Origin of the sequence: Pedococcus cremeus, from assembly GCF_900111375.1 — a bacterium.
In the GTDB taxonomy this organism is placed as follows: domain Bacteria; phylum Actinomycetota; class Actinomycetes; order Actinomycetales; family Dermatophilaceae; genus Pedococcus_A; species Pedococcus_A cremeus.
In genome coordinates this window covers 1-56,451 of record NZ_FOHB01000014.1, presented here as the reverse complement: position 1 = coordinate 56,451, position 56,451 = coordinate 1, and the positions used below count along the sequence as shown (strand labels likewise).

Annotated in this window: 51 protein-coding genes and 3 tRNA genes (1 of these 54 only partly in view); 14 read left to right on the top strand and 40 right to left on the bottom strand. The window is 73.0% G+C overall.

The window, feature by feature from the left end:
• The 3 genes from BMW78_RS19805 to BMW78_RS19795 all read left to right on the top strand — a co-directional run.
• On the top strand, positions 1-969 hold the 3' portion of the coding sequence (locus BMW78_RS19805) for a TolB family protein (RefSeq protein WP_143056356.1). The gene continues 45 nt to the left of window position 1, outside the view; only the last 969 of its 1,014 coding nucleotides appear in the window; its start codon lies beyond the left edge, outside the window; its stop codon occupies positions 967-969.
• Between the two features lie 31 nt (positions 970-1,000).
• Complete coding sequence (locus BMW78_RS19800; RefSeq protein ID WP_091763222.1) at positions 1,001-2,032, top strand: adenosine deaminase; 1,032 nt, start codon at positions 1,001-1,003, stop codon at positions 2,030-2,032.
• A 364-nt stretch (positions 2,033-2,396) separates the two neighbouring features.
• Positions 2,397-2,744, top strand: coding sequence for a dihydrofolate reductase family protein (locus BMW78_RS19795; protein ID WP_245736034.1), 348 nt, complete (start codon positions 2,397-2,399; stop codon positions 2,742-2,744).
• A gap of 98 nt (positions 2,745-2,842) precedes the next feature.
• On the opposite strand, the gene BMW78_RS19790 is transcribed toward BMW78_RS19795, so the two are convergent.
• The 12 genes from BMW78_RS19790 to BMW78_RS19735 form a co-directional block, all read right to left on the bottom strand.
• Positions 2,843-3,916 carry a UDP-N-acetylmuramate dehydrogenase gene (locus BMW78_RS19790; RefSeq protein WP_091763220.1) on the bottom strand — a complete coding sequence of 358 codons (1,074 nt, stop codon included), beginning with the start codon at positions 3,914-3,916 and terminating at the stop codon, positions 2,843-2,845.
• A complete protein-coding gene (locus BMW78_RS19785) occupies positions 3,916-4,338 on the bottom strand; it encodes a MaoC family dehydratase (protein ID WP_091763218.1) in 423 nt (140 codons plus the stop codon). The genes BMW78_RS19790 and BMW78_RS19785 overlap by 1 nt, the downstream gene beginning before the upstream one ends.
• 2 nt (positions 4,339-4,340) lie before the next feature.
• On the bottom strand, positions 4,341-4,787 hold the full coding sequence (locus BMW78_RS19780; protein WP_091763213.1) for an FAS1-like dehydratase domain-containing protein: 447 nt from the start codon (positions 4,785-4,787) through the stop codon (positions 4,341-4,343).
• Between the two features lie 111 nt (positions 4,788-4,898).
• Positions 4,899-5,069, bottom strand: coding sequence for a 50S ribosomal protein L33 (gene rpmG, locus BMW78_RS19775; protein ID WP_091763211.1), 171 nt, complete (start codon positions 5,067-5,069; stop codon positions 4,899-4,901).
• Positions 5,070-5,196: 127 nt separating this feature from the next.
• A tRNA-Met gene (locus BMW78_RS19770) sits at positions 5,197-5,270 on the bottom strand.
• A gap of 32 nt (positions 5,271-5,302) precedes the next feature.
• A tRNA-Thr gene (locus BMW78_RS19765) sits at positions 5,303-5,375 on the bottom strand.
• Positions 5,376-5,488: 113 nt separating this feature from the next.
• Complete coding sequence (locus BMW78_RS19760; RefSeq protein ID WP_091763259.1) at positions 5,489-6,652, bottom strand: acyl-CoA dehydrogenase family protein; 1,164 nt, start codon at positions 6,650-6,652, stop codon at positions 5,489-5,491.
• A gap of 35 nt (positions 6,653-6,687) precedes the next feature.
• Positions 6,688-7,905, bottom strand: coding sequence for a CaiB/BaiF CoA transferase family protein (locus BMW78_RS19755; protein WP_091763209.1), 1,218 nt, complete (start codon positions 7,903-7,905; stop codon positions 6,688-6,690).
• A complete protein-coding gene (locus tag BMW78_RS19750; RefSeq protein ID WP_091763207.1) occupies positions 7,902-9,488 on the bottom strand; it encodes an aldehyde dehydrogenase family protein in 1,587 nt (528 codons plus the stop codon). Before BMW78_RS19750 ends, BMW78_RS19755 begins: the two co-directional genes overlap by 4 nt.
• Positions 9,473-10,849, bottom strand: coding sequence for a 4-aminobutyrate--2-oxoglutarate transaminase (gene gabT, locus BMW78_RS19745; RefSeq protein WP_091763205.1), 1,377 nt, complete (start codon positions 10,847-10,849; stop codon positions 9,473-9,475). Before gabT ends, BMW78_RS19750 begins: the two co-directional genes overlap by 16 nt.
• Positions 10,850-10,852: 3 nt before the next feature.
• The gene (locus BMW78_RS19740; RefSeq protein ID WP_425439071.1) at positions 10,853-12,322 is read right to left on the bottom strand and encodes a gamma-aminobutyraldehyde dehydrogenase; all 1,470 of its coding nucleotides are present in this window, start codon (positions 12,320-12,322) and stop codon (positions 10,853-10,855) included.
• A gap of 11 nt (positions 12,323-12,333) precedes the next feature.
• Positions 12,334-13,818 carry an APC family permease gene (locus BMW78_RS19735; protein WP_091763203.1) on the bottom strand — a complete coding sequence of 495 codons (1,485 nt, stop codon included), beginning with the start codon at positions 13,816-13,818 and terminating at the stop codon, positions 12,334-12,336.
• Positions 13,819-14,022: 204 nt separating this feature from the next.
• On the opposite strand from BMW78_RS19735, the gene BMW78_RS19730 reads away from it, so the two are divergent.
• A complete protein-coding gene (locus BMW78_RS19730; RefSeq protein WP_091763201.1) occupies positions 14,023-15,558 on the top strand; it encodes a PucR family transcriptional regulator in 1,536 nt (511 codons plus the stop codon).
• A 21-nt stretch (positions 15,559-15,579) separates the two neighbouring features.
• Here the strand turns inward: BMW78_RS19730 and aroQ are convergent, their stop codons facing one another.
• The 8 genes from aroQ to BMW78_RS19690 form a co-directional block, all read right to left on the bottom strand.
• The gene (gene aroQ, locus BMW78_RS19725) at positions 15,580-16,029 is read right to left on the bottom strand and encodes a type II 3-dehydroquinate dehydratase (RefSeq protein ID WP_091763200.1); all 450 of its coding nucleotides are present in this window, start codon (positions 16,027-16,029) and stop codon (positions 15,580-15,582) included.
• 188 nt (positions 16,030-16,217) lie between these two features.
• Complete coding sequence (locus tag BMW78_RS19720) at positions 16,218-16,937, bottom strand: SRPBCC family protein (RefSeq protein ID WP_091763198.1); 720 nt, start codon at positions 16,935-16,937, stop codon at positions 16,218-16,220.
• A gap of 4 nt (positions 16,938-16,941) precedes the next feature.
• Complete coding sequence (locus BMW78_RS19715) at positions 16,942-17,796, bottom strand: FAD binding domain-containing protein (protein ID WP_091763196.1); 855 nt, start codon at positions 17,794-17,796, stop codon at positions 16,942-16,944.
• Positions 17,793-20,297, bottom strand: a complete 2,505-nt coding sequence (locus tag BMW78_RS19710; protein WP_091763194.1) for a xanthine dehydrogenase family protein molybdopterin-binding subunit — start codon at positions 20,295-20,297, stop codon at positions 17,793-17,795. Before BMW78_RS19710 ends, BMW78_RS19715 begins: the two co-directional genes overlap by 4 nt.
• A complete protein-coding gene (locus BMW78_RS19705; RefSeq protein ID WP_091763257.1) occupies positions 20,294-20,770 on the bottom strand; it encodes a (2Fe-2S)-binding protein in 477 nt (158 codons plus the stop codon). Before BMW78_RS19705 ends, BMW78_RS19710 begins: the two co-directional genes overlap by 4 nt.
• Before the next feature lie 49 nt (positions 20,771-20,819).
• Positions 20,820-22,004, bottom strand: coding sequence for an XdhC family protein (locus tag BMW78_RS19700; RefSeq protein ID WP_091763192.1), 1,185 nt, complete (start codon positions 22,002-22,004; stop codon positions 20,820-20,822).
• Complete coding sequence (locus tag BMW78_RS19695; RefSeq protein ID WP_091763190.1) at positions 21,997-23,106, bottom strand: vWA domain-containing protein; 1,110 nt, start codon at positions 23,104-23,106, stop codon at positions 21,997-21,999. Before BMW78_RS19695 ends, BMW78_RS19700 begins: the two co-directional genes overlap by 8 nt.
• A 3-nt stretch (positions 23,107-23,109) precedes the next feature.
• Positions 23,110-24,003 carry an AAA family ATPase gene (locus BMW78_RS19690; protein WP_091763256.1) on the bottom strand — a complete coding sequence of 298 codons (894 nt, stop codon included), beginning with the start codon at positions 24,001-24,003 and terminating at the stop codon, positions 23,110-23,112.
• Positions 24,004-24,231: 228 nt separating this feature from the next.
• Here BMW78_RS19690 and BMW78_RS19685 point away from each other — a divergent pair, with 228 nt between their 5' ends.
• Entirely contained in the window at positions 24,232-25,455 is a 1,224-nt protein-coding gene (locus BMW78_RS19685) for an acetyl-CoA C-acetyltransferase (RefSeq protein ID WP_091763188.1), read from the top strand.
• The gene (pcaD, locus tag BMW78_RS19680; protein ID WP_091763186.1) at positions 25,452-26,231 is read left to right on the top strand and encodes a 3-oxoadipate enol-lactonase; all 780 of its coding nucleotides are present in this window, start codon (positions 25,452-25,454) and stop codon (positions 26,229-26,231) included. The genes BMW78_RS19685 and pcaD overlap by 4 nt, the downstream gene beginning before the upstream one ends.
• On the opposite strand, the gene BMW78_RS19675 is transcribed toward pcaD, so the two are convergent.
• The 3 genes from BMW78_RS19675 to BMW78_RS19665 are packed head-to-tail and all read right to left on the bottom strand — an operon-like array spanning position 26,194 to position 33,036.
• Positions 26,194-27,132, bottom strand: a complete 939-nt coding sequence (locus tag BMW78_RS19675; protein WP_091763184.1) for a LysR family transcriptional regulator — start codon at positions 27,130-27,132, stop codon at positions 26,194-26,196. The genes pcaD and BMW78_RS19675 overlap by 38 nt on opposite strands.
• A 9-nt stretch (positions 27,133-27,141) precedes the next feature.
• On the bottom strand, positions 27,142-27,510 hold the full coding sequence (locus tag BMW78_RS19670; protein WP_143056355.1) for a DUF1631 domain-containing protein: 369 nt from the start codon (positions 27,508-27,510) through the stop codon (positions 27,142-27,144).
• Positions 27,511-27,513: 3 nt separating this feature from the next.
• Positions 27,514-33,036, bottom strand: a complete 5,523-nt coding sequence (locus tag BMW78_RS19665; protein WP_091763180.1) for an ATP-binding protein — start codon at positions 33,034-33,036, stop codon at positions 27,514-27,516.
• 268 nt (positions 33,037-33,304) lie between these two features.
• On the opposite strand from BMW78_RS19665, the gene BMW78_RS19660 reads away from it, so the two are divergent.
• Together BMW78_RS19660 and BMW78_RS19655 are read left to right on the top strand one after the other, a co-directional pair.
• On the top strand, positions 33,305-34,129 hold the full coding sequence (locus tag BMW78_RS19660) for a glycosyltransferase family 2 protein (RefSeq protein ID WP_091763178.1): 825 nt from the start codon (positions 33,305-33,307) through the stop codon (positions 34,127-34,129).
• Positions 34,130-34,136: 7 nt separating this feature from the next.
• Positions 34,137-34,508 (top strand): hypothetical protein, encoded by a 372-nt coding sequence (locus BMW78_RS19655; protein ID WP_143056354.1) that lies wholly within the window; start codon positions 34,137-34,139, stop codon positions 34,506-34,508.
• A 91-nt stretch (positions 34,509-34,599) separates the two neighbouring features.
• On the opposite strand, the gene BMW78_RS19650 is transcribed toward BMW78_RS19655, so the two are convergent.
• Positions 34,600-34,680, bottom strand: a tRNA-Tyr gene (locus BMW78_RS19650).
• Between the two features lie 80 nt (positions 34,681-34,760).
• Between BMW78_RS19650 and BMW78_RS19645 the strand changes: the two genes are divergently transcribed.
• From BMW78_RS19645 to BMW78_RS19640, 3 genes are all read left to right on the top strand, one after another.
• Complete coding sequence (locus BMW78_RS19645; RefSeq protein WP_091763174.1) at positions 34,761-35,255, top strand: YajQ family cyclic di-GMP-binding protein; 495 nt, start codon at positions 34,761-34,763, stop codon at positions 35,253-35,255.
• Positions 35,256-35,351: 96 nt separating this feature from the next.
• Positions 35,352-35,525: a hypothetical protein gene (locus BMW78_RS20955; RefSeq protein ID WP_177180484.1), complete on the top strand. Its 174-nt coding sequence runs from the start codon at positions 35,352-35,354 to the stop codon at positions 35,523-35,525.
• 129 nt (positions 35,526-35,654) lie between these two features.
• Positions 35,655-35,909: a hypothetical protein gene (locus BMW78_RS19640; protein WP_091763172.1), complete on the top strand. Its 255-nt coding sequence runs from the start codon at positions 35,655-35,657 to the stop codon at positions 35,907-35,909.
• Here the strand turns inward: BMW78_RS19640 and pepN are convergent.
• The 13 genes from pepN to BMW78_RS19575 all read right to left on the bottom strand — a co-directional run bounded on the left by pepN (position 35,889) and on the right by BMW78_RS19575 (position 48,741).
• Positions 35,889-38,369, bottom strand: coding sequence for an aminopeptidase N (pepN, locus tag BMW78_RS19635; protein ID WP_091763254.1), 2,481 nt, complete (start codon positions 38,367-38,369; stop codon positions 35,889-35,891). The two genes, BMW78_RS19640 and pepN, sit on opposite strands and share 21 nt — an antisense overlap.
• 108 nt (positions 38,370-38,477) lie before the next feature.
• Positions 38,478-38,681: a cold-shock protein gene (locus BMW78_RS19630; RefSeq protein ID WP_091763170.1), complete on the bottom strand. Its 204-nt coding sequence runs from the start codon at positions 38,679-38,681 to the stop codon at positions 38,478-38,480.
• Positions 38,682-38,906: 225 nt separating this feature from the next.
• Complete coding sequence (gene htpX / locus BMW78_RS19625; RefSeq protein WP_091763168.1) at positions 38,907-39,782, bottom strand: zinc metalloprotease HtpX; 876 nt, start codon at positions 39,780-39,782, stop codon at positions 38,907-38,909.
• 38 nt (positions 39,783-39,820) lie between these two features.
• Positions 39,821-41,350 carry a proton-conducting transporter transmembrane domain-containing protein gene (locus BMW78_RS19620; protein WP_245736026.1) on the bottom strand — a complete coding sequence of 510 codons (1,530 nt, stop codon included), beginning with the start codon at positions 41,348-41,350 and terminating at the stop codon, positions 39,821-39,823.
• Entirely contained in the window at positions 41,347-42,822 is a 1,476-nt protein-coding gene (locus tag BMW78_RS19615) for a complex I subunit 4 family protein (RefSeq protein ID WP_091763166.1), read from the bottom strand. Before BMW78_RS19615 ends, BMW78_RS19620 begins: the two co-directional genes overlap by 4 nt.
• Positions 42,816-44,693: an NADH-quinone oxidoreductase subunit 5 family protein gene (locus tag BMW78_RS19610; protein ID WP_245736024.1), complete on the bottom strand. Its 1,878-nt coding sequence runs from the start codon at positions 44,691-44,693 to the stop codon at positions 42,816-42,818. Before BMW78_RS19610 ends, BMW78_RS19615 begins: the two co-directional genes overlap by 7 nt.
• Positions 44,690-44,989, bottom strand: a complete 300-nt coding sequence (gene nuoK, locus BMW78_RS19605; protein ID WP_091763164.1) for an NADH-quinone oxidoreductase subunit NuoK — start codon at positions 44,987-44,989, stop codon at positions 44,690-44,692. Before nuoK ends, BMW78_RS19610 begins: the two co-directional genes overlap by 4 nt.
• Entirely contained in the window at positions 44,986-45,540 is a 555-nt protein-coding gene (locus tag BMW78_RS19600) for an NADH-quinone oxidoreductase subunit J family protein (protein ID WP_091763161.1), read from the bottom strand. The genes nuoK and BMW78_RS19600 overlap by 4 nt, the downstream gene beginning before the upstream one ends.
• Positions 45,537-46,307 (bottom strand): NuoI/complex I 23 kDa subunit family protein, encoded by a 771-nt coding sequence (locus BMW78_RS19595; protein WP_091763250.1) that lies wholly within the window; start codon positions 46,305-46,307, stop codon positions 45,537-45,539. Before BMW78_RS19595 ends, BMW78_RS19600 begins: the two co-directional genes overlap by 4 nt.
• The gene (gene nuoH / locus BMW78_RS19590; protein ID WP_091763159.1) at positions 46,304-47,263 is read right to left on the bottom strand and encodes an NADH-quinone oxidoreductase subunit NuoH; all 960 of its coding nucleotides are present in this window, start codon (positions 47,261-47,263) and stop codon (positions 46,304-46,306) included. The genes BMW78_RS19595 and nuoH overlap by 4 nt, the downstream gene beginning before the upstream one ends.
• On the bottom strand, positions 47,260-47,790 hold the full coding sequence (locus tag BMW78_RS19585) for an NADH-quinone oxidoreductase subunit C (protein ID WP_091763157.1): 531 nt from the start codon (positions 47,788-47,790) through the stop codon (positions 47,260-47,262). Before BMW78_RS19585 ends, nuoH begins: the two co-directional genes overlap by 4 nt.
• Complete coding sequence (locus BMW78_RS19580; protein WP_091763155.1) at positions 47,783-48,382, bottom strand: NADH-quinone oxidoreductase subunit B; 600 nt, start codon at positions 48,380-48,382, stop codon at positions 47,783-47,785. Before BMW78_RS19580 ends, BMW78_RS19585 begins: the two co-directional genes overlap by 8 nt.
• Positions 48,382-48,741: an NADH-quinone oxidoreductase subunit A gene (locus BMW78_RS19575; RefSeq protein ID WP_091763153.1), complete on the bottom strand. Its 360-nt coding sequence runs from the start codon at positions 48,739-48,741 to the stop codon at positions 48,382-48,384. The genes BMW78_RS19580 and BMW78_RS19575 overlap by 1 nt, the downstream gene beginning before the upstream one ends.
• Positions 48,742-49,034: 293 nt before the next feature.
• On the opposite strand from BMW78_RS19575, the gene BMW78_RS19570 reads away from it, so the two are divergent.
• The 3 genes from BMW78_RS19570 to rarD all read left to right on the top strand — a co-directional run bounded on the left by BMW78_RS19570 (position 49,035) and on the right by rarD (position 53,029).
• Positions 49,035-50,921 carry a 2-oxoacid:acceptor oxidoreductase subunit alpha gene (locus tag BMW78_RS19570; protein ID WP_091763152.1) on the top strand — a complete coding sequence of 629 codons (1,887 nt, stop codon included), beginning with the start codon at positions 49,035-49,037 and terminating at the stop codon, positions 50,919-50,921.
• The gene (locus BMW78_RS19565; protein ID WP_091763150.1) at positions 50,918-52,015 is read left to right on the top strand and encodes a 2-oxoacid:ferredoxin oxidoreductase subunit beta; all 1,098 of its coding nucleotides are present in this window, start codon (positions 50,918-50,920) and stop codon (positions 52,013-52,015) included. Before BMW78_RS19570 ends, BMW78_RS19565 begins: the two co-directional genes overlap by 4 nt.
• Before the next feature lie 72 nt (positions 52,016-52,087).
• Complete coding sequence (rarD, locus tag BMW78_RS19560; protein WP_091763148.1) at positions 52,088-53,029, top strand: EamA family transporter RarD; 942 nt, start codon at positions 52,088-52,090, stop codon at positions 53,027-53,029.
• A 98-nt stretch (positions 53,030-53,127) separates the two neighbouring features.
• On the opposite strand, the gene BMW78_RS19555 is transcribed toward rarD, so the two are convergent.
• From BMW78_RS19555 to BMW78_RS19540, 3 genes are all read right to left on the bottom strand, one after another.
• The gene (locus BMW78_RS19555) at positions 53,128-53,688 is read right to left on the bottom strand and encodes a dihydrofolate reductase family protein (protein WP_091763145.1); all 561 of its coding nucleotides are present in this window, start codon (positions 53,686-53,688) and stop codon (positions 53,128-53,130) included.
• Positions 53,689-53,865: 177 nt separating this feature from the next.
• On the bottom strand, positions 53,866-54,798 hold the full coding sequence (locus tag BMW78_RS19550) for a patatin-like phospholipase family protein (protein WP_091763143.1): 933 nt from the start codon (positions 54,796-54,798) through the stop codon (positions 53,866-53,868).
• Positions 54,799-55,581: 783 nt separating this feature from the next.
• On the bottom strand, positions 55,582-56,451 hold an 870-nt coding region (locus tag BMW78_RS19540; protein WP_143056353.1), incomplete at its 5' end, for an HNH endonuclease signature motif containing protein.

Sequence of the window (56,451 nt, the reverse complement as noted above, 5' to 3'; positions counted from 1 at the left end):
CTCGCCCTGGGCGGCACCGCGGCATACGTGCTGGTGGCCCGGGACGGGCAGCGGGAGGCGGCGGCCGCCGCCCCGGCCCTGCCGGCCGTGTCGGTGGCCAGCCTGCAGGACGAGCCGCGCATCGTCTTCCGCAACGCCGCGATCGGGCCCGACTACGGCAAGGTGGCGATGGTGCCGCTCTCGGACCCGGGCGGTCCCCGAGCCGTCACCGGGCAGTCCTGCGACCGCGTGTTCGCCACCTCCACACGCACCCTGTGCCTGGGCTCGGACGGGGGCGCCGGCACGACCTGGAGGGCCACCGTCACCACGCGCGGCGAGGCGTCGCCCCGCCGGCTGCCGCTGACCGGCACCCCGAGCCGGGCCCGGCTCTCCCGCGACGGCAGCCATGCCGCCACCACGACGTTCGTCGCCGGCGACTCCTACACCGCGACCGGCTTCTCCACCCGCACCGTCATCACGACGCTCGCCGACGGCAGCGGCAGCGACCTCGAGGACTTCCGCCTCGTGCACCGGGGCCGCACGGTCCGGCCGGCCGACCGCAACTTCTGGGGCGTGACGTTCGCCGCCGACGGCGACACCTTCTACGTGACGGCGTCCTTCGGGAAGCAGAACTGGCTGGCCCGCGGCAGCCTGTCGCGGCGGACGCTGACCACCCTGCGCGCCGACGCCGAGTGCCCCTCGCTCTCCCCCGACGGGACCCACGTCGCCTACAAGAAGCGGCAGGACCGGCGCGCCGGCGACTGGCGGGTGGCCGTGCTCGACCTCGCCAGCGGACGGGAGACCGTGCTGCCCGGCGGCCGCAGCGTCGACGACCAGGTCGAGTGGCTCGACGACCGGCAGCTCGTCTACGGCCTTCCCGGTGACGGCAGCAGGGCGGCCGAGACCAACGTCTGGGTCGTGGCCGCCGACGGCACCAGCCAGCCGAGGGTGCTCATCGAGAAGGCGTGGTCGCCCGCCGTGGTGCGCTGAGCCGCGCCGGCCGGGATGACAGACTGCGGGCATGCCGCGTCCGGTGACCGCGCTCCCCAAGGCGCACCTGCACCTGCACTTCACGGGCTCGATGCGCGTGGAGACCCTGCGCGAGCTCGCCGACAAGCACGGCATCAGGCTGCCCGACTCGCTCCTCGCGGCGTGGCCGCCGCGGCTCAGCGCCCGTGACGAGCGCGGGTGGTTCCGCTTCCAGCGGCTCTACGACGCCGCGCGCGCCTGTGTGCGCGACGAGGACGACATGCGCCGCATCGTGCGCGAGGCCGCCGAGGACGACACCGCCGAGGGCTCCCGGTGGCTGGAGATCCAGGTCGACCCGACGTCCTACGCGCCGTTCGTCGGCGGCATCACCCCCGCCCTCGAGATCGTGCTCGACGAGGCCCGCGCCGCCTCCGCCCGCGGTGGCGCCGAGGTCGCCGTCGTCGTGGCGGCCAGCCGGATCCGCCACCCGCTCGACGCGCGCACGCTGGCCCGGCTGGCGGCGCAGTACGCCGGCGAGGGCCCCGGCACGGTGGTCGGGTTCGGCCTGAGCAACGACGAGCGCCGGGGCGTCACGCAGGAGTTCGCGCACGCCTTCCGGATCGCCCGCCACGCGGGGCTCGCCCTGGTGCCCCACGCCGGTGAGCTCCTCGGACCCACCGCCGTCGAGGCCACCCTGGAGTCGCTGTGGCCCGACCGGCTCGGCCACGGCGTGCGCAGCGCCGAGGACCCGCGCGTGCTGGAGCTGGTCGCCGAGAGCGGCGTCGCGCTCGAGGTGTGCCCCCTCAGCAACGTGGCGCTCGGCGTCTACGGCAGCCCCGACGAGGTGCCGCTGCGTGCCATCGTCGACGCCGGCGTGCCCGTGGCCCTCGGTGCCGACGACCCGCTCCTCTTCGGCTCCCGCCTGGCCGCGCAGTACGAGGCCGCCCGCGAGGCGCTCGGCTTCGACGACGCCGGCCTCGCCGCCCTCGCCCGGGGTTCCATCGAGGCCAGCCGGGCTCCCGAGGGCACCCGCAAGGCGGCGCTGGCCGACGTGGACGCCTGGCTGGCCGCCGCCCCCGCCTGAGCCGGAACATCTCGCCGGGCCTGCACCGGTGACCCCGTCCCAACCGATGACAACCGCGGGCGCCGCCGGTCTAGCGTGGTGACGAGGCGCACCGCCGACCCCGCCGACCCCCGCCGACCACGCCCACCCCGCCGACAGAAGGAGCACGCCATGGGCCGCATCGTCTCCAACTTCTTCATCTCCTTCGACGGCGTCGTCGAGAGGCCCGACCAGTGGCACTTCCCCTACTTCGACGACGCCATGGGCAAGGTCGTCGAGTCGGGGATGGAGACCTCCCGCGCCTTCCTCATGGTGCCACACCCTCTACCGGGAGTGGTCGGAGTACTGGCCGCAGCAGGGCGCCGAGGTCCCCTTCTCGTCCTTCATCAACAACCACCCGAAGTACGTCCTGTCCCACCAGGCCTTCGACCCGACGTGGCAGAACACCACCGTCATCACGGGCCCGGACGACGCCGCGGTCGCCGACCAGGTGAGGGCCCTGAAGGACCGGGTGGACGGGGACATCGCCATGTCGGGGTCGGCCACCACCGTGCGCTGGCTCATCGCACAGGGCCTGCTCGACGAGCTGGCCCTGCTCGTGCACCCCATCGCGGTCGGCAGCGGGCAGCGACTCTTCGAGGGCACCGGCACGGTGCCCCTTCGCCTCCTGTCGAGCGACACCCTGCCGACGGGCGTGCTGCACCTGCGCTACGCGGTGGACTACGCCGGCTGAGGGCAGTGCTGCCGGCTCCGGCTGACGACAGCGGCAGGTGGGCCGGTCGTCAGAGGGCGTGCACCCTCAGCCTCACAGCTGATGGCCCACCCTGAGCCTCACAGTTGATGGGCCACAAACACCGGCTCGTTGACCAGCGACACCCCGAAGGCCTCCCGCACCCCGTCGCGGATCTCCCGCGCCAGCGCGGCGACGTCCGCGGCCGTGGCCCCACCCCGGTTCGTGATGGCCAGGGTGTGCTTGGTCGACAGGGCCGCGGGCCCGGGCAGGCCGTAGCCCTTGCCGAACCCCGCCTTGTCGATGAGCCAGGCGGCGCTGGTCTTGATGTTGCCGTCGGGGTCGGCGAACCGGGGCGGCACCGGCCCGTCGGCACCGAGGCGCTGCGACGCGCGCTCCTCCAAGGCCGCGAACTGCGGCACGCCGAGGATCGGGTTGGTGAAGAAGGAACCGCACGACCAGGTGTCGGGATCGTCGGGGTCGAGCACCATGCCGCGGTTGCGCCGCTGCTGCAGCACCGCCTCGCGGGCGTCGGTGAGCGCCACCCGGGCGCCGGTCTCCACGCCGAGCTGGCGGGCCAGGTCGGCGTACCCGATCGGCTGCGACAGGTCACCCGGCATGAGCTGGAAGAGCACGTCGAGCACGACGAACCGCGAGTGGCCCTTGAAGATCGAGTGCCGGTAGGTGAACGCGCAGTCGAGGTTGCTGAACGTGCGCACGCGCTGCTCGTGGCGGTCCCAGGTGCGCACCGAGGCGATGGTCTGGGCGACCTCCTGGCCATAGGCCCCGACGTTCTGCACGGGGGTGGCGCCGGTGCAGCCCGGTATGCCGGACAGCGCCTCGATGCCGGACCACCCCTCGGCGACGGCCCGGGCGACGAGGCCGTCCCAGCTCTCACCCGCGGCGACCCGCACCATGACGCCGCCGCAGAGGTCGGCGGACTCGACCGCCACCCCGGACGTCGCGACGCGCACGACCGTGCCGGGGAAGCCCTCGTCGGCCACCACGAGGTTGGAGCCGCCGGAGACGACCAGCAGCGGCTCGTCGGCGTCGTCGACCTCGCGCACGGCGTCGACCAGCTCGTCGGTGGTCTCCACGGTGACGAGCCGGGCCGCCGGGCCACCGACCCGCATCGTCGTCAGCTCGGCGAGCGGGACGTCGTGCTCCTCGCGCATCAGTCGAGCTGCACGACGGCGGTGCAGCGCCCGAGCACCTTCTCGCCGCCGCAGGTGGTGGTCACGTCGACCACGGCCCGCCGGGTCTCCTCGTCGACCGACCTCACCACGCCGGTCACCTCGACCTCGGCGCCGTCCTGGGGCACCACCACCGGCTTGGTGAACCGGGTGCCGAACTCGACGACTCGTCCGCCGTCACCGGCCCACTGCTCGACGACCGCACCCGAGGCGCCCATGGTCCACATGCCGTGGGCGATGACGTCGGGCAGGCCGACCGACTTCGCGAAGTCCTCGTCCTGGTGGATGCGGTTGTGGTCACCGGAGGCGTGGGCGTAGGCCACCAGGGCCTCACGGGTGACCGGGATGGTCACGGGGCCGAAGGTGTCGCCGACGGCGGTCCCACTCAGGCTGCGCGGAGCCATGGTCACTCCCCTCCCCGGACGACGATGGTCGAGGTCGAGGTGCACAGCGGCTCCCCGTCCGTCGTGGCGAGCTCGGTGCGGGTGGTGACCATCGAGTGGCCGCCCGCAGCCCGCACGCCGTCGACCGTGAGGGTGCCGAGCACCGTGTCGCCGGCCGTGATGGGCCGGTGGTGGACGAACCTCTGCTCGCCGTGCACCACCCGGGAGAAGTCGATCCCCGCCTCGGGGTCCTCGATGAGCTGTCGGTCGCACTGCTGCGCCAAGGTCACCGCGAAGGTCGGCGGCGCGATGACGTCGCGGTAGCCGGCGGCCCGGGCCGCCTCCGTGGAGGTGTGCACCGGGTCGGTGGAGCCGATCGCCGCGGCGAACGCGGCGATGCTCGCCGCGTCCACGGCATACGGGCCACTGGGCGGGTAGGTGCGCCCCGCGAACTCTGCGTTGACGGACATGGCGACCACTCTATGGGGCGACGGCGAACCCGCGACAAAGCCGCCCGGCCCACGACAAAGCCGCCCGGGACCGAGGGGTCCGGGGCGGCTGTCGACGCTGCTGGGGTGCGGTCAGCGGGTCTCGCGGTGCACCGTGTGGCGGCCGTCGCGAGGGCAGAACTTCTTCATCTCCAGACGGTCGGGGTTGTTCCGACGGTTCTTCTTGGTGATGTAGTTGCGCTCCTTGCACTCCGTGCACGCCAGGGTGATCTTGGGGCGGACGTCTGCGCTCTTGCTAGCCACGGGGCAACCTGCTCTCGAGATGACACGGGTGAAAACTGTCGGGGGCCGCTGCGGCGAGGCGCGGCGACACAACAGGGTACGCGACCCCAGGGCTGTTTCTGAAATCGTCGCCCTGACTTCGCGGCAGTAGCGGGGGCGGGCATCGATCCCGCGACCTCACGATTATGAGTCGTGCGCTCTAACCATCTGAGCTACCCCGCCTCGGGGCGCGGCGCCGGTGGGCGCCTTCCCAGAGCCCCCTGTCGGAATCGAACCGACGACCTTTTCCTTACCATGGAAACGCTCTGCCGACTGAGCTAAGGGGGCCTTCCACGAGCCCGCCGAGGCGAGCGCGTGAGTGCGTCGGGAAGACTACACGGACACCGGCTCACAATTGAAATCGGGCCGTCCGTGCTCCCCCGAAGGGGTCCTGCCGGCCGTCAACGGAACGCCGAGACCCCGGTCAGGGCCTGCCCGACCACCAGGGTGTGCATCTCGACGGTGCCCTCGTAGGTGAGCACCGACTCGAGGTTGTTCATGTGGCGGATCACGGGGTACTCCAGCGAGATCCCGTTGGCGCCCAGGATGGTTCGCGCCGTCCGGCAGATCTCGAGCGCCTCGCGGATGTTGTTCAGCTTGCCGAGGCTGACCTGCTCCGGGCGCAGCGTGCCGGCATCCTTGCGGCGGCCCAGGTGCAGGGCCAGCAGGAGGCCCTTGGTGTACTCCAGCGCCATGTCGGCGAGCTTCTGCTGGGTGAGCTGGAAGCCCGCGATCGGCCGGCCGAACTGCTCGCGCTCCATGGCGTAGCGGCGGGCGGCGTCGAGCGAGGACCGGGCCGCGCCGAGGGCGCCCCAGACGATGCCGAAGCGGGCCTCGTTCAGGCAGGAGAGCGGGCCCTTGAGCCCTCGCACCTCGGGCAGCACGGCGTCGGCGGGGAGCCGCACGCCGTCGAGCACCAGCTCGCTCGTGACCGACGCCCGCAGCGACAGCTTGTGCTTGATCAGCGGTGCGGAGAAGCCAGGGGTGTCGGTGGGCACGACGAAACCGCGTATGCCGCCGTGCTCCTCGCCGGCGTTGGCCCAGACCACCGCGACGTCGGCGATGGACCCGTTGGTGATCCACATCTTGCGACCGTCGAGCACCCAGTCGTCGCCGTCCCGGCGGGCCCGCGTGCGCATGGAGCCGGGGTCGGAGCCGTGGTCGGGCTCGGTGAGGCCGAAGCACCCGATCGCCTCGCCCGTGGCCATCCGCGGCAGCCACTGCTGCTTCTGCTCCTCGCTCCCCCAGCGCCAGATGGCGTACATCGCGAGCGACCCCTGCACCGAGACCAGCGAGCGCACCCCCGAGTCGGAGGCCTCCAGCTCGAGGCAGGCCAGGCCGTACTCGGTCGCGCTCATCCCGGCGCAGCCGTAGCCCTCGAGGTGCATGCCGAGGAGGCCGAGCGAGCCGAACTCCCGGGCCAGGCCGCGGATGTCGTCGATCTCGCCCCGCTCGAACCAGTCGGCGACGTAGGGGTCGACGAGCTTGTCGCAGAGCTGGCGGACCGAGGCCCGGACGGCCTTCTCGTCGTCGGTCAGCAGGTCGTCGATGCCCGCGAGGTCCATCGGGTCGACCGGCGGGAGCTTCTGCTGCTGGGTGGTCACGGTGCGTCTCCTTCGGTGTGCCGGGTGCTCGGCTCGGTCCCTTCGGTCGTCCGGCCCGCCGCCTCGGGGCGGCTGCCGGCCGGCCGGGTGAGCCAAGCCCGGATCTCGTCATTGTGCTGCCCCAGGGCCGGCGGGGCACCCATCGGTCGGGTGGTGCTGCGGGAGTAGGTGGCGGGGTGGCGGACCTGCCGGGGGTGGCCCGGCCCGACGTCCACGGTGGGACCGAGGTCGAGCGACTCGGCGAGGGCGATCGCCGACCCGATGTCGCCCACCACGCCGACCGGCACCCCGGTGTCGCCGATGCGCTTGACCCAGGAGTCGGCGTCGTCCTCGCCCAGGGCGTCCTCGAGCGCCTCCACGAGGGCGTCGCGGTGTGCCACGCGGTCGGGGTTGCGGGCGAACCTGGGGTCGTCGGCGAGGTGCGGCACGCCGACAGCCTCCGCGAGGCGGCGGAACTGTCCGTCGTTGCCGCACGCCAGGGCGACCGAGCGGTCGCGGCAGCGCAGCGTCTCGTAGGGAGCGATCGACGGGTGGCGGTTCCCCATCCGCGTCGGGCTGGAGCCGGTCGCGAGGTAGGCGCCGGCCTGGTTGGCCAGGGCTCCGAGCAGGCTCGAGAGCAGGTTGACCTCGACGTGCTGGCCCTGCCCGGTGCGCGCTCGCTCCGCCAGCGCGGCCAGCACCCCGACGACCGCGTCCTTGCCGGTGAGCACATCGACCAGGGCCACGCCGACCTTCGTGGGCTCGCCGTGCGGGTCGCCGGTGATGCTCATGAGGCCGCCGACCGCCTGGACGAGGAAGTCGTAGCCCGGCACCTCCGCCCCGGCACCGCTGCCGAAGCCGGTGACCGAGCAGTAGACGATGCCCGGGTTGTCGCGGCTGACCTCCGCGTAGCCGAGGCCGAGGCGGTCGAGGGCGCCGCTGCGGTGGTTCTCCACCAGCACGTCGGCGCGTCCGGCCAGCTCGCGGGCCAGGGCCAGGTCGGCGGGGTCCTTGAGGTCGAGCTCGACGCTCCGCTTGGACCGGTTGACGGACTCGAAGTAGGACGAGGACGTCGCCGTCCAGGGCGGTCCCCAGTGACGGGTGTCGTCGCCGAGTCCCGGCCGCTCGACCTTGACCACCTCGGCACCGAGGTCGGCCAGCGTCGCGGTGGCGTACGGCCCGGCGAGCACGCGGCTGAAGTCGGCGACGAGCAGGCCGTCGAGCGGCGCCGTCACGAGGGCACCTCGAGCCTGCCGTCGACCCGTCGGGGCAGGTGCCAGGGGTTGTCCGCCCGGAGCGCCGCGGGCAGGGCGGCATCCGGCACCGACTGGAAGGCCACCGGGCGGGTGAAGCGGTCGAGCGCCGCGGCCCCCACCGAGGTGGCCCACGGCGCCGTGGTGGCGGGCCACGGGCCGCCGTGCTGCTGGGCCCAGGTCCAGGCCACGCCCGTCGGCCAGTCGTCGACGGCGACCCGGCCGACGAGGGGCGCCAGCAGCGACACCGCCGCAGCGGTGTCGGGGTCGTCGGGCCCAGCGGTCATGACGCTCGCGGCGAGGGCTCCCTGCAGCTGCCCCACGACGTGGCGCAGCTCGTCCGCGTCGGCGTACTCCGCGACCAGGGCCACCGGCCCGAAGCACTCCTCCAGCAGGCGGCTTCCCCTCACCAGCGCGGCGGCCGGCACCGAGAGGACCGTCGCGGGCGCGGCCCACCCGCCGTCGGCCATCGGCACCTGCGCCACCACTCGCGCGCCTGCTGCCACCAGCTCCTCCACGCCTGCCGACGCCGCCCGGGCGATGCCGTCCGTCAGCAGCCAGCCGCGCGGAGCCGCAGCCTCCAGAGCGAGCCCCACGGCGGCAGCCGCGTTCGAGCCGGCCGGGGCCAGCAGCAGCCCGGGCTTGGTGCAGAACTGGCCCGTGCCCAGGGTGAAGGAGCCGACGAAGCCGTCGGCCACCTGCGCCAGCCGGGCCGCACCGCCGGCGGTGAGCACCACCGGGTTCACCGTGCCCATCTCGGCGAAGACGGGGACGGGCACGTCGCGCTGGTTGGCCAGCTGCCAGAGGGCCAGGCCGCCCTGCTGGGAACCGGTGAAGGCGACGGCGGCGGTGTGCAGCGAGGCCACCAGCGTCGCGCCGGCGGAGAACCCCGCCACCAGGCCGAAGGCGCCGGCCGGGGCACCCGCCTCGCCCAGGGCCCCCGTCGCCAGCCTGCCGAGCTCGGCCGACAGCAACGGGTGGGCCGGGTGGGCCTTGGCGACCACGGGACACCCCGCGGCGAGCGCGGAGGCCGTGTCGTTGCCCAGGACACCGAAGGCGAACGGGAAGTTGCTGGCCCCGAAGACGGCGACCGGCCCCAGCGGCTGCTGCACCCGGCCGAGCCAGCGGGTGGTCGCCGTCGCGTGGTCGACGGTGGCCCGCAGCCAGGACCCCTCCTGCGCCACGTCGGCGTAGAAGCGCAGCTGCGCCGCCACCCGGGCCAGCTCGCCGGTCAGCCGGACCTCGCCGAGGGCGGTCTCGCGGTCGGCCAGCGCCACGAGCCGGTTCGCCGTGTCGGGTGCCTCGAGCGCGTCCGCCAGCGCCCGCAACCACCCGGCGCGCTCGGCAGGGCTGGTCACGGCCAGGGTCGGTGCGGCATCCGCTGCTCGTGACAGCACCGTCTCCACCTCGGCTGACGACGTGCAGGGCACCTCGCCCAGCGCCTCGCCGGTGCGCGGGTCGTGGCTGGTGTCGGAGCCGGTCGGTGTGGTATCCGGCGCGGCATCCGAACCGTCGACCGGTGCGTGGTCGGGGCCCTCCGCCCGCGTGGTCAGCTGGTGGACCATGCGAGCTCCCTCACTCCGTGCTCGAGCACGTCGAGGGCGTCGTCGAGCAGCTCTGCCTCGATGACCAGGGGCGGCAGGAGCCGGATGACGTTGCCGAAGGTGCCGCAGACCAGGACGAGGACTCCCTCGGCGTGGCAGTGCGCCGCCACGGCCCGGGCCGCCGCCGGGTCGGGCTCGGTGGTGCCGGGCCGCACGAGCTCGAGGGCCAGCATGGCGCCGCGCCCGCGGGCCTCACCGACCGCGGGCGAGTCCTCGGCCAGCCGTTGCAGCCGGGGCAGCGCCCGGGCCCCGATCGCGCGGGCCCGGTCGACCAAGCCCTCCTCCTCGATGACGGCGATCGCTGCCAGGGCCGCTGCGCAGGCCACGGGGTTGCCCGCGTAGGTGCCACCGAGGCCACCCGGGTCGACGGCGCCCATGAGCTCGGCCCGACCGGTGACCGCCGACAGCGGCAGCCCCGCGCCCAGCGCCTTCGCCGACGTGACGAGGTCGGGCACGAGGCCCTCGTGCTCGGACGCGAACATGGCACCCGTGCGGCCGAACCCGGTCTGGATCTCGTCGGCCACGAAGACGATCCCGTGCTCACGGGCGAACCGCGCCACGCCGGGGAGGAACCCCGGCGCCGGGACGATGAAGCCCCCCTCCCCCTGCACCGGCTCGGCCACGATCGCAGCGACGTTCTCGGCGCCGATCTGCGTCATCACCAGCTCCTCGAGCCGCGCCAGGGCCTCCTCGGCGCAGCGCTCGGGGCCGCCGGGCCACCGGTACGGGTAGGCCGATGGGGCCCGGTGGACCTCGGGGGCGAACGGGCCGAAACCCGCCTTGTAGGGCAGGTGCTTGGCCGTCATCGACATCGTCATGAGCGTGCGGCCGTGGTACGCGTGGTCGAGGACGACCACCGCCGGACGGCCCGTGGCGGCCCGGGCGATCTTCACCGCGTTCTCCACGGCCTCGGCGCCGGTCGTGTAGAGGGCCGTGCGCTTCTCGTGGTCGCCGGGGGTCAGCCGGTTGAGCGCCCGGGCGACGTCGACGAAGCCCTCGTACTCGGTGACCATGAAGCAGGTGTGCGTGAACCGGGCCGCCTGCTCGGCCACCGCCGCGGCCACCCTCGGGTGCGAGGCCCCGACGCTGGTGACCGCGATGCCGGAGGCGAGGTCGATGAGCTGGTTGCCGTCGACGTCGACCAGGATCGCGCCCTCGGCCCGCTCGACGAAGACGGGCAGGGTGGTGCCGAAGCCGCGGGCGACCTCGTGCCCGCGTGCGGCGTGCAGCTCGGTGGACCGAGGTCCCGGCACGGGCGTCTGGAGCAGCCGGCGCTGGGCGACCTCGCCGGAGCCGGGCAGGGAGGTGAGGGTGTCGGTCATCGCTCAGGCCTCGATGTTCGCCATGACGTGCTTGATGCGGGTGTAGTCCTCCAGGCCGTACAGCGAGAGGTCCTTGCCGTAGCCGGAGTGCTTGAACCCACCGTGCGGCATCTCGGCCACCAGCGGGATGTGGGTGTTGATCCACACGCAGCCGAAGTCCAGCGCCCGGGACAGGCGCATGGCCCGGCCGAAGTCCGACGTCCACACCGAGGAGGCCAGCGCGTACTGCACACCGTTGGCCTTGGCGAGGGCGTCCTGCTCGTCGTCGAACGACTGCACGGTGATCACCGGCCCGAAGACCTCGTCCTGCACCAGGCGGTCGTCCTGGCGCAGGCCCGTCACGACCGTCGGCTCGACGTAGAACCCGCGGTCGCCCTGCCGGCCACCACCGGCCGCGACGTCGGCGTGGGACGGCACGTCGGCGAGGAAGCCGAGCACTCGCTCGAGCTGGTGCGCGTTGTTGACCGGTGGCACGAGGGCGTCCTCGTCGTGGCGGCCGTTCCGGTAGGACGTGGTCGTGGCCCTCGCCTGCTCGGCGAGCAGGGCCACGAACTCGTCGTGGACCTTCTGGTGCACCAGGACCCGGGTCGCGGCGGTGCAGTCCTGGCCCGCGTTGAAGTACCCGGCGACGGCGATGCCCTCGGCGGCGGCCCGGAGGTCGGCGTCGTCGAACACCAGCACCGGCGCCTTGCCGCCGAGCTCGAGGTGGACCCGCTTGAGGTCGCGGCTCGCGCTCTCGGCCACCTGCATGCCCGCCCGCACCGAGCCGGTGATCGAGACCATGGCGGGGACGCGGTGCCCGACGACCAGGCTGCCGGTCGTGCGGTCACCCGTGACGACGTTGAGCACACCCGGCGGGAGGTGCTCGGCCGCGATCTCGGCCAGCATCAGGGTCGACACCGGCGTGGTGTCGCTGGGCTTGAGCACCACGGTGTTGCCGGCGGCGATGGCCGGGGCCAGCTTCCAGACGGCCATCATCATCGGGTAGTTCCACGGCGCCACCTGCCCCACGACACCCACCGGCTCGCGGCGGATCCACGAGGTGTGGCCCTTCAGGTACTCACCGGCCGACCTGCCCTCGAGGACCCGGGCGGCCCCCGCGAAGAAGCGCAGCTGGTCGACCATCGGCGGGATCTCCTCGGAGAGCGTCAGCGGGACGAGCTTGCCGGTGTTCCGGCTCTCCGCCTCGACCAGCTCCTCGGCACGGGCCTCCACCGCGTCCGCGATGCGCAGCAGGGCCTGCTGGCGCTCCGACGGCGTGGTCTCGCGCCAGCCCTCGAAGGCGCGCTCCGCCGCGGCATACGCGCGGTCGACGTCGTCCTCACCGGACAGCGGCGCGCGGGCGTAGACCTCCCCGGTCGAGGGGTCGGTGACGTCGGTCCACCGGTCCTCCGTGGGGGCGACGGCCTCGCCGCCGATGACGTTGTGCAGGGTCGTCACGGGTGCGGTCCCGGACGTGGGGGTGTTCGACACGGTTGGTCTCCTCAGACGTGGTCGGGCTGGCGGACAGCGTCGCCGTGGGGGGTGTCCTTGCGCAGGTAGGGCTTGGCGATCGACATGTAGGCCAGCCCGACACCGATGACCAGGAGCGCCGAGAGGACGACGATCCAGTTGTCGTACCAGGGCACGTCGGGCGTGCGCGGCCAGGCCATGTTGACCGCGGCGAGCACCTGGTAGGTGAAGGCGGCGGCGGTGACCGGCATCCCCCAGGCGCCGAGCGTGAACTTCCCCGAGGGCACCCAGCCCTTGAGCCGGGCCCGCAGCGCGGCCAGGACGACCATCATGAAGCCGAGGTAGATGCCGAGGGCGGCGAAGGACACGATCTTGGTGAGCGCGTCGGCCGAGACCTTCGACCCGATGATGATGACGGCCGGGACCGCCGCGGCGAGCAGCAGTGCGTAGGGAGGCACGGCCCGGCGGGCCGAGAACCGCGACAGCAGGTGGCTCGCCGGCATCATGTGGTCGCGGGCGTAGGCGTAGATGAGCCGGCTGGCCGCGGCCTGCAGGCTCAGCGCGCACGAGAAGAACGAGATCAGCACGACCGCCAGGACGAGCCGGAAGCCGACCGTGCCGAACGCGTCCTGGAGCACGGTGGTCACGGGGTCGGCGTCCTTGCCGGAGATGACCGCCGCGAAGTCAGGCACCGCCAGCACCAGCGCGAGGGTGATGAAGAACGAGGCGAAGCACCCGATGTAGATCGTCATCCGCATGGACTTGGGGATCTGCACGCGGGGGTTCTTGACCTCCTCGGCCACGTCGCCACAGGCCTCGAAGCCGTAGTACAGGTAGACGCCGATGAGTGCTGCCGCGAGGAAGGCCGGCAGGTAGGAGCCGCTCGACGCCACCGCGTGGGTGTCGAACAGGACCCCGAGACCGTGGTGCCGCTCGGTGAGCAGCAGCCAGCCGCCCACCACGAGCGCGCCGGCCAGCTCGGCGGCGAAGCCGAAGAAGGCGACCTTGGCGAGCAGCTCGGTGCCCCCGAAGTTGAGCACCGTCACCAGGGCGATGAGGGCGAGCGCGCACAGGATCGTGACGTTGGTCGACGGCTCGATGCCGAGCACCATCGCGACGAACGGGCCGGCGCCGTAGGAGACGCTCGCGATGGTGACGACGAGGGCGATCATGTACACCCATCCCGCCATCCACGCCCAGCGCCGGCCCCACAGCCGCCGGGCCCACGGGTAGATGCCACCGGAGACGGGGAACTGCGAGACCACCTCGCCGAAGACGAGGGCCACCAGCAGCTGGCCGACGGCGGCGAGCACCACGGCCCAGATCATCGGCGGACCGCCCGTCGCGAGCGCGAAGGCGAACAGCGAGTACACCCCGACCACCGGCGACAGGTAGGTGAAGCCGAGCGAGAAGTTGCCCCACAGGCTCATGTCGCGCTTGTAGTCAGAGGTGTAGCCGAGCGAGGCGAGGTGCGCGTCCTCGTCGTCGTGATGCACGGCGGTGTGCTCCACGGTCATGGGCCGGTCCTTTCGGTGACGCGGTCGCCGAGGCGGCGAGCCGACGCCGGCAACGCTAGGAACCGGGCTGTCGGCGGCATATGGACACTTCGTCGAACGGATCGGTCCTAGGCTGGACTTCTCGTCCATGGCCACGGTGAATCAGCGCGTCCACGGTCAGCGCGTCCACGGTCACGATCTCCCAGGCCAACGGAAGGGACCCGTATGCCGGTCCAGCTCGGCTGGCTCCTCGAGCAGGAGGACCTCGCCCTCCGGCTCGTCTGCGGCTCGGCCGAGGGGGTGGAGGTGGAGTGGGCGCACGCCATCGAGCTGCAGGACCCCAGCCCGTGGCTCGCCGGCGGCGAGCTGGTGCTCACCACCGGTCTCCGCCTGCCGCGCACGCAGACCGAGCAGGCGGCCTACGTCGAGCGGCTGCGGGCCGTCGGCATCGCGGCCCTGGCCTTCGGGGTGGGTGTGCGCTTCACCGCCATCCCCGCCGGGTTGCGCCAGCGGTGCGAGGAGGTCGGCCTGCCGCTGCTCGAGGTGCCGCTGCCGACGCCCTTCATCGCCGTGTCGCAGGCGGTCGCCCACCGCCTCGCCGAGGAGCAGCAGCACGCGCTGCAACGGGTGGTGGCGTTCCAGCAGGCCCTGACCCGCCGCGCGTTGCGGGAGGGAGCGAGCGGGCTGGTCGGGGTGCTCGGGCGCGAGCTGGACCGGCCCGTCGTGCTGCTCGACGAGCACGGACTGGTGCTCGCGGCCTCGCACCGCGCGCATCCCCTCGCCCGCGCGCTGGCGGCCTCGCTGCGGTCCATCCCGGCACGGCGGGCCGCCCCCGGCATGCAGCGCGTGGAGACCCCGTCAGGCGCGGTGGACCTCCACGTCCTGGCCGGTCGCGCCGCCCCGCGTGGGTGGCTAGCCGTCGCCGCGGACCCACCCCCGTCCTCCGACGAGCGCCTCATGGTGCACCACGCCGTCGCGGTGGCCACGCTGCAGCTCGACCAGCCGCGCGAGCTCGAGGAGGCTCGCGAGTCCGTCGGGGCGACGGTGCTCGGGCTCCTGCTCGACGATGCTCCGGCGGACGGCCGGCTGGTCGGCCACCTGCGACACCTCGGGTTCACCGCCCGGGAGGAGGTGCGCGTCGTGGTGGTGCCGACCCGACGGGAGGCCGAGGTGAGCGCTCTCCTCCAGTCACGGCTCGCGGCCTCGGCCGCCCCCCACGCCCTCGTGCGCAGCGGCACCGGCGTCGTCGCGCTGGTGCGGGCCGGCGACGCCGACGAGGTCGTCGACGCAGTGCGCGAGGTACTCGCCGAGGTCGGGGAGCACGCGTCGGCCGTCGGCGTCAGCGGGCCGGTGACGCCGGCCCTGGCGGCCGACGCGCTGGTGCAGGCCCGGCAGGCCAGCCAGTCGGCGCGACACGAGCGCGTCCCCGTCGGCTGGTACGACCGGATGGCGCTCGGGGCGGTGCTCGCCGACGCGACGGTGCGCGGCCGGGTCCGCGCCCTCACCCGCGCCTCGCTCGCCCCGCTCACCGGCGACGGCCGGGTCGGCGACGGTGACCTGCTCCGCTCGCTGCAGGTCTTCCTCGAGCACAACGGCTCGTGGGAGACGGCCGCGCGCGCCCTGGGGGTGCACCGGCACACCCTGCGCAACCGGATGTCCCGGGTGGAGGAGCTCACGGGCCTCAGCCTCGACGTCGCGCAGCACCGCGTCGTGCTCTACCTCGCCCTCGTCACCCGCGAGGACGAGGCGTCCGTGCCGTGACCAGGCCAGCCGCCCGGTCGCTCAGTCGGGAGCCGACTGCAGCTGCGCCACTCGGGCGATGGCCAGCTCGTAGCCCTGCGTGCCGCAGCCGACGATGACCCCGTCGGCCACCGCCGAGAGGTAGGAGTGGTGCCGGAACGCCTCACGGGCGTGGATGTTGGAGATGTGCACCTCGATGACCGGCACGGCGACCGCCGCGAGCGCGTCGCGCAGCGCGACCGAGGTGTGGGTCAGGGCCCCCGCATTGATGACGATGCCGGCCGCGCTGGTGCGCACCTCCTGCACCGCGTCGACGAGCACGCCCTCGTGGTTGCTCTGGCGGAAGTCGACCTCGAGCCCCGCGGCCGCGGCCACGGTCCGGCAGCGGGCCTCCACGTCGGCCAGCGTCTCGTGGCCGTAGACCTCCGGCTCCCGCTCACCGAGCAGGTTGAGGTTGGGGCCGTTCAGGACGACGACGGTCTGCTGCGCCACTGCTGCACCTTTCGACAGTGAACGCCCCCTGCGCCGGGGACGGTGACCACACAGTAGGACACCCCGCGCAGCCGGCGGACCAGCGCAGCCGGCGGACCACAAACCAAAGACCCCACGGATATGCCGTGTGTATGCCGTGTGCTCACCACCGCGCCGTGCGGTAGCGGCGTGTCGTCCACCGGCTGTCGTCACCCGGTCCGGCGCCGCCGGCCGAGGAGCCACATGACGACGGCTGACACCAGCACGCCGGCCGCGAACGGTGGCCCCCAGGTGCGCAGCAGGACGGGCAGGACGGTGCGCCCGAGGTCGATCGCCTTCTCCTCCGCGGCGGCCGGAACCCGGGTGGGCGCAGCCGGGGCCACTGCCGGTGCTGGCGCCGCTGCCGGTGCTGGCGCCGGAGCGGGCACCGGAGCTGCGGCCTCTCCCTCGGGAGCCGTCGTCACCTCGGCGGCCGCCGCCGACTCGGGGGCCAGCTTGCCCTCGATGCAGTCGATGAACTGCTGCAGCAGCTTGTCGGACACGTCCTGCATGACGCCGCGGCCGAACTGCGCCGGCTTCCCGGTGACGGTCAGGTCGGTCGTGACGTCGGCCCGGGTGGTCCCGTCACCGTCGGGCACGAGCTGGATCGTCACGGTGGCGCCGGCCGTGCCGTTGCCCCGCTTGTCCTTGCCCCTGGCCGAGATGACCGCCCGCCGGGCCGCCTCGTCGCGTTCGACGAAGGAGCCCGACCCGGCGTACTGCAGGGCGATCGGCCCGAGCTTGACCTTGACCGTGCCGGAGAACCCGTCGGCGGTGACGTCGGTGACCGTGGCGCCCGGGAAGCAGCCACCCACGGTCTCGAGGTCCATGAAGGTCCGCCAGGCGTCCTCGGCCCCGGCCGGCACGGTGAAGCTGTGCTTCAGCTCCATCGCGTCAGGCCCCCGCCGCCGCCAGGACCGCCCGGCGGGTGAGCACCGTGGCGAGGTGGCGGCGGTAGTCGGCGCTGCCGTTGAGGTCCGACGGCGGGTCGGTGCCCTCCGCAGCGGCGGCACAGGCCTCGCGGACGGCCTCCTCGGTGGCCGGCCGCCCGACGAGCGCCTGCTCGACGGCGGTGGCGCGCAGCGGTGTCGACCCCATGTTGGTCAGCCCGACCCGCGCCTCGGCGATGGAGCCGCCGTCGACGCGCACCGTGGCCCCGACCGCGACGATCGACCACTGGTGGGCCACCCGGACGAACTTCTCGTAGTGCGCACCCCACCCGGTGTGCTTGGGCACCCGGATGCGGGTCAGCAGCTCGCCCTCGCCGACGGCCGTCTCGAACAGGTCGCGGAAGAACTCGTCGGCCGGCACGGTGCGCTCGCCTCCGGGCCCGGTGATGACGAACTCGGCACCGAGCGCGAGGGCAGGGGCGCCCACGTCGCCTGCGGGGTCGGCGTGCACCAGGGCACCGCCCACGGTGCCGCGGTGCCGGATCTGGGGGTCGGCGACCGTCTTGACAGCCTCGACCAGCAGGGCGGCGTGGTCGCGGACGGCGCTGCTGGCGAGCACGTCGGCGTAGGTCGTCATGGCGCCGATGACGAGGTGGCTTCCCTCGTCGGTGATGCCGCGCAGCTCCTCGATGCGGCCGAGGTCGACGACCTTCTCCGGCGCGTTGAGCCGCATGCGCAGGATGGGCAGCAGGCTCTGGCCGCCGGCGATGACCTTGGCGTCCTCACCGGCCTCGGCCAGCACACCGAGCGCCTCCTGCAGGGTGGTCGGCGCGGCGTAGTCGAACTGGACGGGGATCACTGGTCCGCTCCCTTCTGCCCGGCCTCCGCAGCCCCCGGTTCGGGGCCGTCCTGGTTCGGCGCGTCCTCGTCGAAGTGGGGCTGCGCCCCACCCGAGACCTCTCCGCCGGCAGAGGCGCCCGCAGACTGGATGGCCGTCCACACGCGCTCGGGCGTGCACGGCATACGCACGTCGTCGATGCCGAGTGGACGGAGCGCGTCGACGATCGCGTTGACCACGGCGGGGGTCGAGGCGATGCACCCCGCCTCGCCCACGCCCTTGGTGCCCAACGTGTTGGTGGTCGAGGGCGACGTGGTGTTGTCGGTGAGGAAGCTGATCGTGTCGGCCGCCGTGGGCAGGGTGTAGTCGACGAACGAGCCCGTCACCAGGGTGCCCTGCTCGTCGAACACCGCTTCCTCCCACAGAGCCTGGGCGATCCCCTGGACCAGCCCGCCGTGGACCTGGCCCTGCACGATGAGGGGGTTGACCACCTGGCCGATGTCGTCGACGGCGACGTACCTGCGCATCCGTGTCCCACCGGTCTCCGTGTCGACCTCCATGGCGCACAAGTGGGTGCCGTGGGGGAAGGAGAAGGTCACCGGGTCGAAGGTGGCGTCCGCGTCGATGCCGGACTCCATCCCCTCGGCGAGGTTGTGCGAGGTGAACTGCGCGGCGGCGACCTCGGTGATGCCGATGCCCTGGTCCGTTCCCTTCACGGTGAACCGGCCACCGGAGAAGTCGAGGTCTTCGGCATTGGCCTCGAGCAGGTGGGCGGCGACGAGCTTGGCCTTCTCAACGACCTTGTCGGCCGCCCGCACAACCGCCTCGCCGCCCACCACGAGCGAGCGGGAGCCGTAGGTGTCGAGGCCGCGCGGGGCGATCTGGGTGTCGCCGTGCAGGACCTCGATGTCCTCGAAGGGGACGCCGAGACGGTCCGCCGCGATCTGGCTCCACGCCGTCTCGTGGCCCTGGCCGTGCGGCGACGTCCCGGTGATGACCTCCACCTTGCCGGTCGGCAGCATCCGGATCGACGCATGCTCCCAGCCACCGGCGCCGTAGTTGAGCGAGCCGAGCACGCGCGACGGCGCCAGGCCGCACATCTCGGTGAAGGTCGAGACGCCGATGCCGAGCTGGACGGGGTCCTTGCGGTCGCGGCGCTCCTGCTGCTCGCGGCGCAGGCCGTCGTAGTCGAACAGCTCCTTGGCCCGGGCCGTCGCGGCCTCGTAGTTGCCGGAGTCGTAGGTCATGCCCGCCACGGAGGCGAAGGGGAACTCCTCATGCGTGATCCAGTTGCGCTCGCGGATCTCCAGCGGGTCGGCCCCGAGCTCGGCGGCCAGCTCGTCCATGATCCGCTCGATGGCGAAGGTCGCCTCCGGCCGGCCGGCGCCGCGGTAGGCGTCGACCCACGTGGTGTTGGTCAGGACCGTGCGCAGGTTGAACTGGTAGGCCTTGAACTTGTAGATCCCGTTGAACATCCATGCACCCAGCACGGGCGTGCCACCACCGACCAGCCCCACGTAGGCCCCGAGGTTGGCGATGAGGTCGACCTTGAGCGCGGTCACCGTCCCGTCCTTGGAGGCCGCGAGCGTGAGCCGCTGGTACTGGTCACGGCCGTGGTGGCCGGACACCAGCGACTCGGAGCGCGTCTCGGTGTACTTCACCGGCTTGCCGACCCGCCGGGCCGCCGCAAGCGTGGCGAACTCCTCGGCGGTCGTCTGGAGCTTGCCGCCGAAGCCGCCGCCCACGTCGGGGGCGATCACCCGGATCTTGGACTCCGACATCCCGGTGGTCGCCGCGATGAGGAACCGCAGGAGGTGGGGCACCTGCGTCGAGGTCCACACCGTCACCTGCTCTCCGGTGGGGTCGACGACCGTCGAACGGGGCTCCATGAAGGAGGGGATGAGTCGCTGCTGGCGGTACTCACGTTCGATGACGATGCCGTCGGTGCGGGCCTTGGCGATCTCCTCCTCGACGTTGCCACCGGTGCCGGACTCGGCGGAGTCGAGGCGCCAGACCGCGGAGGTGTTGGTGCCGAGGGACGGGTGCGCGAGCACTGCGTCCTCCGCCGCCTCTCTGCCGTCGAGGATGGCCGGGAGCTCCTCGTAGTCGACGTCGACGAGCTCGGCGGCGTCACGCGCCTCCGCGGCCGTTCGCGCCACCACGACCGCCACGATCTCCCCGGCGCAGGCCACGCGCTCGATCGCGATCGGCAGGTGGTCGGGAGTCTTCTGGTCGGTGGTGATGGGCCAGGCGGTCGCGACGGCGCCCTGGGTGTCCTTGACGTCCGCACCCGTCACCACCGTGATGACCCCCGGTGCCTGCTCGGCCACCTCGGTCTCGATGCTGCGGATGTTCGCGTGGGCGAAGGGGCTGCGCACCATCGCTGCGTGCAGCATGCCGGGGAGCACGATGTTGTCGGTCCACCGGGTGCGCCCGGTGATGAGCCGCTGGTCCTCCTTGCGGAGCCGAGACCTGCCGACCTCGGGCCCGGCTGCCGTGCTGCGCTCGTCGGTGACGGTCATGCCCGCTCCCCTTCCCCGGTGCCGGCCACCTGCTGCACGGCCTTCACGATGTTGTGGTAGCCGGTGCACCGGCAGAGGTTGCCCTCGAGCCCCTCGCGGATCTCCTGCTCGGAGGGTTTCGGGTTCTCGTTCAGGACGTCGATGGCCTGCATGATCATCCCTGGCGTGCAGTAGCCGCACTGGAGCGCGTGGCACTCGTGGAAGGCCTGCTGCATCGGGTGCAGCCGGCCGTCGGTGGCCAGCCCCTCGATCGTCGTCACCTCGTGCCCGTCGGCCTGCAAGGCGAGGACGTTGCACGACTTCACGCTGCGGCCGTCGAGGTGCACGGTGCACGCCCCGCAGTTGCTGGTGTCACAGCCGACGACGGTGCCGGTCTTGCCCAGCTGTTCTCGCAGGTAGTGCACGAGGAGCGTTCGCGGCTCCACCTCGTCGGTGTAGGTGACGCCGTCGACACGGACGTTGATGCGGGTCATCATCACTCCTTTGTGACTGTGACTGTGCTGGACGAGGTGGTGCAGGGAACTACGTGATGAGCTCCGTGGTGGCAGAGGCGGTCGGTTCGGACAGCGGTGGGTGCTCGTGGTGGTGGATCGGGCCCTCGAGGGCAGCGAGCCGGTCGCCCCGACCGCCCCACTGCAGGGCAATGACCTCGGCGGCGATGCTGATCGCCGTCTCCTCGGGGGTCCGGGCGCCGAGGTCGAGGCCGATGGGGCTCGAGAGCCGGACCAGCTCCTCCTCGGTCAGGCCGGCCGCGCGCAGCCGCTCGAGCCGGTCGTGGTGGGTGCGCCGCGACCCCATCGCCCCGATGTAGGCGACGGCGGGCAGCCGCAGGGCCACCTCGAGCAGCGGCACGTCGAACTTGGGGTCGTGGGTCAGCACGCAGATCACGGTGCGCTCGTCGACCCGGCCGGCCTCGACCTCGTCGGCGAGGTAGCGGTGCGGCCAGGTGACGACGACCTCGTCCGCGGACGGGAAGCGGCTCTTCGTGGCGAAGACCGGCCGGGCGTCGCAGACCGTGACGCGGTAGCCGAGGAAGGAGCCGACGTGGGCGACCGCGGCGGCGAAGTCGATGGCACCGAAGACCAGCATCCGCGGCTTGGGCGCGTAGGAGGCGATGAACACGCGCATGCCCTCACCGCGGCGCTCCCCGTCGGGCCCGTAGGTGAGGGTCTCGGTGCGCCCGGAGGCCAGCAGTCCGCGGGCGTCGTCGGCCACGGCGTCGTCGGCGCGGCTGCTGCCCAGGGAGCCCTGCCGCTCGACCGCGGAGCCCTCGGGCCGCACGACGAGCCGCCGCCCGACGTGCTCCGGGTCGGGGTGGTCGACGACCGTGGCGACGGCGACCGGCCGCCCGGCCTCGACGTCCTCGGCGACCTCGCCGAGCTCGGGGAAGGTCTCGCGGCTCACCTCCTCGACGAAGACGTCGAGGATGCCCCCGCAGGTGAGCCCCACGGCATACGCCTCGTCGTCGCTGACGCCGTAGCGCCGCAGCGCGGGTCGCTCCCCCTGCAGCACCCCCTGGGCCGACTCGTAGACCGCGCCCTCGACACAGCCGCCGGACACCGAGCCCACGGCCTCGCCGGCGGGTCCCACCAGCATCGCGGCGCCGGCCGGGCGGGGTGCCGAGCGCCACGTCGCCACGACGGTGCCGACGCCTACGCGCTCCCCTGCCCGCCACCACCGCAGCAGGTCGGTCATCACGTCACGCAAGGGCCACCACCTCCACGAGGTGCTCGAACGTCGCCATCGAGTGGCCGGCGACGAAGTCGTCGATGTGGGGCAACGCGGCCACGATGCCCTGCTGCACCGGCTGGTAGCCGGTCTTGCCGCGGTGCGGGTTCACCCACACCACCCGGTGCGCGAGCCCGTGCAGCCGGCGCATCTGCTCGCCGAGGGCCTCCGGCTGGTCGCGCTCCCAGCCGTCGCTGAACACCACGACCACCGCCCCGCGGGCCATGCCGCGCCGTCCCCACCGGTCGAGGAAGGCCCGTATGCCGTCGGCGAGCCGGGTGCCGCCCGACCAGTCCGGGACGGCCGACCCGGCCGCGACGAGGGCGCGCTCGGCGTCGCGCTGGCTGAGGCTGCGGGTGACGTGGGTCAGCCGGGTGCCGATCGTGAAGACCTCCACGGGCAGGCCGGCGCACGCGTAGGTGTGGGCGAGCCGCAGCAGCGCGTCGGCGTAGGGGCTCATCGACCCGGACACGTCGACGAGCAGCACCACCCGGCGGGCCCGCTGCCCGCGGCGTCGCCACTGCACCGTGCCCGGCTCGCCCATGCGGCGCAGCTCGGCGCGCAGGGTGCGCCGGGCGTCGACGGTGCCGCGCCGCCACGGCTCGTGCCGGTGCGCCCGCCGGCGGGGCGCCCGCGGCCGCAGCCTGGCGAACAGGGCCGCCAGCTCGGCGCGCTCACGGGGGCTCATCTCCGCGACGTCGCGGTGCCGGAGCACCTCGGTGGCGCTGGCCACCGCGCGCACCACGTCGTCGTCCTCGTCGCCACCCGCCCCGGAGGGCTGCGCGCCCTCCGAGAGGTCGGCGACGGTCACGGTGCGGTGCGCGCGCGGCGGCGAGGCCCCGTCCCAGGGACGCCCGCCGAACCACGCGGCATACACCTGGTCGTAGCGCTCGAGGTCGGCCGGGCTCCCGCACAGGGTGGCTCGGCCGGCCCAGTAGGTGGCCGCCCGGTCGTCCATCCCGACCTCGGCGACCGCCTCGAGCAGCGTGCGCTCGCGGTCGGCCGTCACCGGCACCCCGGCGGCGCGCAGGGCGCGGGCGAAGCCGAGCAGGAGCTCGTCGGCCGCGTGGGGGCCTGCCATGCCCTACCGCCCCAGGATCCGGTCGAGAGCGGCGCGCACCCGCTCGGCGTCCTCGTGGTACTTCACGGCCACGCCCACCGTCGCGGCGGCCCGCTCGAGGTCGAGGTCGCTGCTGCCCAGCTCGTGCAGCGCCCGCGCCCAGTCGAGGGTCTCGGCCACGCCCGGGGGCTTGAGGAGGTCCTCCTCGGCGCGTAGCCGCTGCACCAGCCCGACGACCTGCTCGGCGAGCTTGGCGCTCACCTCGGGTGCGCGGCTGCGCACGATGGCGAGCTCGCGCGCGAGGCCGGGGTGGTCGATCCAGTGGTAGAGGCAGCGCCGCTTGAGGGCGTCGTGGAGCTCGCGCGTGCGGTTGGACGTCAGCACCACGATGGGGGGTGTCGCCGCGGCGATCGTGCCGAGCTCGGGGACCGTGACCTGCCACGTCGAGAGCACCTCGAGCAGGAACGCCTCGAACTCGTCGTCGGCGCGGTCGACCTCGTCGACGAGGAGCACCGCCGGCGACTCCCGGAGGGCGCGCAGCACCGGGCGGGCGACGAGGAAGCGGTCGGCGAACAGCTCGTCCTCGACGGCGGCGACGTCGGTGTGGCCCTCGGGCGCCACGGCCTGCAGCGCCCGCAGGTGGAGGATCTGGCGGGGAAAGTCCCAGTCGTAGAGCGCCTGGGTGGCGTCGATGCCCTCGTAGCACTGGAGCCGGATGAGCGGCAGCTCGAGGGTCTGGGCGACCGCCTCGGCGAGCGCGGTCTTGCCGGTGCCCGGCTCGCCCTCGAGGAGCAGCGGCCGGCCGAGCCGCAGGGACAGCCAGGTGACGGTGGCGAGGGATTCGTCAACGAGGTACCCCGTGGCCCCCAGCCGCTCCGCCAGCTCGGTCGCTGAGGAGAACGCTTCCCGGGGGTCCATGGCCACAGCATTACCTACCAGCGCGCGCCGGAGAAGGGCTCCCCACAAGTCCGCTGGGCCCAACGCATGGAGCGGACGTCGGGGGCACCCCAGACGCCGGAGGTCTCAATCAGGGCGAAACAGGTATTGGCCCCGAATCAGTGCGGGACCCGAGGGTGGGTCCTCGTGCGCCGGGGCACGGCCCGGTCCCGGCGCGTACGGCACGTCCGCCCGTAGGAGACTGACCCCATGAGCACCGGCACCGACATCGTCGTCTGCGAACCACTGCGCACCCCGGTGGGGGCCTTCAACGGCGCCCTCAAGGGGTTCAGCGCCGCCGACCTCGGCACCATCGCCCTGAAGGCGCTGCTCGAGCGCACCGGCCTCGGTGAGGGCGACATCGACGACGTCGTCCTGGGCAACTGCAACCCCAACGGCGAGGCGCCGGCCATCGGCCGCGTCGTGGCGCTCAACGCCGGCCTCGGCACGGGGGTGCCGGGACTGCAGGTCGACCGCCGCTGCGGCTCCGGGCTGCAGGCGGTGCTGTATGCCGCGATGCAGTTGGGCAGCGGGGCGTCCCGCCTCGTGGTGGCCGGCGGCACGGAGTCGATGAGCCAGGTGGAGCACTACGCCCTGCTGCGCCAGGGCGTGCGCGGCGACGGCGTCGAGCTCGCCGACCGCCTCGCCCGCGCCCGGGTCACCGCCGGCGGCGAGCTGCACCCCGTGCCGGGCGGCATGATCGAGACCGCGGAGAACCTGCGCAGGGAGTACGCCATCAGTCGGCAGGAGCAGGACGAGTACGCCCTGCGGTCCCAGCAGAGGACCGCGTCCGCCGTGGAGCAGGGCCGGTTCGCCGAGGAGCTCGTGCCCGTTACGGTGCCGGGTCGTCGCGGCAAGGACCCGGTCGTCGTCGACCGCGACGAGCACCCCCGGCCCGACACCACGCTCGAGGGCCTCGCTGCGCTGAGGCCGGTGATGGGCCGCACCGACCCCGAGGCGACGGTGACCGCCGGCAACTCCAGCGGCCAGAACGACGCCGCTGCGCTGTGCGTCGTCACCACCCGTGAGGAGGCCGAGCGCCGGGGGCTGCGCCCGCTGCTGGCCCTGCGCTCCTGGGCCGTGGCCGGCGTGGGCCCGGAGGTCATGGGCATCGGCCCGGTGCCGGCCACCGCCGCCGCGCTCGAGCGCGCCGGCCTGACGCTCGCCGACATCGACCTCATCGAGCTCAACGAGGCGTTCGCCGCCCAGGTGCTCGCCGTGCTGCGCGAGTGGAAGCTCGGCGACGTCGACTGGGACCGCCTCAACGTCAACGGCTCCGGCATCTCGCTCGGACACCCCGTGGGGGCGACCGGGGCGCGCATCCTCGCCACGATGGCCCACGAGATGCGCCGCCGCGGCAGCCGCTACGGCCTGGAGACCATGTGCATCGGCGGCGGCCAGGGCCTCGCCGCGGTGTTCGAGGCGGTCGCGTGAGCGTGAAGGTGCACCACGTCGTCGACGCCTCCCCCGACCTGCCGGCGGACGCACCGGTCGTGGTGCTGTCAGGCTCCCTGGGCGCGACGCACGCGATGTGGGACCCCCAGGTGCCCGCCCTGGCCCAGCACCTCCGCGTCGTGCGCTACGACACCCGTGGGCACGGCGCCTCCCCCGTGCCCGCCGGGCCCTACTCGATCGACGACCTCGCCGACGACCTGCTCGGCCTCCTCGACCACCTGGGCGTGGAGCGCGCGCACCTCGTGGGCCTCTCCCTCGGCGGCATGACGGCCCTGCGCCTGGCCGCGCGTGACCCGGAGAGGGTCGACCGCCTCGTGGTGCTGTGCACGTCGGCGCTGCTCGGACCGGCGCAGGGCTGGCACGACCGGGCCGCCACGGTGCGCGCCCGCGGGACCGGCGCGGTGGCCGAGCCGGTGGTCGAGCGGTGGTTCACCGCGGCATACCGGCGTTCCCACCCGGAGGTCTTCGAGGCGGCCCGGGCGATGGTGGCGGACCAGCCTCCCGAGGGCTACGCGTCGTGCTGCGAGGCCATCGCCGCGATGGACCTGACCGCCGACCTTCCCGACATCACCGCGCCCACGCTGGCCGTCGCCGGCGCCGACGACCCGGCGACGCCGCCGGAGCACCTCGAGCGGATCGCGGCGTCGGTCAAGGACGGCCGGCTCCTGGTGGTGCCGCACGCCGCCCACCTCGCCAGCCAGGAGCAGGCCGAGGTCGTCAACCGGGCGGTGCTGGAGCACCTGACGGCTCGCTGACACCGTCGGCCGCGCCCTCGGTGAGCAGGCGCTCGGCGATCTCGAGGATCCGTGCGATGTGCGGGGAGTCCTCGCGGGCACGGCGCGCCACCGCGAGCTCGATGCCGGCCGGCTCCCCCTCGAGGGGCCGGTAGACGGCACCGGTGACGCGCAGGTGCTGCACCGACTCCGGCACCAGTGCCACGCCCAGCCCGGCCGCCACGAGCGACACCAGCGTCGACGTCTCGGCGACCTCCTGGCGCACGTCGGGCTCGAATCCGGCTGCGAGGCAGGCGTCGAACACCGCGTCGAACGTCACCGAGCGGTGCTGGGAGAGGAAGCTGACGAACGGCTCGGCCCGCAGGTCGGGCAGGGGCACCGCGTCGAGTCCGGCGAGGGGGTGGGCCTCGGGCAGCACGACCACCAGCGGCTCCCGGCGCAGGACCTTCAGGCGCAGGTCCGGGTCGCGCACCGGTGGGCGCAGGAAGGCGAGGTCGAGGGTGCCGTCGTGCAGTCCGGCGACCTGGTCGGGGGTGAGCATCTCGCCGTGCAGGTCGAGCTCGACCAGCGGGAGCTCCTGGCGGAGCACCCGGGTCAGCCGGGGCAGCAGTTCGTAGGTCGTGGACCCCACGAAGCCCAGTGACACCCGGCCGACCTCGCCGGCCGCCACGCGGGCTGCCTCGCGCCCCGCCTCCTCGACCCCGGCCACGATGGCGCGAGCCCGCTCGAGGTAGCGCTCCCCGGCCTGGGTCAGCTCCACGCGGCGGGTCGAGCGGACGAGCAGCTGCACGCCCAGCTCGGCCTCGAGCTGCTTGATCTGCTGCGACAACGGGGGCTGGGCGATGTGCAGCCGCTCGGCGGCACGTCCGAAGTGGCACTCCTCGGCGACGGCGATGAAGTACCGGATGTGCCGCAGCTCCATCGCGCGGGTCTAGCGCGCGTCGTCGTCGGGCACGTCGGGAGGAATCATCTGGGACTCCTCCTCCCTGCGCTCCCACGACTCGAGGCTGGGGTGGGTGTCCGACTCGTGGCCCGGGTGGACCATCTCCTCCGCGTCCCGGACCGCCTCGTAGCTCTCGACGTAGGCGTGGCCGTTGGCGGCGTCCTGGGCCACCGCCATGACCCAGCTGTGCGGCTGCTGGGGCAGGCCCTGCGCGGCGAGCGACCGCTCGAGGTCGGCCACCACCTCCGGCACCGGCCGGCCCCCGCTGCGCTCGGCCAGCTCGATGATGACCGCCTGCATGGCCACCCGGTGGCGCTCCCGCTCGTCGTGCCCGGGCTCGAAGGGCTCCTCCGTCATCACTCACGACCTCCTTGACGTCGTGCTCGACTCGATGGCTTCGATGATGCGCGGTCGCAGCTCCTCGGCGCGGATGACCGCGTCGACCGAGCCGACGGAGACCGCGCGGTGGATGCTGTGCACGCTGTCGAACTCGGCTGCCACCTTGCCCAGCATCTCGGCTCGGACCGCGCTGCGCACCTCCGCGACCTCGGTGACCAGCTCGGCCCGTCGTGCGCCGGTGGCCTCGGCCAGCTCGGCCTCCAGGGACGTGACGCGGGGGTCCGCCGCCGTGCGGGCGTCGACGTCGCGCGAGAACACCACGGCAGCCGCCGGGGCACCGCCGATCACCGACGCGAACGAGCCCTCCACGGCGAGCACCGTCATGTTGGGGTTGAGCGCCTTGGAGAACACGACGAACGCCCCACCGTGGTAGCGGGAGACCACGACGAAGACGATCGGGCCCTCGAAGTTGACGATGGCGCGGCCGATCTCGGCGCCGTACTCGAGCTGCAGGTTGCGCATCGAGTCCGGGGAGCCGTCGAAGCCGGACAGGTTGGCCAGCACCACCAGCGGCCGGTTCCCGCTGGCGGCGTTGATCGCCCGCGCCGCCTTCTTCGACGACCGCGGGAACAGCGTCCCGGCGGTGTAGGTGTCCGGGCCGTCGGTGGGCGGGAAGCCGCGCCGCGGCACGTTCTTGGACTCGATGCCGAGGAGGCACACGGCATACCCGCCGATGTGGGCGTCCTGGACCACCGCGGTCTCGGCGTCCGCCATCCCGGCCCACCGCTCGAGCGTCGGGTGGTCCTGGTCGGAGACCGCCCGCATGAGGGTGCGGATGTCGAAGGCCTTCTTGCGGTCGGGGTTGGTGGCGCTGGAGAAGATGTCGCCGACCGTGGTGAACCCGCTGTCGGGCATCTCGTGCGGGAAGACCGTGACGTCGCGCTCGACCGGGTCCGTGGTCTCGACGCGGCGCAGGCCGTCGTCGCCCGGGCGGGCCCAGGTGTGGTCGTAGTGCGCCATGAGCACGTCACGGGCGCCGGCGAGGTCCGGGGCCCAGTACTGCGCCTGCCCGTTGGGGCCCATGACGCGGTCGTAGCCGCCGATGCCGAAGTTGTCCTCGGCCGAGACGCCACCGGAGAAGTCGAGCGACTGCTTGCCGGTGAGCACCATCGCCGAGTCGGGGGTCATGACCAGGATGCCCTTGGTGTGCATGAGCATCGTGGCCTCGGCGTTCCAGTAGGGCTGGGCGCCGACGTTGATGCCCGCGACCACGACGTTGATCTCGCCGCCCGCCTGGGTGAACTCGATGATGCGCTTGAGCGCCCGGGCCACCCAGTCCATGTTCTCGGTGCCCGAGTCCATGGAGATGCGCGCCCCGGCGGAGAGGGCGAACCACTCGACCGGCACGCCCATCTGCTCGGCGAGGTCGATCGCCGCGATGACCCGCGAGCACTCGGCCTCGGAGACGGAGCCGAGCGCCTTGAGCGGGTCGCCGGCGAGCAGCACGCGGGTGACGCCCTCGGGGTGCAGGCGGGTGGGGGTCGTGACGACGCCGGCGATGATGCCGGCCTTGTTCAGCCCGTACGGCCGGTCGACCGGCACGAGCGCACCCGAGTCGTCGAGGTCGTACTCGGTGGCCGTGCCGCCCTGGCCGGCGACGAGCGAGACGAGCTCGTAGGGGTAGACCAGCCCGCGGCGGCGGGCCCTGACGACCTTCTGGGCGTACTCGTCGAGGGGCTTGAGCCGCTCGGTGGGCGGCTCCTCGATCGAGGTGACCACCCCGGAGCCCGGCTGGTAGGAGAAGCGGCCCGCGATGGGGTGCTCCCGGCCGTCCGGACCGGCGACCCGGCCGGTGACCAGCACCTCCTCGATGCCGGCGCCGAGGGTCAAGGGGGCGATCTTCGACTGGAGCGCGGTGAGCTGGTCGATGTCGGCGTCGATCACCGGCCAGATCTCGACCCACACGTGGTTCATGTCGAGCCGCGGGCCGGAGGCACCACGGGCGCTGCGCGCGCGGCGGATCGCCTCGAGGCAGTTGGCGATGGCGCGCTCGGCGTGCGGCAGGGCGGTGACGGTGCCGTCCTCGTCGCGCACCACGAGGAGCTGGCGCACCTGTGAGAGGGCCACCAGGCGCTGGTCGGCGTCGTTGCCCCTGGCCACGCAGTGGTAGAGCAGCACGTCCTCGGGCGCCTCGAGCCGGGTGACGTCGAAGTCGCGCAGGCGCCACAGGTTCAGCCGGCGGCCCACCATGGGATGCACACCGCGCACCAGGACGTCCTCGGCCATGCCGTCGGCGGTGGGGCGGAAGGTGAAGTAGCCGACCTCGCGGCCGCCACCGGGGCAGACGGCGACCGCGACGCGACGCAGCTGGCCGGTGAAGTCGAGCTTCTCGAGCAAGGCGGCGAGCTGGGCGGAGACGTCGTCCGGCGACTCGGGTGCGTCGGGCCAGGAGAGGTAGAGGTCGACCACCGCCTGGTGGCCGATCGGACGCGCCGCGACCTCCCCGGTGACGTCGCGCACCAGCGAGGTGCCCTCGACGAGCTCGGAGACCAGGCCGACCGTGGTGACGAGGTGGGTGTGGCGGTCGTCGAGGGTGTAGTCGGCGACGGCGAAGGGGCGGCCACCCTCCTCGCTGGCGGCGCTGAGCCCGTGCAGGTCGTGCTCGCGGTAGTGGCGCTTGACGAGCACCTCGAGCAGCGGCTCCCGCTGCGGCACCCCCTGCTCGAGCCGCTCGGCGAGGAACCGCACGATCTGCTCGGGGATCGCCGCAAGCCGGTCGATGCGCGCGGCCCGGTCCGGGGCGTCGGGATCGGCCGCGAGCGCGGCGACCTCGTCGCGGACGCCGGCCAGCACGCTGGCCCGCTCCTCGTCGACCAGCGGCTGGTCGAACCAGCGGAAGCGGACGCTGCGGGCGAGGTCGCCGACCACCGGGAAGCGCAGCTGGGTGGCCACCACGAGCCGGTCGAGCACCTCGCGGGCAGCCAGGTCGACCGGCGCCTGCGGGCACGGCTCCTGCAGCCAGCGCTGGAGCAGCGCGGTGGCCAGGTGGACGTCGGGGGCGCTGCGCTGCTGGGCGAGGAAGATCCGGAAGACCGCCTCCTCCAGCTCGGGGGTGCGGTCGAGCTCGGTGACGCCGTAGTGCTGCAGCACCTGGGCGAGCTTGCCGCGGAACGCGTCCGGGAGGCCGCCCCGCTCGACGTCGAGGCTCTGCAGGTAGGTGTGGAAGTGCTCCCGGGGGCTGTGCACGCGGTGCTCGGTGTGCACGTCCTCGTCGGCGGGGCGGTTGCGGCTCAGCTCGGCGAAGTCGGCGAACACGCCGAGGGCGGCGACCTCCTCACCGACCGGTGGCTGTCCGGCGCTGGCGAGCTCGTCGCGGGCCCGGAGGTAGTCCGTCAGCGTGCGGCCCTCGTCGCGCGGGTCGATGTCGTAGCCGAGCACCATGGCGCACAGGTCGGCGCGCTTGCGGGTGGCCCGGTCGGCGGCACTGGCTTCCGCCGCCGGCACGTCGTCGAGGTCGAGGTCGACCGCCTCGCCGCCGCCCTGCTCGGCCACCTCCTCGGCGTCACCGACGGGCTCGAGGCGCAGCAGCGGGGCCCCGGTCTCGACCTGGCTGCCCGACGAGACGAGCAGCTCCCGGAGCCGGGCCGCGAACGGGGCCGGCACGACGGTCTCCATCTTCATCGACTCGAGCACGAGCACGGGGGCGCCGGCGGCCACCTCCTCGCCGACCGCGACGGGCGTCGCCACCACCAGCGCGGGCGCGGGTGAACGCAGCACGCCGCCCTCGTCGCGGCTGACCCGGTGGGTGACCCCGTCGACCTCGACGAGCTGCACGGGGCCGTGGTTGGCGGTGATGAGGCGGTGCGTGCGCCCCCGGACCGTCAGCCGGCTGGCGTACGCGTCGATGCGGTCGAGGTCGGCGTCGACCACCCGCTCGTCGGCTCCGGTGCCGATGGCGACCCGGAACCGGTGCGGGCCCGTGCGGGCCACCGTGACCTTGTATGCCGTGCCGCGCAGCTTGAGGTCGATGGCGCGGCCGACCTGGTGCTGGACCTGCGGACGTCCGCCGTGGGCCGTCTCGAGCAGCCGGGTCCGCTCGACGGCCTCGGCCTCCTCGTAGCCCTCGATGCCCGCGGCGACGAGCGCGATGCCGGAGTGGCGGTGCGAGACCAGGCGGCCCTCGGCGCGCACCCGGTCGATCCAGCCGGTGTCGGCGGTGCCGTCGACGACCTCGGGCTGGTCGAGGAGGTCGAGGATGAAGCTCTTGTTGGTCGCGCCGCCGTCGATCACGACCGTGGTCTCGGTCATGGCCCGGCGCAGGCGGGCGAGCGCCTCCTCACGGGTGCGGCCGTAGGCGATGATCTTGGCGATCATCGAGTCGAAGTCGGCAGGGATCGAGTCGCCCTCCCCCACACCGGTGTCGACGCGGATGCCGGGACCCGAGGGCAGGTCGAGCAGCGTGATGCGGCCCGGCGAGGGGGCGAAGTCGCGGTCGGGGTCCTCGGCGTTGAGCCGGGCCTCGACGGCGTGGCCGCTCTCCCGCGGGCGCTCTCCCTCGAGACGGCCGCCGGAGGCGACGTGGATCTGCAGCTTCACCAGGTCGAGGTCGGTGGTGATCTCGGTGATGGGGTGCTCCACCTGGAGGCGGGTGTTGACCTCGAGGAAGGCGAAGAAGCGCTCGCCCGGGTGGTACAGGAACTCGACGGTGCCGGCACCGGCGTACCCCACCGCCAGGGCGAGCCGCTCGGCACTGGCCTTGAGCTCGGCGACCTGCTCGGCGTCGAGCACCGGCGAGGCGGACTCCTCGATGACCTTCTGGTTGCGGCGCTGCACCGAGCAGTCGCGGACGCCGACCGCCCAGGCGGTGCCCTGGCCGTCGGCGATGACCTGCACCTCGACGTGCCGCGCACCGGTCACGAGCTTCTCGAGGAAGACCACGCCGGAGCCGAAGGCACGCTCGGCCTCGTCGCGGGTGCGGTGGTAGGCGTCGGCGAGGTCGGCGTCGGAGGTGACCTTGCGGATGCCGCGGCCACCACCACCCGCGGTCGCCTTCAGCATGAGGGGGTAGCCGATCCGCGCAGCGGCCGCGGTCGCGTCCTCGAGGGTGTCGACACCGCCGCGGCTCCACGGGGCCACCGGCACGCCCACCTCCTCGGCGATCAGCTTGGAGCCGATCTTGTCGCCGAGCCGGCGCATCGCCTCGGCGCTGGGGCCGATGAACGTCACGCCGATGCGGTCGCACAGCTCGGCGAAGGCCGGGTCCTCGGCCACGAAGCCCCAGCCCACCCAGGCGGCGTCGGCGCCCGACTCGAGCAGGGCCCTCTCCAGCACCGCGTGGTTGATGTACGGCCGCTCGCCGGCCGGACCCAGGTTGTAGGACAGGTCCGCCTCGCGCACGAACATCGCCTTGCGCTCGCCCTCGGTGTGGAGGGCGACCGTCTCGATGCGCTCGTCCACCGGCCGCTCAGCGTTGAGGTCACGCACCGCGTGGATGAGCCGCATCGCGGACTCTCCCCGGTTGACGATGGCAATGCGACGGAACATGGACGGCGCCCTCCAGGGATCGGCTCGACTCTGCTGTGACGTGGTGCACAGGTCAACAGGCCGAGACTGTCACGGGTTCCGGGTAACTCGCGAGTAATGCGGCAGCGCGCGGCATACGGCAGGTCGGCGCGGGTAGTCGTCATCGGTGGATGACTCCCCCGCCGGCCCCTCTGCCGCCCCTGCCCCTCACCGCTCCCCAGGGGCCTCTCCCGACCCCCGCGTCGACCCTCCGGTCCAGCCGCCGGCCGACTCCGTCACGGTCGTGGTGATGACCCGCGACCGCTGGGCCGACCTGCAGCGCTCGCTGCCGCACCACGAGGTGCCCGTCGTGCTCGTCGACAACGGGTCGGGCGACGGCACGCCAGGGCTCGTCCGGCGACACTTCCCGCACGTGGACGTCGTCGAGCTCGGCGAGAACCTCGGCGCCGCCGCACGCAACGTCGGGGTCGACCGGGCCTCGACCCCCTTCGTGGCCTTCGCCGACGACGACTCCTGGTGGGCGCCGGGCGCCCTGGGCGAGGCCGTCCGGCTGATGCGCGAGCACCCCCGCCTCGCCCTCCTGGCCGGACGGGTGCTCGTCGGCGCGGACGGCCGCCCGGACCCGGGCGAAGCGGCGATGGCCCACTCGCCCCTGGGCACGGCGCCCGACCTGCCCGGCCCGTCGGTGCTCGGCTTCCTGGCGTGCGGCGCGGTCGTGCGGCGCGACGCCTTCCTGGCGGCCGGCGGCTTCGACGACGTCGTGTTCTTCATGGGCGAGGAGGAGCGGCTCGCCCTCGACCTCGCGGCGCTGGGGTGGGGCCTGGCCTACGTCGACCAGGTCGTGGCGCACCACCACCCCTCTCCTGCCCGCGACCCGCTGGCCAGGCAGGCGCTCATCGAGCGCAACCGCCTGCTGACCATGGTGATGCGCCGGCCCTGGCCGGTGGTGCTGGGTGAGGCCGGCTCTGCACTGCGGTCCGGGCCGGCCGGACGCCGTGCGGTGGTGCAGTGCCTGTCGCGGCTGCCCCGGGCCCTGGCGGCGCGACACCGGCTCCCGGCCGAGGTCGAGGTGGCGCGGCGACGGCTCGATGAAGGCATACCCCTAGGGGTATGATTCCTTCGTGATGGTGACACTCCGCTCCTGGCCCCGCCGCCGGTGGGTCGCGGCCGCGGTCGGCCTGCCCCTGGTGCTCCTCGTCCTCCTCCGGGCCGCCGCGCCCACCTCGGGTGCCACGTCGGTGTGGATGACGCTGGTCGGCCTGGCGGCTGCCGCGGGCTCCCTGACCCTGGCGAGCTACCTGCCGGCTCGCGGGTGGCGACCCGACCTCGGCTGCACCCCCTGCGCCGCGGTGTCGGGCCTGACGCTGGTGGGCGCACTGGTGGTCCTCGACGGCTACGGCCCCGACGTCAGCGGTGCGCTGCTGGCCGTGCTGCTGACCACGTTCGGCCTGGTGCAGCGCCTGCGGCAACAGCCCGCCTGTGCCCGGGCCTGAGGCCCCTGCGCGACCCGCGCCCGAAGGACGAACGCCGCCTCGACGCAAGGAGCCCCCGACCGGTGCGGTCAGGGGCTCCTCGTGCACTGGGTGGCAGGTGAAGGATTCGAACCTTCGTAGCTTTCGCGACGGATTTACAGTCCGCTCCCATTGGCCGCTCGGGCAACCTGCCTGGTGCGCATGGAAGGATAGCAAGCACGGTCGCGAATGCGAATTCGCCCCACCCGCCACACCGGAGAGGACCCGAACCCCATGGCAGACAGCTCGTTCGACATCGTCAGCAAGGTGGACAAGCAGGAGGTGTCCAACGCCCTGAACCAGGCCGCCAAGGAGGTGGCCCAGCGCTACGACTTCAAGGGCGTCGGGGCCTCGATCGAGTGGAGCGGTGACAACGTCCTCATCAAGGCCAACACCGCCGAGCGGGCGCTCGCCGTCCTCGACGTCTTCGAGACCAAGCTGGTGCACCGCAAGGTCTCCCTGAAGTCCCTCGACTTCGGCGAGAAGGAGCCCAAGGCCTCGGGCAAGGAGTACCGCCTCGAGGGGTCACTCAAGGACGGCATCTCGCAGGAGGACGCCAAGAAGATCTCCAAGATCATCCGCGACGAGGCGCCCAAGACGGTCAAGGCGCGCATCGAGGGCGACGAGCTGCGCGTGACCAGCAAGTCGCGCGACGACCTCCAGGAGGTCCAGCGCCTGCTGAAGACCAAGGACCTCGACGTCGCCCTGCAGTACACCAACTACCGCTGAGCCCCCGCGGAGCCCGAGCCGGTATGCCGCGCGGCCGGCTCCCGCACGGCATACGTTGGGGAGCGCACGCGGTTCCCGAGCGACAGGAGTGTGCGCATGTCTGAGAAGCCCCAGGACGAGCAGGTCCCCGGTGGCGGACTGTCCGGCAACGAGGACGGCGCCTCGAGCGACGGCGACAGCGGCCCGAGCGGGAAGGGCGGTGGCGCCGGCGGCAAGGGCGGCGCGCCCTCCGACGACGAGGCCCGTGAGGACGAGGCCCAACCGGGCTGACCCGTGGCGGTCACCCGACCGACCTGAAGCAGACGACGAACCCCGCGGCACGAGACGGCCGCGGGGTTCGTTGTCTCTCCCGGACGTGGCGCGGCCACCGGGGCCGTCCGCGCTCCGGTGGAGGATGCCATGACCACAGCGCACATGAAGCGGACGACGCTGCGCGACCACGTGCCGGGCTGGAACCTCAGCGGCAACGAACCCGGCGCGTCCTGCGACGGCGACAGCGGCCCGCAGGGCGCGCACGTGGACCCCAAGCCGGGCAACCACCCCGAGCTCGGGCCGGTGCTCGCGCCGGACGTGGGCCCGGCAGACATGGCCGGCCAGGGCCGAGCCCGGCAGGGGCGAGCCCGGCAGGGGCGCTCAGCCGAACAGCGCCCGTGAGCGCAGCGCCTCCCGCAGCTCGGAGTCGGCATCCACGACCGACCGCCGCACCGCCGGCGTGAGCCCGTCACCGGCCAGCGCCTCGGCGCTCGCGTCGGCCGTGGCCGGCTCCACCACCCGCGAGGGGTAGGCGAGGGTGGCGACCCGCCCGAGGGCGTCGGCACCGACCCACTGCGCCATCGCGGGCACGTCGGCGAAGTAGCGCGGGACGAAGCCCCGCAGCGTCTCGAGGTCGTCGCCGGCCCAGAAGCCGCCGGCGAGGGCGTTGAGCTCGTAGTTGGACCGCTCGCGGTTGGCGGTGAGCTGCTCCCACGCCCACGACTTCGCCTCGCCCGGCAGGGCGGCCCGGGCGGTGAGCTCGCCGAGCCGGCCGGAGAGGGTGTCGTCGTCGCGGCGGACCCGCTCGATGAAGTCGCGGTCGACCAAGCCGTGACCGGCCAGGTTGCGCACCACCAGCCAGCGGAAGTCGGAGTCGCGCTCGAGCCCCGCCGGCAGGCCCGAGCGTTCCGCCCACGGCCGCAGCGTGGCCTCGTCGGCCGAGCTGCGGGCGAGCACCCGGGCGCCGAGCAGCGCGCGGGTCGAGCCCGGCTCACTGGCGTCGAGCAGCTCGGCGGCCGCCTGCGCGACCACGGCGCGGGCGCCGGCCTCCTCCTCGGCCGGCAGGAACGAGGGCACGAGCCGGCCCAGCAGGACACCCGCGACCCGGTTCAGCACCGACTCGTTGTCCTCCTGCGGCCAGGCCCGGCCGAAGGTGTCGACGACCACGCGGGGGTCGACCCTGCCGAGGCAGACGCCGTCGACCAGGGCCGCCCAGACCACGGCCCGCGCCTGCGGGTCCGGCAGCGTGGCCAGGCCCTGGGGCACCGCCTGCAGGGTGCTCGGGTCCAGCGCCACCGTGGCCCAGGTCAGGTCCGAGGCGTTGGGCACCACGAGCTCGGCCCGGGGCGCCTCACGCAGGGCCGCCACCTCGGCACTGGGGCCGGTGAGCGTGGCCTCGACGCGGAAGACCTCGGCACCGGCCGTGAACCCGGCGACGTCGAGGGTGTGCGGCCGGTCGGCCGGGAACGCCGCCGGCGCCTCGCGGGTGACGACGCCCGACTCCTGGTCGGCGGCGATGACGTCGAGGCCTGCGGTGAGCAGCCACGCCTTGCTCCACTCGCCGAGGTCCGTGCCGGAGGCCCGCTCCATGAAGCCGAGGAAGTCCGCGAGGGTGCCGTTGCCGTAGGCGTGCTCGCGCAGGTAGGCGCTGACGCCGGCGATGAACGCGTGGTCACCGATGTGGGCGATGAGCTGGCGCAGGGTCGCGGCGCCCTTGGCGTAGGAGATGCCGTCGAAGTCCTGCAGGGCCGCCTGTGCGTCGAGGGCTGCTCCCCCGGCCACCGGGTGCGTCGAGGGGGTGCGCTCCGCGGCATACCCCCACATCTTGCGGGCCACGGTCGAGTCGACCCAGCCCTCGGTGAACTCGGTCGCGTCGACCGTGGTCCGGTGGGCCATGTACTCGGCGAACGACTCGTTGAGCCACAGGTCGTCCCACCAGCGCATGGTCACGAGGTCGCCGAACCACATGTGCGCCATCTCGTGGGCGATGGTGTTGGTGCGGGTCAGCACCTCGTCACGGGCGGCGGCGCCGCGGAAGACGTAGGTGTCGCGGAAGGTCACGCAGCCGGGGTTCTCCATCGCGCCGGCGTTGAACTCGGGCACGAAGACCTGGTGGTACTCCCCGAACGGGTACCGGATGCCGAAGAGGCGGTGGTAGTAGTCGAACGACGCCCGGGTCACCTCCAGCATCTGCTCGGCCTGCCGCTCCAGCGGCTCCCGCAGCGAGGCCCGCGCGTGGATGCCCAGCGGTATGCCGTCGTGCTCGCTGCGCACCGACGCCCAGGGACCGGCGCAGACGGTGACGAAGTAGGTGGCCAGCGGCCGGGTGTGCGCCAGCTCCCAGCGCCCCGGCGCCGTGGACATCGCCGCGCCGTTGCCGACGACCGTCCAGTGCTCGGGCGCGGTGACGGTCACGGCATACGGCGCCTTGAGGTCGGGCTGGTCGAAGCAGGCGAAGACGGTCGGCGCGGCGTCGAGGAACAGGTGGCCGTAGACGTAGTGCTGGCCGTCGGCGGGGTCGACGGCGCGGTGCAGGCCCTGCCCGTCACGGCTGTAGCGCATGGTCGCCACGACCGTGACCTCGTTCTCGGCGGCGAGGTCGGCGAGCTCGACGCGGCCGTCGCGCAGGGAGGCGGGGTCGAGCTCGGACCCGTTGAGCACCAGCGACTCCAGGGCGGCCGGCCGGAGGTCGAGGAAGGTGGTCGCGCCCGGTTGGTTGCAGGTGAACCGGATCGTCGTGCGGGAGCCGAACTCCTCGTGGTCGTCCCGGTCGCCGCCGGTGAGGTCGAGGTCGACCTCCATGGAGGTGACGGTGATGAGCGCCGCACGCTCGGTGGCCTCGGACCGCGTCAGTGAGGGCATGCGCCGCATTCTGTCAGCCGGCTCGGGTGGCGGGACGACAGGAGCCCCCGGCCGAGTGGCCGGGGGCTCCTGTTCCGCTGCGGGGCAGCGGGATGCGTGAGGCTTAGCTCAGAGCGCGGTGACGTTCTCCGCCTGCGGGCCCTTGGGGCCCTGGGTGACGTCGAACTGGACCTTCTGGCCCTCGTCGAGCGAGCGGTAGCCGCCCGTGTTGATCGCGCTGTAGTGCACGAAGACGTCGGCGCCGCCGCCGTCCTGCTCGATGAAGCCGAAGCCCTTCTCAGCGTTGAACCACTTCACTGTTCCCTGTGCCATGGGAGTCTCCTTCAATTGGCCGGTGGCCCCCGCGGACGCGGGTGCCAAGCTGCCGCTCAAACCCCCAGCACGGGACATGCCCGCTGTAAAAGAAAGGGCCCGCTCACGTCGGCGGGCCCGCTCAATCGAGGAACTGCAACTGCAACTGCCGCCAACGATATCAGCCCGGCGACCGGCTGCCCAAACGGGCGGCCACCGGGCTGCGTGTCGTCTCGCCTCCAGCGCTCAGCGGGCGCGGTAGCCGTAGGCCATCTGCTCGAGGCGGGCGATGCGCTCGGCCATCGGCGGGTGGGTCGAGAAGAAGCGCGAGACGTCCTGGGGACGGAACGGGTTCGCGATCATCATGTGGCTGGCGTTCTGCAGCTGCGGCGTCGGGGCGAGCGGGGCGCGGGCCGTGCCGGCCTCGAGCTTGCGCAGCGCCGACGCGAGGGCGAGCGGGTCGCCGGTCAGCGTGGCGCCGTCCTCGTCGGCGTCGTACTCCCGGGTGCGGCTGATCGCCATCTGGATGATCATTGCGGCGAACGGCGCCAGCAGGGCCATCGCCAGCAGGGCGATGGGGTTCGGCCGGTCCTCATCGTTGCCCCCGCCGCCGAACATGCCGGCGAACATGAGCATCTGCGCGACGCTGGTGATGACGCCGGCGATCGCGGCGGCCACCGAGCCGGTGAGGATGTCGCGGTTGTAGACGTGCATCAGCTCGTGCCCGAGCACCCCGCGCAGCTCGCGCTCGTCGAGCATGCCGAGGATGCCCTCGGTGCAGCAGACGGCGGCGTGCTCGGGGTTGCGGCCGGTGGCGAAGGCGTTGGGGGCCTGGGTCGGCGAGACGTACAGGCGCGGCATCGGCTTGCCCGCGGCGGTGGAGAGCTCACGGACGATGCGGTACATCACCGGCGCCTGGGCCTCGCTCACCGGGTAGGCGTGCATGGCGCGGATCGCGAGCTTGTCCGAGTTCCAGTAGCCGTAGGCGGTCATGCCCACGCCGAGCAGGGCGAACAGCCAGAGGTACCGGCCGTTCCCGATGACGGCGCCCATACCGAGGAGGACCGCGAAGATCGCCCCGAAGAGCGCGGCGGTCTTCAGCCCGTTGAAGTGGTTGTGCATGCCTTCACCAACGCAGGAGCCGTGCGTGGCGTTCCGCGTCAGGCGACCAGGCCGAGGAGCAGCTGCGGTGCCACGCTGACCAGCACCAGCGCGGTGGCGCTCAGCGCAAGCGCCGCGAGGGGGCCGCGGGGGGCACGTCGCGCGCTGGGGATCGCCGTGCCCACGGCGGCGTCGGCCTCCTGGAAGAGCACCGCGAACCAGCGCAGGTAGACCGCCACCCCGAGCACCGCGTTGGCGACGGCGAACAGGGCGAGCACCCACAGCCCCTGGGCCACGACCGGGCGCAGCGCCAGCACCTTGGCGACCAGGCCCACCACCCCCGGAGGCAGCCCGGCCAGGGACACCAGGGCGAGCCCCAGGGCCGCCCCCAGCAGCGGCCGGGTGCGCAGCATCCCCTTGTATGCCGCGAGCGTGCGGCCCGCGGCCGGGTCGCCGGTGGGTCCTGCTGCGTGCACGACGAGCACGACGACGGCGAAAGCCACCAGCGTGGCGATGACGTAGGCGAGCAGGTAGCCGCCGCTGGCGGCCAGCCCGGCCGGGACGACGGTCGCCAGCGGCAGCACGACCCAGCCGGCCTGCGCGACCGTCGACCACGCCAGCAGCCGCACCGGGTCGTCCTGCACGAGCGCGAGGACGTTGCCCAGCGTCATCGACGCCACCGCCACCACCCCGACGACCACCAGCACGGCGGCCTGGGCAGCGGAAAGGGGCCGCAGCACCGCGACGAGAGCGGCGAGCGCGGCGACCTTCGACGTGGCGGCGAGGAACGCCGCGACCGGCTCGGTGCCGCCGGCATACGCCTGTGGTGTCCAGGCGTGGAACGGCACGAGCGAGAGCTTGAAACCGAGGCCCCCGGCCAGCAGCAGCACGCCCAGGAGGAGCACCGCCCAGGTGTCGTGGGCGGCGTGGGCGCGCTCGACCGCCGCCACCGAGAAGACCGGCTGGCCGGCGGCCACGAGCCACAGCGCTGCGCCGAGGGCGACCATCGCGAAGGAGACCAGGGAGGTGGTCAGGAGCGACACGGCACCGGCGCTCGCGCGGCTGGTGCCGCGGAGCGCGACCAGCGCCACGGCGGGCAGCGTCGCCAGCTCGAGGGCGACCAGCCACGATCCGAGGTCCTTGGCCGCCGCGACGGCTGCCGCGCCCGCCGTCGCCGCGAGCACCAGGGCCACGACCACCGCGGGGCCACCGCGCAGCGGGTCGCGGGCCGGTTCGATGCCGGATTCGGTGCCGGGTTCGGTGCCGCGGTCCGGCCAGACGAGGAGGAGCACGACCAGCGCCGAGGCGAGCGCACCGAGCTGCAGCGCGCCGGCGAGCGGCCCGGCCTCGTAGAAGCAGGCACCGGCCGGGGCCGGCAGGCAGAGCGAGCGGGCCGGGGCGCTCTCCACCCCGAGCGCGGCCGGCACCGCGAACGCCAGGCCGGCCAGGAGGGCCAGCACGCCGACGGCGTGGTGGGCGACCCTCAGCCGCGGAGCGGCGACGTCGAGCACCAGCACCGCCAGGGCCCCGGCCGCCGGCGCGAGCACCGGCGCCAGCACGAGGGCGTCGAAGGAGACCACCGAGCTCACGAGCCACCACCCACCAGGGCCGTGACGGCGTCGCTGGTGACCGACAGCAGCACCTGCGGCAGCACGCCGAGCACGAGGGCGGCGACCACGAGGCCGCCGACCACGACCCACTCGACGCCTCGGCTGTCGGCGATGGCCGGCTCGACGCGCTCCCCCATCCACACGATGCGCGCCACGCGCAGCGCGTAGGCCGCGGCGAGCACGGTGCCCAGGGCCCCGGCGACGGCGGTGGCGCGCAGCAGGCCCGCCGGCCGGTCCCCGGCGGGTGACCACACGGCATACAGGCTGAGGAACTCGCCCCAGAAGCCGGCGAGGCCCGGCAGCCCCAGCGACGCGGCCAGGCCGACGACGAGGGCGAAGCCGAGGCGTGGGGTGACCTCCCGCAGCGCCGCCCGGGCGACGGCGAGGTCGGCCGAACCCCAGCGCTCCTTGAGGCCGCCGACGACGAAGAAGAGCAGGGCGGAGACCACGCCGTGGGCGACGTTGGCGAACAACGCCGCCTGCAGGCCGGTGCGGGTGCCCGACGCGAGGCCGAGCGCCACGAAACCCATGTGCGCGACGGAGGAGTAGGCGATCAGCCGCTTGAGGTCTCGTTCGACCAGGCAGGCCAGCCCTCCCCAGAGGATGCCGACGGCCCCGACCACGGCAACCAGCGGCGCCAGCCGCCCGAACGCGTCGGGCACCGTCGCGACCGGCAGGCGCACCAGGCCGTAGGTGCCCATCTTGAGGAGCACCGCGGCGAGGAGCACCGAGCCCGCGGTCGGTGCGATGGTGTGCGCGGACGGCAGCCAGGTGTGGGCCGGGAAGAGCGGCACCTTGACGGCCAGCCCGGAGACCAGGGCCAGCGCGATGAGCAGCTGGGTGTGCCGCGGTATGCCGCTGCCGGCGCCTCGGGCGAGCACCTGGAGGTCGGCGGTGCCCGCGGCGCTGACCAGGCCGAGGATGCCGACGAGCATGAGGGTCGAGCCGAGGGCGGTGTAGAGCACGAAGCGGGCGCCGGCGTCGGCGCGCTCCTCGGCGCGGTGGGCGTCGCCGAAGCGGGTGATGAGCACCCACATCGGCACCAGCACCACCTCGAAGGCGACGAAGAACAGGATGGCGTCGCGGGCGTAGAAGGTGCCCAGCGCGCCGGCCACCACCAGGAGCAGGCAGGCGTGGAAGGCCGCAGACGTGCCGCCCTCCGGCCGTCGCCGGGAGGAGTGCGCGACCACGGCCAGCCCGAGCACGGCGGTCATGACCAGGAGCGGGGCGCTGATGCCGTCGACGGCGAACTGCCAGCGCAGGTCGAGTGCCGGCACCCACGGCCGGTCGATGGACGGCCGGGCGACGACCGACGCCACCACAGCGGAGAGGGTGACGGCGGCGGCCACCAGCGCGACGCGGTTGACCACCTGGTGGGCCAGGTGGCGGCCGGCGCCGAGCAGCCAGACGGCCACGGCAGCCGGCACGAGGAGGGCGATCAGGATCACCACAGCGTCACCCCCGCGGCCGCGACGAGGACGAGGCCCACGACCACCCAGACCAGTGACGTCGACGACCGCTCGGCCCGGTGGATCCGCGCACCCCCGCGGCCACTGAGCAGGGCGGTGGCGGCGCTGCCGCGCACGTAGGCGTCGACGACCTCCCGGTCGAGGAAGACGACGAACCGGGCGAGGGCGAGCACGGGGCGTGCGACGGCCCTGACGTAGAGCGCGTCCACGCCGAAGCCGGCGTCGAAGCGCGCCATGCGGGCACCCACCAGGCGCTCGGCCGGGTCGCCCTGGGTGACGGTGGCCCGCACGGCCAGCCCGGCCCCCACGATGAGCAGCACGCTGACCAGCGCCATCCACCAGGAGAAGTGCCCGTCGAGGGGCAGCCACGGCGTGAGCACCACGAGGCCGCCGAAGACGGTCAGCACCCCGAGCACCGAGACCGCCGCCATGACGGGCGAGTTCGCCTCGTCCTTCTCGTGCAGCTCCGGCCGGGCGGCGGTGAGGTCGTCGAGCACCAGCCAGGCTCGCACGCAGTAGGCCGCGGTGAGCACGACGGTCACCAGCAGGGCGGCCAGCACCAGCATCGAGCGGGCCTGCCCGTGCAGGGCGCCGGACTCCGCGGCGCCGATGACGTACTCCTTGCTGACGAACCCGACGAGCGGCGGCACCCCGGCCAGCGAGAGCAGGCCGACGAACATGGCGGGCCGGATCACCGCGTGGCCGCGGAGGCCTCCGCGCATGGTCGCGGCGGCGGTGCCGCCGACGGTGACGCTGAGCCACCCCACGAGGAGGAAGAGCAGGGCCTTGAAGAAGGCGTGCGCGTAGAGGTGGAGCAGCCCGGCCCCTGGTCCCTCCAGGGCAGGCGCGACCGCCAGCGCCGAGAGCATCAGGGCGACCTGGCTGAGCGTCGAGTAGGCGAGCAGCCGCTTGAGGTCGCTCTGCCCGAAGGCCAGCAGGGCGGACCACACCATGGTGATCGCGGTGCTGATCGCCAGCACCCACCGGGCGGCGTCGGTGGCGGCGAACACGCTGAAGAGGGAGGAGAGCACGTAGGTGCCGGCCGCCACCATGGTCGCCGCGTGGATCAGCGCCGAGGCGGGCGTCGGGCCCTCCATCGCGTCGGGCAGCCAGTCGTGGAACGGGAACTGGGCCGACTTGCCCAGCACGCCGATGAGCAGCAGCACCATGGCCACGGTCCGCAGGGTCCCGTTCGGCGCCGCGCACGCCGCGGTGTCGTTGCAGACGGCGGCCGCCGGCGCCCAGTGCGCCAGGACCTTCGGGTATGCCGTCGAGCCCGGTCCCGAGGCCAGGGCCAGGACGCCGAGCAGGAACCCGACGTCGGCGAAGCGGGTGACGAGGAAGGCCTTGAGGGCGGCGCGGCGGGCGCTCGCCCGACGGCTCCAGTGCCCGATGAGCAGGTAGGAGCACCAGCCCATGACCTCCCACCCGACGAAGGTGAGGATGAGGTCGGCGGACTGGACGACGAGGAGCATCGCGGCACTGAACAGTGACACGGTCGCCGAGAACACGGCATACCGGTCGTCGTTCCTCAGGTACCAGCCGGCGAAGGACTGCACGGCCCAGGCCACGATGGCGACGACGAGGGCGATGAGCGCCGGGGTGGCGCTCTCCCGGACCAGCAGCGGGACCTCCAGGTCTCCGGCCCGCAGGGCGGGGAGGAGCTGCCCGAGGTGGGTGCGCTGCGAGCCGCCCACCGAGGCGAGCCCGGCGAGCGCCACGACGACGGTGGCCAGCGAGGCGCCGACGGCGACCCACCGGGCCGGGGCTGCGCCACGGCGGGCGAGCAGCAGGCCGCCCAGAGCCGCGGCAGCGGGGAGGAGCACGACGAGTCGTGCCGCGGCCAGGCTCACTCGGCCCGCCTCGTGAGGTCGACGTCGCCGCGCAGGCGGAACAGCGCCAGCACCACCGCGAGCGCCACGCAGACCTCGGCCGCGGCGATGGTGATGACGAACAGGGTCAGCACGTTGCCGGCCTGCCAGGTGTCGGCGCCGACCGAGCCCACCGAGACGAGCAGGAGGTTGGCCGCGTTGAGGATGAGCTCGACCCCGATGAGCATGAGCACGGCGTTGCGGCGGGCGAGCACGCCGTAGGCACCGAGGCCGGCGAGGACGGCCGCGAGCGCGTACGGGCCGGCGAGGTGGATCACTGCGAGATCCTCTCGGGCGCCGTCATCTCGGGCAGCGCCGACTGCGCGACCTCGGCGGCGCGGGTCATCCGCGAGATCGCGAACGCCGCGACGAGGGCGACGAGCAGCAGGAGCGAGAGCGCCTCGAAGGGCCAGACCCAGGTGCCGAAGACCTGTTCCGCCACAGCGGTGTTGGAGGTGCCGGGGCGCTTGCGGGCCGGCCCGGCGACGGGCAGCAGCACGGAGAGCAGGAGCGCGGTGACGCCGGCGCCGAGCACCGCTGCCAGGGCCCGGTGGGCCCGGCTGGTGGTGACCTCGGGGTTCGGCCCGATCGGCGCGCGGGTGAGCATGAGCGCGAAGAGCACGAGCACCACGACGGCGCCGACGTAGACGAGGAGCTGCACCAGGGCCACCAGCTCGGCGCCGAGGACCAGGTAGCAGCCGGCGACCGAGCCGAGGCACACCACGAGCCAGAGGGCTGCGTGGACCACGTGCCGGGTCGTGACGGCGAGGAGGCCGCTGGCAGCAGCGACCAGGCCGACCCCGGCGAACGCGATGTCGAGGGTGGTCACTGATCCTCCCCCGACGTCGGCTCTGGCGACTTCGTCTCCGCAGAGCCGCTCTCCGAGGCGGTTGAGGGCGGCGTGGGCGGCTCCGCGGGTACGGAGTCGGCGGGAGGTTCGGGGCGGGCCGTGCCCTCGGGTCGCTCGGCCCGGGCCGGTCGCTCGGCCCGGGCCGGTCGCTCGGGCCGCTCGGGGCGCTCGGCGCGAGCGGCACGCGCGGGCGGTGGCGCGCCGGCTGCCCGGGCGGGACGAGCAGGCTTGTTGGCGGCGGCCACCTCGGCGGGCTCGGCGGAGTGCTCGTCGAGGGCCGGCGGTGGCGGGACTGTGGGCATCCACTGCCCCAGCCGGTCCTTCTCGTGCAGCAGGTCGCGGATGTCGAGCTCCGAGTACTCGAACTCCGGGCTCCAGTGCAGCGCGTCGAACGGGCAGACCTCGATGCAGATGCCGCAGTACATGCAGAGCGAGAAGTCGATGGCGAACCGGTCGAGCACGTTGCGCTGCCGCTCGCGGCCGCCGGGGGTGGTGGCGGGGAGGGTCTCCTTGTGCGAGTCGATGTAGATGCACCAGTCGGGGCACTCGCGCGCGCAGAGCATGCAGGAGGTGCAGTTCTCCTCGAGCAGCGCGATGACGCCACGGGAGCGGGGCGGCAGGTGCGGCGGCGCGTCGGGGTACTCCGTCGTGTGGGTGGGCCGGGCGAGCGTCCGCGCCGTGGTGGCCAGGCCCTTCAGCAGGCCGGGCAGGGCGCCGCCCGAGCGGGGTGTGCGCGGCTCGCTCATGCCGACACCACCACCCACACACCGGTCAGGGCCAGCTGGGCCAGGGCCAGCGGCACCAGCACGATCCACGCCAGGTGCTGCAGCTGGTCCTCGCGCAGCCGGGGCCAGGCCACCCGCAGCCAGATGATGACGACCGCGATGACGAGGCCCTTGAGCAGGGTCCACAGCCAGCCGAGCTGGTCGGAGAACGGCCCCTGCCAGCCACCGAGGTAGAGCACCGCGAAGAGAAGCGACATCACCACGATGCCGGCGTACTCGGCGAGCAGGAAGAAGGCGAACCGCAGCCCGGTGTACTCGGTGTAGGCGCCGAAGACGATCTCGGCGTCGGCGACCGGCATGTCGAAGGGCGGTCGCTGCAGCTCGGCGACGGCTGCGACGAGGAACACCAGCGCCCCGGGCAGCTGCCAGATGAGCCACCACGGCGACCACGCCTGCGCGATGCCGCCGAGGCTCAGGGACCCGGCGGCCAGGCACACCGAGGCGACGGCGAGCACGAGCGGCAGCTCGTAGGAGAGCAGCTGCGCCGCCGAGCGCATCGCGCCGAGCAGCGAGTACTTGTTGGCGCTGGCCCATCCCGCCATGAGGGTGCCGAGGATGCCGACGGCGGTGGTGGCGAGCACGAACAGCGCGCTGGCGGGCGCGTCGGCGGCGACGAGGTCGGGGCTGAGCGGTATCACCGCCATCGCGACGAGGTAGGGCACCAGGGCCACCGCCGGCGCGAACCGGAAGACGCGGCGGTCGGCGGCAGCCGGTGTGATGTCCTCCTTCTGCACGAACTTGACCCCGTCGGCGACCAGCTGGGCCCACCCGTGGAACCCACCGGCATACATCGGGCCGAGCCGGCCCTGCATGTGCGCCATGACCTTGTGCTCCGCCTGGCCGACGAGCAGCGGCAGCACGAGGAAGGCGGCGAGCACACTGACGCTGCGCAGCGTCACCTCCAGCACGTCGGTCACCGCGGCCCCCAGTCGGGACCGGGCACGCCGGGTGCCTGCACGCGACGTCGGCCCGTGGGCTTGGTGTGCTCGCTCTCGCCCGGCTCCTTCGCACCGGGCCACGGCTTGGAGGCGCGCGCGGCGAGCACGAAGCTCTTGCGCAGCGGCGTGCCCTCGAACCCGTCGGGCAGCAGCAGCGGGCGCAGCCCGAGCCCGGTGCCGTCGTCGAACCCGTCGAAGTCGACACCGAACATCTCGTGGGTCTCGCGCTCGTGCCAGGCCGCGCCCCGGAACACCCCGGTGATGCTCGGCACGGCGGCACCCTCCGGCACTCGGGTGCGCAGCAGCACGCGCCGCAGCGCCGTGGGCGTGGAGGGGTCCATCAGGTGGCAGACGATGTCGAAGCCGGCGTCCTCGGGGGCGTCGGTCTGGTCGACGGCGGTCAGCCAGTCGAAGAACGTGTATGCCGCGTCGCGGGCCTCGGCGACCGCGGTCGCCCACGCCGCGAGCGGGACCTCGCGCCGGGTCACCGAATCGGGGTCAGCCATCGCCGGCCGCCTCGTCCTGCTTCGCCGGGCGCCGCACCAGGCCGCGAGCGAGCTCGCCGGCGCTGGCGAGCCGGTGTCCGGCGTACTTGGCGCGCATCCCCTTGGTGGACAACGACTCGGCGGCGATCTTCTCCTGCAGGCGCAGGATGCCCTGGAGCAGCGCCTCCGGCCGCGGCGGGCAGCCCGGCACGTAGACGTCGACGGGGATGATGGTGTCGACGCCCTTGGTGACGGAGTACGAGTCCCAGTACGGGCCACCGGAGTTCGAGCAGGCACCGAAGGAGATGACGTACTTCGGCTCGGGCATCTGGTCGTACAGGCGACGGATCGCCGGAGCCATCTTGTCGGTCACGGTGCCGGAGACGACCATGAGGTCGGCCTGCCGCGGCCCGGGGGCGAAGGGGATGACGCCGAGGCGGATGAAGTCGTGCCGGGCCATCGACGCGGCGATGAACTCGATGGCGCAGCAGGCCAGCCCGAAGTTGAACACCCACAGGGAGTAGCGGCGTCCCCAGTTGAGGACGACCTTGACGGGCTGGGGCGCGACGTCGGTGGCCGGGCCGACCCGGGGCAGCGGGAGGTCGACGGGCATCAGAACCACCGCAGCAGGCCGCGCCGGGCCGCGTGGGCCAGGCCGATGAGCAGGATGCCGATGAACACACCGATCTCGACCAGCGAGGCAGCGCCCAGGCCGGTGGAGCGGATCACCAGCGCCCACGGGAAGAGGTAGACCGCGTCGACGGCGAAGATGACGTAGAGGAAGGCGTAGACGAAGTAGCGGATCTGGGTCTGCGCCCAGCCCTGGCCCACCGGGTCGACACCGGACTCGTAGGTGGTCAGCTTCGCCCGGGTCGGGGCCTTCGGTGCCAGCAGTGCCCGGGCGCCCATCGCCGCCACGAAGAGCAGCAGCCCGACCAGGACCACCGCTGCGACGACGACATAGGGCGACACCCTTGGCAGCCTAGCGACCTGCGCCGGGACGTGGCGGGAGGTCGCCGCGGCAGCGGCGACCCGGACCCGGAACGCCCACGTGGCCGCATGCGACATACCGCGGCGCGGACGCGGCATACGTCGGGCGTCGGAGGGTAAGGCTGAGAGGAGGTCGGGTGGACGCCCGAGGCCGGGGTCGTCCGAAATGCGGGTCCGGAAACACCGCAGGTAAGGCCGGACTTACCATGGAAGAAACGCCGTGGGCAGCCGCCGACGAGACACGAAACTGCCGAGGAACAGGTGGCGGGGAACAGATGAGCAGCAAGTCCGTCCAGCAGCTCGACCGTGTGGTCATCCGCTTTGCTGGGGACTCCGGTGACGGCATGCAGCTGACCGGTGACCGCTTCACGTCCGAGACGGCAGCGCTCGGCAACGACCTGTCGACGCTGCCCAACTTCCCGGCAGAGATCCGGGCGCCGCAGGGCACCCTGCCGGGCGTCAGCTCCTTCCAGCTGCACTTCGCCGACCACGACGTGCTCACCCCGGGTGACGCCCCCGACGTGCTCGTGGCGATGAACCCGGCGGCCCTCAAGGCCAACCTGCGCGACCTGCCCCGCGGCGCGACGGTCATCGTCAACATCGACGAGTTCACCAAGCGCAACCTCGCCAAGGTGGGCTACGCCGAGAACCCGCTCGAGGACGGCTCCCTCGACTCGTGGCAGGTGCACCCCGTGGCCCTGACGTCCATCACCGTCGAGGCGCTGGCCGGCTTCAACACCCTCTCGCGCAAGGACAAGGAGCGGGCGAAGAACATGTTCGCCCTCGGCCTGCTCTCCTGGATGTACCACCGGCCGACCACGGGCACGGAGCTGTTCCTGAAGAACAAGTTCGCCTCGCGGCCCGACATCCTCGAGGCCAACCTGGCCGCCCTGCGCGCCGGCCTCAACTATGGCGAGACGACCGAGGCGTTCTCGGTCTCCTACGAGATCGCGCCCGCGAAGATGCCCTCGGGCACCTACCGCAACGTCACCGGCAACATCGCGCTGGCGTACGGGCTGGTCACCGCCGCCCACCGCGCGCGGCTCCCGCTGGTGCTCGGCTCCTACCCGATCACGCCGGCCTCCGACATCCTCCACACGCTGTCGGGCCTCAAGCGCTACGGCGTGACGACCATGCAGTGCGAGGACGAGATCGCCGGCATCGGTGCCGCCCTCGGTGCGAGCTTCGGCGGCGCGATCGGCGTGACGACCACGTCGGGCCCCGGCGTCGCCCTGAAGTCGGAGACCATCGGCCTGGCGGTCTCGCTCGAGCTGCCGCTGGTGATCGTCGACGTGCAGCGCGGCGGCCCGTCCACCGGCCTGCCGACCAAGACGGAGCAGTCCGACCTGCTGCAGGCGATGTTCGGCCGCAACGGCGAGTCGCCGGTGCCGATCGTCGCCCCGAGCTCGCCGGCCGACTGCTTCGACGCCGCCATGGAGGCGGTGCGCATCGCCACCACCTACCGCACCCCGGTCTTCCTGCTCTCCGACGGCTACCTCGCCAACGGCTCCGAGCCGTGGCGGCTGCCCTCGGTGAAGGACCTGCCCGACCTGCGGGTCGAGTTCGCCACCGAGCCCAACGGCGTCGACGCCAAGGGCCAGCCGGTCTTCCACCCGTACCTGCGCGACGAGACCACGCTCGCCCGGCCATGGGCGGTCCCCGGCACGCCGGGCCTCGAGCACCGCGTCGGTGGCATCGAGAAGGCCGACGTCACCGGCAACATCTCCTACGACCCCGACAACCACGACCGCATGACGCGGCTGCGCGCCGGCAAGGTGGCGGGCATCGCCGACACCATGGGTGACCTCGAGGTCGACGACCCCAGCGGCGAGGCCGAGGTGCTGGTGCTCGGCTGGGGCTCCACCTACGGCCCCATCGCGGCCGCCGTCCGCAACGTGCGCAACACCGGCGCCAAGGTCGCCCGGGCGCACCTGCGGCACCTGAACCCGTTCCCCGCGAACACCGGCGAGGTGCTGCGGCGCTACCGCACCGTCCTCGTCCCCGAGATGAACATGGGCCAGCTCGCGATGCTGCTCCGCGCGAAGTACCTCGTGGACGTGCAGTCGTTCACGCAGGTGCGCGGGCTGCCCTTCACCACCGTCGAGCTCGCCGACGCCATCGTCGGCGCCCAGACGGTGTCCGACAACGGAGGAACCGCATGACCACCACCGAGCTCGGTATGCCGGGCAGCTCGCCTCGTGCGGGCACCGCGTCCGTTCCGCGCCTCCCCGAGGACGCCGACACGCTCACCAAGCGGGACTTCACCTCCGACCAGGAGGTGCGCTGGTGCCCCGGCTGCGGTGACTACGCCATCCTCGCCGCGGTGCAGGGCTTCCTCCCCGAGCTGGGCCTCAAGCGGGAGAACATCGTCTTCGTCTCCGGCATCGGCTGCTCGAGCCGGTTCCCGTACTACCTCGACACCTACGGGATGCACTCCATCCACGGCCGCGCCCCCGCGATCGCCACAGGCCTGGCCACCAGCCGCGAGGACCTGTCGGTCTGGGTCGTCACCGGCGACGGCGACGCGCTGTCGATCGGCGGCAACCACCTCATCCACGCGCTGCGCCGGAACGTGAACCTGAAGATCCTGCTGTTCAACAACCAGATCTACGGGCTGACCAAGGGCCAGTACTCCCCCACCTCGCACGTCGGGGCGGTCACCAAGTCGACCCCCCTCGGCTCGGTCGACCAGCCGTTCAACCCGGTCTCGCTGGCCCTCGGTGCCGAGGCGACCTTCGTGGCCCGGACCATGGACTCCGACCGCAAGCACCTCACCGAGGTGCTGCGCCAGGCCGCAGAGCACCGCGGTACCGCCCTGGTGGAGATCTACCAGAACTGCCCGATCTTCAACGACGGCGCCTTCGACCTCATCAAGGACCGCGAGCAGCAGCAGGCGCGCCTCGTGCACCTCGTCGACGGTGAGCCGGTGCGGCTCGGTGCGGAGGACGACCGGCAGGTGCTGGTCCGCACGAAGGCGGGGCTGCGGTTCGTGCCCGAGGGCGAGGCTGCTGACGACGGCGTCGTGGTGCACCAGGTGGGTGCCGACGACCCGGCGCAGGCGTTCGCCATCTCGCGGCTGGACACCCCGGACATGACGCACGTGCCGATGGGGGTCTTCCGCAGCGTCGCCCGGCCGACCTACGACGACCTCGTGCGCGCCCAGGTCGACTCCGCCGTCGAGAAGGGCGGCGGGCCGGCGACGGACGCCGACCTCGAGAGGCTCATCCACGGTCGAGACACCTGGACCGTCGCGTGACAGCGGTATGCCGGTGAGCGCGAACCTGCGTCTGACCAGCTCGGACGTGCGGACCAGCGCGGACGCCGGCCGGTGAGCCCGGCTGACCAGAACGAGGTCCGGCGCGGCACCACCTACGGTTTCCTCGCCTACGCCATCTGGGGCGTCTTCCCGCTCTACTTCCACGCCCTGAAGCCCTCGGGCGCCTGGGAGATCCTGGCCCACCGCATCGTGTGGACGCTGGTGCTGTGCCTGGCGGTCCTGGGCATCCGTCGCGACTTCACGTGGGCGCGGCAGCTCGTGGCCCGGCCCCGCCTGGCGGCAGGCGTGACGGTCGCAGCGCTGCTCATCGCCGGCAACTGGGTCATCTACGTGTTCGCGGTGATCAGCAGCCGCACCACCGAGGCGGCGCTCGGCTACTTCCTCAACCCCATCGTCACCGTGGCGCTCGGGGTGCTCGTGCTCCGCGAGCGCCTGCGACCGCTGCAGTGGGCAGCCGTGGCGATCGGTGCCGCGGCCGGTGTCTACCTCAGCGTGGCCGGTGGCCAGTTCCCGCTCATCGCGCTGAGCCTGGCCTTCACCTTCGCCGGCTACGGCCTGGTGAAGAAGAAGGTCGGCACCAGCCTGGAGGCGATGCACTCGCTCGCCGCCGAGACGGCGGTGCTCTTCCCCGTTGCCGTCGGAGTGCTGCTCTGGCTGAGCATCACCGGCGGGACCACCTTCAGCGAGGACGCTCCCCTGCACCCGCTGCTGCTGCTGCTCTCCGGAGTCGTCACAGCGGTGCCCCTGCTCCTGTTCGCCGCCGCGGCTCGTCGCATCCCGCTGACCACCGTGGGGCTGCTGCAGTTCATCACGCCGATCCTCCAGCTGATCTGCGGCGTGGTGCTGCTCGGCGAGCACATGTCGACGGAGCGCTGGCTCGGCTTCGCGATCGTGTGGGTCGCCCTGCTCATGCTGTCGGTCGACATGGTTGCCAACCACCCGAGCCGGCGCCGCCGGTTCGCCAGCCCGGTCATCGAGGAGCCGGCTCCCTAGGCCCTCGGCATCCGCTCCGGCCCGCAGCCTGATCCGCTGCGGCCCGCGGCTTGATCCGCTCCGGCCCGGCCGCCGGCACCGTCACCACCCGGCGCGGCTCAGCGGGTCCGGTAGCGCGCGAAGATGAGTCCGCTGTCGAAGGCACGTTCTTCGACCAGCTCGAGCTCGAGGCGCACGCCCTCGGGGAAGAACCGCTTGCCACCGCCGACCACGCTGGTGGTGAGGAACAGGTGGTACTCGTCCACCAGGCCGGCCGCGATCGCCTGCGCAGCGAGGTTCGGGCCGTCGATGGTGAGGTCGTGGTCGGCCTCGGCCTTGAGCTTGCTCACCGCGTCAGGGTCGAACGTCCGCTCGATCCTGGTCCTCGCGCTGGACGCCGACTCCAGCGTCGTGGAGTAGACGACCTTCTCGGCGGCCTGCCAGTCGCGCGCGTACTGCGCGATGAACGGCGGCACGTCGGGCAGCGCGTGCGCGGTCTCCCAGAAGACCATCGTCTCGTACATCCGTCGGCCGTAGAGGTACGTGCCGACGGGGCGGTAGAGGTCGTTGATGAAGGTGTGCACCTCCTCGTCGTCGGCGCCCCCGAAGCCGAGGTCGCCCTCCGCCGCCTCGGCGTAGCCGTCGAGTGAGGTGATCATCGAGTAGATGAGCTGTGCCATGGGTCTCCCTCGGGTACGAACACGTCGGTCTGCCAGCGGTCCTGCTGGCTTTGACCACCGCGCGACCCGGAACTCATCGTTGCTCCCCACGAGCCTGCGCTCTGCCACGGGTGAGGGCTGCGCCATCGGTGAGGATGACCGCGACGCCACCCTGTCAGCTGCTACTGCACGGCGACGTCAGCACCAGACTCCGGCGACCAGCTCCGCGAGGCCTCGACCCTGGTCGTACCCTCCTCGCGCTGCCTGCGGACGGGTCGATGGATCCAGTGCATCGGCGTCGAAGACATCACCAGCGCCGCCGTCCGGGAACACCGTCTCCACCCTGCTGCCGCCTGCGCGCAGCTCGTCGACCTGGGTTGCCAGGTCCATGCCCCACTCCAGCGGCATACGCGTCCTGCCGCCGAACGGTGACAGCACGAGCACCCGCCCGCACCCGGCCGCCAGATCGGCGTTCTCGCTGCGTCGGTAGCCGCCGTTGAGGTACCGGTCCTCGCCGATGCGGTAGGGCGTCATCGCCGAGGTGCTGGCGGCGACGGCGTCCACCAGGTCAACTCCGCTGTTGCGATCGAACACGACCGGTTCCCCCGTGCAGGCATCGACGGCCGTGATCAGCAGGTGCTGCCGCGGCCAGTGGTGACTGGGAAGCCGAGCCGCGACGACCTCGCGCCAGCGCGTCTGGCTGGCACCGTCGGACACATCCAGCTCGAGCGCCGCAGCGCCCATCCTGCGGCGCATGTCGGACGCGCTCTCAGCAGCTCCGATGATGGCGTTCGACCACTCCAGGTAGCTCGGCCCCGAGACATGGGCGGCGGGTCCCCGGTCCGGTCCGGTGCCGCCGGCGCCGCCATTACGAGGCCGGGGCCACTCGGCCAGGACCGCGGCATACAGGTCGGCCGGGCGTGTCCCGCTGGTCACCTGGGCGGCCACCGTCGATCCTGCCGACGTGCCGATGATGAGGTCGGCCTCCGTCACATCGACGCCGGCGTCGGACAGGCCGGCGATGAGACCGAGCTCCCAGGCGTTGCCCGCCGCTCCGCCGCCGGCGAGGACCAGGGCTCGTCCGTCCGACAGGGCGTCCTGGCGCGGAGTTGAAGAAGGTGAGGTGTTCATGGAAGTCGCCTTTCGCGAGTTGCCTTTCCGGCGCTCCCAGTCGCGACCAGCTCAGTCGCGGGACGTGTCCTGCCGGGGAGCACCCAATCCGGATACTGCGTTCATGGGTCTCACCTCCTGCTGGTCGATCACGATTCTCGGGACGTTAGCAGGCTGCCGACACGGTGCGCCATCCACATGGGACCGGCTGCCATGTCCCCGGCGAGCGCCGCTGACCCCTGGACCTCCAGCTGTCAATGCCGCCTCGCCGACACGCGTTGACCGTGGACGAGGCAGGGCGAGCTCAGTTCGATGCGCCCCTGCCCTCGTCATACGTACGAGCCCGTTCCGCGCGTTCTGCCACGCCCCGAGAACCGGACCCCGAACCATGGATCCTCCGGCTGCGGCGCTCGGATCGCCACGCCAACGCGGCCACCACGACGACGACAAGCAGGATGAGCAACCACATGGTCATGACGACCACCTCCACTCATTTCAGTGTGTGAGGCGGGCGAGAGCTGCAACATCGCTCATCAGGACTAGGTAGGCCTAGGCGTCGGCCTGTCCGTCCTCGAGCCCGATCACCTGCGGTGCGGCTCGAATGTGGTGGGTCGGATGTAGCGGTCCTCGCGAGGGATCTTGAACGCGGCCACGAGGCGCTCGTCCACGGCGTCAGTCAAGCGACTTCCTCCTCCGGGGTGTTGCGCCTGCGGACTTTGATGAGGGTGCTGGGCATAGGCAAGAGGTCCCGGCCGCCGGGCATGCCTGTGGCCCCGCCGGCGGGTGGCGGGGTGTGGGGCGGGGTCACGCTGGTTCGGTTGCGGTGTTGCTGGCGGCGCGTCGGGCGAGGAGGTCGTCGTAGGAGCCGCGGGTGAGGTCCCACTCGACCCGTTCTCCGAAGGACCCCTTGACGACCCGGCCGGCCAACCGCCTCGAGTGCACGATGGTGTGGTGCCGCTCGCAGAGCAGCGCCCCGTTGTCGAGATTTGAGGGTCCGAGGTCTGCCCAGTGCACGAGGTGGTGGGCGTCCGTCCATTGTGGTGGGGCCCCGCAGCCGGGGTAGGTGCAGCCGCCGTCGCGGAGCCAGAGCCGTTTGGTCTGGGCGTCGGTGAAGAACCGTTTCTCCAGACCCCAGTCCATCACCTCGCCGTCGGCTCCCAGAACGATCGGGATGACGGAGCCGTCGCAGCACAGCCGCCGCACGGTCTCGGGGGCGAGGTGGGTGCCGGCGTCCAGCCCGCCGAGGGTGGTGGCGGCGCCGAGCCGGTCCTTGAGGTCGTCGTAGCTCATGGTCAGCAGCAGCGTCGTCTTGTTGGTCTTGCCGACCTCGTCCCCGGCCGCCACCGCCCGGCGCACCAGGGTGACCAGGGCGTCGCCGCGGCGCCGGTCGGAGGACCGGAGGTCGCGTTCGCCGTCGACCGGCTTCGGCGCGGACAACGGCCCGAGGGCGGCCTCGAGGACGGCCTTGCCCTCGATGTCGAGGGTGAGCCGGTACTCGAAGGTGTTGGCGCCGGTGTCGTTGGGTTGGGAGAGGCGGATGAAGGACTTGCCCATGTTCTGCTGGTCCTGGAGCACGTCCTGGCGCCCGTACTTGGCGATCAGCCCGTCGCGCAGCAGCCGGCACCCGGACGGGCCGTGCTGCTCGGCCATCCCGATCAGCCCCTCCAGCACGTG

Coding starts and splice junctions, on each gene's coding strand:
- BMW78_RS19690 (WP_091763256.1), bottom strand. CDS start 24,003: ATGGACCCCCGGGAAGCGTTCTCCTCAGCGACCGAGCTGGCGGAGCGG.
- BMW78_RS19760 (WP_091763259.1), bottom strand. CDS start 6,652: ATGGACCTCGCGGGCATCGACGACCTGCTGACCGACGACGAGAAGGCC.
- BMW78_RS19630 (WP_091763170.1), bottom strand. CDS start 38,681: ATGGCACAGGGAACAGTGAAGTGGTTCAACGCTGAGAAGGGCTTCGGC.
- pepN (WP_091763254.1), bottom strand. CDS start 38,369: ATGCCCTCACTGACGCGGTCCGAGGCCACCGAGCGTGCGGCGCTCATC.
- BMW78_RS19595 (WP_091763250.1), bottom strand. CDS start 46,307: ATGAGCGAGCCGCGCACACCCCGCTCGGGCGGCGCCCTGCCCGGCCTG.
- BMW78_RS20955 (WP_177180484.1), top strand. CDS start 35,352: ATGTCTGAGAAGCCCCAGGACGAGCAGGTCCCCGGTGGCGGACTGTCC.
- BMW78_RS19565 (WP_091763150.1), top strand. CDS start 50,918: ATGACCACCACCGAGCTCGGTATGCCGGGCAGCTCGCCTCGTGCGGGC.
- BMW78_RS19550 (WP_091763143.1), bottom strand. CDS start 54,798: ATGAACACCTCACCTTCTTCAACTCCGCGCCAGGACGCCCTGTCGGAC.
- BMW78_RS19780 (WP_091763213.1), bottom strand. CDS start 4,787: ATGTCCGTCAACGCAGAGTTCGCGGGGCGCACCTACCCGCCCAGTGGC.
- BMW78_RS19585 (WP_091763157.1), bottom strand. CDS start 47,790: ATGGCTGACCCCGATTCGGTGACCCGGCGCGAGGTCCCGCTCGCGGCG.
- BMW78_RS19735 (WP_091763203.1), bottom strand. CDS start 13,818: ATGACCGTGGAGCACACCGCCGTGCATCACGACGACGAGGACGCGCAC.
- BMW78_RS19685 (WP_091763188.1), top strand. CDS start 24,232: ATGAGCACCGGCACCGACATCGTCGTCTGCGAACCACTGCGCACCCCG.
- BMW78_RS19750 (WP_091763207.1), bottom strand. CDS start 9,488: ATGGTCCACCAGCTGACCACGCGGGCGGAGGGCCCCGACCACGCACCG.
- BMW78_RS19730 (WP_091763201.1), top strand. CDS start 14,023: ATGCCGGTCCAGCTCGGCTGGCTCCTCGAGCAGGAGGACCTCGCCCTC.
- BMW78_RS19675 (WP_091763184.1), bottom strand. CDS start 27,132: ATGGAGCTGCGGCACATCCGGTACTTCATCGCCGTCGCCGAGGAGTGC.
- BMW78_RS19705 (WP_091763257.1), bottom strand. CDS start 20,770: ATGACCCGCATCAACGTCCGTGTCGACGGCGTCACCTACACCGACGAG.
- BMW78_RS19790 (WP_091763220.1), bottom strand. CDS start 3,916: ATGCGCGAGGAGCACGACGTCCCGCTCGCCGAGCTGACGACGATGCGG.
- BMW78_RS19695 (WP_091763190.1), bottom strand. CDS start 23,106: ATGGCAGGCCCCCACGCGGCCGACGAGCTCCTGCTCGGCTTCGCCCGC.
- BMW78_RS19785 (WP_091763218.1), bottom strand. CDS start 4,338: ATGGCTCCGCGCAGCCTGAGTGGGACCGCCGTCGGCGACACCTTCGGC.
- BMW78_RS19555 (WP_091763145.1), bottom strand. CDS start 53,688: ATGGCACAGCTCATCTACTCGATGATCACCTCACTCGACGGCTACGCC.
- BMW78_RS19710 (WP_091763194.1), bottom strand. CDS start 20,297: ATGACCGTCACCGACGAGCGCAGCACGGCAGCCGGGCCCGAGGTCGGC.
- BMW78_RS19570 (WP_091763152.1), top strand. CDS start 49,035: ATGAGCAGCAAGTCCGTCCAGCAGCTCGACCGTGTGGTCATCCGCTTT.
- BMW78_RS19640 (WP_091763172.1), top strand. CDS start 35,655: ATGACCACAGCGCACATGAAGCGGACGACGCTGCGCGACCACGTGCCG.
- BMW78_RS19665 (WP_091763180.1), bottom strand. CDS start 33,036: ATGTTCCGTCGCATTGCCATCGTCAACCGGGGAGAGTCCGCGATGCGG.
- BMW78_RS19800 (WP_091763222.1), top strand. CDS start 1,001: ATGCCGCGTCCGGTGACCGCGCTCCCCAAGGCGCACCTGCACCTGCAC.
- gabT (WP_091763205.1), bottom strand. CDS start 10,849: ATGACCGACACCCTCACCTCCCTGCCCGGCTCCGGCGAGGTCGCCCAG.
- BMW78_RS19670 (WP_143056355.1), bottom strand. CDS start 27,510: ATGACGGAGGAGCCCTTCGAGCCCGGGCACGACGAGCGGGAGCGCCAC.
- BMW78_RS19580 (WP_091763155.1), bottom strand. CDS start 48,382: ATGCCCGTCGACCTCCCGCTGCCCCGGGTCGGCCCGGCCACCGACGTC.
- htpX (WP_091763168.1), bottom strand. CDS start 39,782: ATGCACAACCACTTCAACGGGCTGAAGACCGCCGCGCTCTTCGGGGCG.
- BMW78_RS19720 (WP_091763198.1), bottom strand. CDS start 16,937: ATGGAGCTGAAGCACAGCTTCACCGTGCCGGCCGGGGCCGAGGACGCC.
- BMW78_RS19660 (WP_091763178.1), top strand. CDS start 33,305: ATGACCCGCGACCGCTGGGCCGACCTGCAGCGCTCGCTGCCGCACCAC.
- BMW78_RS19645 (WP_091763174.1), top strand. CDS start 34,761: ATGGCAGACAGCTCGTTCGACATCGTCAGCAAGGTGGACAAGCAGGAG.